A 56,163-nucleotide genomic window follows, 5' to 3' on the forward strand; every position below is an offset into this window, starting at 1 on the left:
CATTCCGAACCCGGAAGCTAAGCCTTTCAGCGCCGATGGTACTGCAGGGGGGACCCTGTGGGAGAGTAGGACGCCGCCGAACAACCCGCCCTTTTAGCTCAGTCGGTAGAGCGTCTCCATGGTAAGGAGAAGGTCAACGGTTCGATTCCGTTAAAGGGCTCCAATAAAAAGGCCCCCGCCATTCGGCGGGGGCCTTTTTGCGTTCCGGTCAGTAGTAGCCCTTCCCGCCGTTCACCAGCTCACGTATCGCGTCCATGTGGCCGGCGTGACGGGCGGTCTCCTCGATCATGTGGAGCAGGACCCAGCGCACCGAGGCGGCACCGGCCTTGAACTCCGTGTTGCGGCCCGTGTCGTCCAGGGAGAGCGAAGCCACGATCTCGTTGGACGCCGCGCACTGGCGGTCGTACTCCTCCAGGAGCCGGTCGAGAGGGATGCCGTCGGCCTGCATGTCCGCGTCCTCCACGTCCCCGAACTGGGGATTGGTGTCCGTGGGCCGGTCCATCAGCATCACCTCGAACCAGCAGTGCTCGACCCACCGCATGTGGGAGACGAGACCCGCCGCCGTCATCAGCGGAGAGGACGGCAGGACCGGGCGGCGGGCGTCCTCGTCGGAGAGCCCTTCGCACTTCCAGCGGATGATCGAGCGCTGCATGTCGAGCCAGCCCAGCAGCTGGGTACGTTCGTCGGCGGTGTAATCGGGGCGTGTGCGGGGAGTCTGCATGGGCGCCGAGGCTAGCCCAGTCGGGACCCGCCCGCACCGCGATTAATCGCCCGCCCGCGGGTGGGGGACGCGGAACGCCAGGATCGCCATGTCGTCCGAGGCGGGCTCCGCCGCGAAGCGCTCCACCGCCCGCAGGACACGGGAGGCGACCGCGCCGGCGGTCAGACCCGTGCAGGTCGTGAGGACCTCCGTGAGGCCGTCGTCGCCGAGCATCCGGCTGCCCTCGCGCCGCTCGGTCACGCCGTCCGTGACGCACAGCAGGACATCGCCCGGGTCGAGGATGACGGTCTGTTCGTACAGGTCCAGGTCCTCGATCACACCCAGCAGGGGCTGCGGTTCCGCGGCCGCGTCGACCATGCCGTTCGGACGCAGGCGCAGCGGGAGCGGGTGGCCCGCGCAGACGACCTTCATCAGGGCGCCGCCGTCCGGCTGCGGGTGGAGCTCGCCGTAGAGGAGGGTGAGGAAGCGGCTGCGGGCACCCTCGTCGAGGATGGCCGCGTTGAGGCGCTCCAGGACGGCCGGGCCGCCGAGGCCCTCGCGGGCCAGCAGCCTCAGCGCGTGCCGGGCCAGGCCGGTCACGGCGGCCGCCTCCGGGCCCGTACCGCAGACGTCACCGATGGCGAAGCCGTACGCGCCGTCGCGGATCGGGAAGACGTCGTAGAAGTCGCCGCCCACCTCGTTGCCCTCGCCGGCCGCGCGGTAGATGACCTCGACCTCCATGCCGGGGATGGCGGGGGAGCCGGGCGGCAGCAGGCTGCGCTGCAGGGAGCGGCTGATCGCGGTGCGCTCGGAGTAGAGGCGGGCATTGTCCAGAGCGAGGGCGGCACGGCGGGAGAGGTCCTCGGCCAGTTCGAGGATCTCCTGGCGGAAGTGCTCCTCGCGCGGTTTGCCGAGGGTCAGCATGCCGATGACGCGGTTGCGGGCGAGGAGCGGCAGGACCACCGTCTCGCCGCCGACCGCGAGGGCGGTCTCGGGCCACGGACGGGCACCGGCCTCGCGGACCGGTTCGGGCGGACTGACCCGGGACAACAGGGCCTTCAGGCCGTCGATGCGGTCCTCGTCCTCGTGCAGGACGTAACTGAGGTACGGGTCCGAGGACTGGTCGGCGATCGTGTAGACGGCGCACCAGGTCGCGAGCGTCGGGACGGTCATCTGGGCCATGAGGGCCAGGGTCTGGTCCCGGTCCAGGGTGCCCGCCAGCAGGTCGGACGCCTCGACGAGGAAGGACAGCGACCCTCGGCGCAGCCGCTCCAGCTCGCCGAGGCGGGCGGACTCCACCGCCAGGGCGATGCGGTCGGCCGCGAACTGCAGGTGAAGCGCCTCCTCGTTCGAGTAGCGGCCGGGGCTCTCGGCGGCGACGCCCAGGGAACCCGTGAGGCGGCCCTCGACCTTGAGGGGGACCGTGACCGCGGAGCGCATGCCGGTGGAGTCGAGCAGCGGAACGGCCCCGGGGACGGCGACGAGGTCGTCGTGGACGGCGGGCATGCGGGCGGAGCCGTAGCGGTTGGTGCCGGCCTCGACGGGGACGCGGGCGAAGCGCTGGCGGGTGGAGGGCAGGCCGGTGGTTGCCCGGACCTCCAGCTCGGTCTCGTCGTCGGTGGCGAGCAGCAGGAAGGCGGCGTCGGCGTCGAGGAGGTCGCGGGCGCGCTCGACGGTGCGCTGGAGCAGGCCGTCGAGGTCGTCGGGGGCGGGCGAGCCGATGAAGACCTCGAACGGGTCGGCGGCGCGGGGCTCGGCGAAGTGACCGCCGTCGGTGGAGGGCACCCGTACGGGGGTCTGCAACAGGGCGCGCTCGTCGTCGTGGACGAGGAGGCAGACGGTGGACGGTTCGCCGTGGGCGTCGCGGACCCGCAGGTGGGAGGCGTAGACGGGGATGACGCGGCCGTCGGCCCCGCGGACGCCGTAGCTGCCCTCCCAGCGGGACAGGCGCAGGGCCTCGGCGATGCCGGTTCCGGTGCCGGGGGTCTGCGGCCAGGCGGCGAGCTCGGCGAGCGGGCGGCCGACCGCCTTCTCGGCGGGGTGGCCGAAGATGTGCTCGGCGTCCTCGTTCCAGGCGGAGACGGCGTCGGCCGAGTCGACCTGGAGGACGGCGACGCGGACCCGGCTGTCGGCGAGGGGGAGCAGGCGGTCGGGGACGACGGGGCCCGCGGAGCGGGTACCGACCGGCCGGTCTGGCAGATCGAGGCGGAACCACACGTGTTTGTGGGTGGCGGTGTACTCCACGCCCCAGCGGGTGGCCAGGGCGGCGCAGAGCATCAGTCCGCGGCCGTTCTCGCGGTCGGGGTCGGCGTACGGCCGCTCGCCCGGGTGCCGCAGCGGCAGCTCGCGCTCCGGGTAGCGGTCGGCGACCTCGACCCGCACGCCGTCCTCGGTGCGCAGGCAGAGGACCTCGGCCCTGGTTCCGGCGTGGACCACGGCATTGGTGACGAGCTCGCTGGTGAGGACCACCGCGTCGTCGACGACGTCCGCGAAGCCCCAGCCCTGCAGGGTGTCGCGGACGAACGCGCGAGCGGCGGCGACCGAGCGCCCGAGAGGGTCGAAGCTGGCAGCCGCCCGTGCCGTGATCACGAATCTCCTTCGACGCGGTTGGACATCGGTTGCCAGGTTACTTACCTTCGCGGACGGCATGGTGCCGTCGTCCGGGAATCCACTCGCAGGGTACGGCCGGTGTGCGATGGTGCCGAAGTGTTATGGCCTGGTTCGGCCAGGGTGAAACACTGGGCAGGCTTGCAGTGCCGGCTTGTGACGAGTCAGGTGTCCGGTGGAACAGCGGTCGACCCTTTCGGGAGGGACACGGTGGAGTCTGGCGCAGTGGTGCGGCGTACGGGAACGCGGCCGAAGGGCGGGCGGTCCCGGCGCGGCGGCACGACAGAGGTCGATACCGCCGCGCTGAACAGGCTGCTCACGGCGCTGGTGTCGATGCGGGACGGAAACTTCCGCAAGCGGTTGACGGTGTCCGGCGAGGGCGTGATGGCGGAGATCGCCGCCGTCTACAACGAGGTCGCCGACCGGAATCTCCACCTGACCGGGGAACTGTCCCGGGTCCGGCGGATGGTGGGCCGTGAGGGGAAGCTCAGCGAACGGCTGGAAACGGGTGCCTGCGAGGGCTCCTGGGCGGCCGCGATCGATGCCTCGAACCAGCTCGTCGACGACCTGGCCCGGCCGGTGTCCGAGGTGGGACGGGTGCTGTCGGCGGTGGCCGAGGGTGACCTGGACCAGCGGATGGACCTGCGGACGCAGGCGGCCGACGGGGCCGGGCATCCGCTGCGCGGCGAGTTCCTGAAGGTCGGGCGTACGGTCAACAACCTGGTCGACCAGCTGTCCGCGTTCACCGACGAGGTGACGCGCGTGGCGCTGGAGGTGGGTACCGAGGGCAAGCTCGGCGGCCAGGCCCAGGTGCGCGGGATGTCCGGTTCCTGGAAGGACCTGACCGACTCCGTCAACACGATGGCGTACCGGCTCACCGCGCAGGTGCGTGACATCGCTCTCGTCACGACGGCGGTCGCGAAGGGCGACCTGTCGCGCAAGGTCACCGTGCACGTGGCCGGCGAGATGCTCCAGCTGAAGAACACCGTGAACACGATGGTGGACCAGCTCTCGTCCTTCTCCTCCGAGGTGACCAGGGTCGCCCGCGAGGTGGGTACGGAGGGCGAGCTGGGCGGCCAGGCCAAGGTGCCCGGGGTCGCGGGTGTGTGGAAGGACCTGACCGACTCCGTCAACACGATGGCCGGGAACCTGACGGCCCAGGTGCGCGGGATCGCGCAGGTGACGACGGCGGTCGCCAACGGCGACCTGTCGCAGAAGGTACGGGTCAGCGCGCGCGGCGAGGTCGCGCAGCTGGCCGAAACGATCAACCAGATGACCGAGACGCTGCGGACCTTCGCGGACGAGGTCACGCGGGTGGCGAGCGAGGTCGGCGCCAAGGGCCTGCTCGGCGGGCAGGCGCAGGTGCCGGGGGCGGCGGGGACGTGGAAGGACCTCACCGACTCGGTGAACACGGTCTTCCGCAACCTCACCACCCAGGTGCGGGACATCGCTCAGGTGACGACGGCGGTGGCCAACGGCGACCTGTCGCAGAAGGTCACGGTCGACGTGGCCGGCGAGATGCTGGAGCTGAAGAACACCGTCAACACGATGGTCGACCAGCTCCAGTCCTTCGGTGCGGAAGTGACGCGGGTGGCCCGTGAGGTCGGCGTCGAGGGTGAGCTGGGCGGTCAGGCCCAGGTGCCCGGGGCTGCCGGTACCTGGAAGGACCTCACCGACTCGGTGAACACGGCCTTCCGCAACCTCACCGGGCAGGTCCGCAACATCGCCCAGGTGACGACGGCGGTGGCCAACGGCGACCTGTCGCAGAAGGTCACGGTGGACGTCTCCGGCGAGATGCTCCAGCTGAAGAACACCGTGAACACGATGGTCGACCAGCTGTCGTCGTTCGCCGACCAGGTCACGCGGATGGCGCGGGACGTGGGTACGGAGGGCCGGCTCGGCGGCCAGGCCCGGGTGGAGGGGGTCTCCGGCACCTGGAAGGAGCTGACCGACTCCGTCAACTTCATGGCCGGGAACCTGACCTCGCAGGTGCGCCAGATCGCGCAGGTGACCACGGCGGTGGCGCGCGGTGATCTGTCGCAGAAGATCGACGTGGACGCCCGGGGCGAGATCCTGGAGCTGAAGAACACCATCAACACGATGGTCGACCAGCTCTCCGCCTTCGCGGAGCAGGTGACCCGGGTGGCGCGGGACGTGGGTACCGAGGGCCGCCTCGGCGGCCAGGCGCAGGTGCCCGGTGTGGCCGGTGTCTGGCGCGACCTGACGGACTCGGTGAACGGCATGGCCGGGAACCTGACCTCGCAGGTCCGCAACATCGCCCAGGTCGCCACGGCGGTGGCGCGCGGTGATCTGTCGCAGAAGATCGACGTGGACGCCCGGGGCGAGATCCTGGAGCTGAAGAACACCCTCAACACGATGGTCGACCAGCTCTCGAACTTCGCCGAGCAGGTGACCCGGGTGGCCCGGGAGGTGGGCACGGAGGGCATCCTCGGCGGCCAGGCCGAGGTCAAGGGTGTCTCCGGCACCTGGAAGGACCTCACCCAGTCCGTCAACTTCATGGCGAACAACCTGACCTCGCAGGTGCGCAACATCGCCGAGGTGACGACGGCGGTCGCCATGGGCGACCTCTCGAAGAAGATCACCGTCGACGCCAAGGGCGAGATCCTCGAACTCGTCACCACCGTCAACACGATGGTGGACCAGCTGTCCTCCTTCGCCGAGCAGGTGACCCGGGTGGCCCGCGAGGTGGGCACCGAGGGCATCCTCGGCGGCCAGGCCCGGGTCCGCGGGGTCACCGGCATCTGGAAGGACCTCAGCGACAACGTCAACACGATGGCCGGGAACCTGACGGCCCAGGTGCGCGGGATCGCCCAGGTCTCCGCGGCCGTCGCCAACGGCGATCTGACGAAGAAGGTCACCGTCGAGGCGCGCGGCGAGGTCGCGCAGCTCGCCGACACCGTCAACACGATGGTGAAGACCCTGTCGTCGTTCGCCGACGAGGTGACGCGGGTGGCCCGCGAGGTGGGTACGGAGGGCCGCCTCGGCGGACAGGCGCACGTGCCCGGGGTGTCGGGGACCTGGAAGGACCTCACCGACTCGGTGAACTTCATGGCCTCCAACCTCACCGGTCAGGTGCGGCAGATCGCCATGGTCACGACCGCCATCGCCAAGGGCGACATGACCAAGAAGATCGACATCGATGCCCGCGGCGAGATCCTGGAGCTCAAGACCACCATCAACACGATGGTCGACCAGCTGTCCTCCTTCGCCGACCAGGTGACGCGGGTGGCCCGCGAGGTGGGCACCGAGGGCATCCTGGGCGGCCAGGCCCGGGTCCGGGACGTCGACGGCACCTGGCGGGACCTGACCGAGTCCGTGAACGAGATGGCCGGCAACCTCACCCGGCAGGTGCGCGCGATCGCGGCCGTGGCGACCGCGGTGACCCGCGGCGACCTCAGCCTGAAGGTCGACGTGGACGCGGCGGGCGAGATCCAGGTCCTGCAGGACAACATCAACACGATGATCGTCAACCTGCGCGACACCACCCTGGCCAACAAGGAGCAGGACTGGCTCAAGGGCAACCTGGCCCGGATCTCGGCGCTGATGCAGGGGCGCCGTGACCTCGACGACGTCGCCTCGCTGATCATGAGCGAGCTGACCCCGGTGGTGTCCGCGCAGCACGGTGCCTTCTTCCTGGCGGTGCCGGCCGGCGGCACCACCGAGATCGGGACGGACGGGGGCGCGGAGGGCTCGTACGAGCTGCGGATGCGCGGGAGCTACGCGTACGCCGGCGGCCAGATGCCCATCTCCTTCCGGCCGGGGGAGGGGCTGATCGGGGCGGTCGCCGAGGAGAAGCGGACGATCCTCGTCGAGAACACCCCGCCCGGCTACCTGAAGATCTCCTCGGGTCTCGGCGAGGCCCCGCCGGCGCACGTGATCGTGCTGCCGGTGCTCTTCGAGGGGAAGGTGCTCGGCGTCATCGAGCTGGCCTCCTTCACGGGCTTCACGCAGATCCAGAAGGACTTCCTCAGCCAGATCGCGGAGATGATCGGTACGAGCGTCAACACCATCAGCGTCAACTCCAAGACGGAGATGCTGCTGAAGCAGTCGCAGGAGATGACCGAGCAGCTGCGCGAGCGTTCCGACGAGCTGGAGAACCGGCAGAAGGCCCTGCAGGCCGCCAACGCGGAGCTGGAGGAGAAGGCCGAACTGCTGGCCCAGCAGAACCGGGACATCGAGGTGAAGAACACCGAGATCGAGGAGGCCCGGCAGGTCCTGGAGGAGCGTGCCGAGCAGCTCGCGGTCTCGATGCGCTACAAGTCCGAGTTCCTGGCGAACATGTCGCACGAGCTGCGCACCCCGCTCAACTCGCTGCTGATCCTGGCCAAGCTGCTCGCCGACAACGCGGACGAGAACCTGTCGCCGAAGCAGGTGGAGTTCGCCGAGACCATCCACGGCGCCGGCAGCGACCTGCTCCAGCTGATCAACGACATCCTCGACCTGTCGAAGGTCGAGGCCGGGAAGATGGACGTCTCACCGACCCGGATCGCGCTGGTGCAGCTCGTGGACTATGTGGAGGCGACCTTCCGGCCGCTGACGGCGGAGAAGGGCCTCGATTTCTCGGTGCGGGTCTCCCCGGAGCTGCCCGCCACCCTGCACACCGACGAGCAGCGGCTGCTGCAGGTGCTGCGCAACCTGCTGTCGAACGCGGTGAAGTTCACCGACACCGGCGCGGTGGAGCTGGTGATCCGGCCCGCCGGTGCCGATGTGCCGGCCGAGATCCGCGAGCAGCTGCTGGAGGCCGGTTCGCTGCGGGAGGCGGACGCGGACCTGATCGCCTTCTCGGTCACCGACACCGGCATCGGGATCGCGGCGAGCAAGATGCTGGTGATCTTCGAGGCGTTCAAGCAGGCGGACGGGACCACGAGCCGCAAGTACGGCGGCACGGGGCTGGGGCTGTCCATCAGCCGGGAGATCGCCCGGCTGCTGGGCGGCGAGATCCACGCGGCGAGCGAGCCTGGCCGCGGCTCCACCTTCACGCTGTACCTGCCGCTGCACCCGAGCGAGCTGCCGCCGCAGGGGTACGCGCCGCCCACGCCGGGAGGCGCCCGCGGCGAGCTGTACCGCCGGTCCCTGGACGGGGCCCGGCCCGGACTGCCGGTGCTGCCGGCCGGGCCCGCGGCCGCGTCGGCGGCGCAGCCGCAGCCCGAGCGGTCCGCACTGCCGGCGGCGGCCGCCGGACAGGGTGGCGGGACCGGGCTGTTCCGGCGGCGGCGCAAGGCGCTGAGCGACCTGGAGCCGCGTACGGCGGTGCCGGGGCAGCCGAACACAGCGGGAGCCGAGGACGGCTGGGACGCCGCGGAGGAGGAGCTGCCGACGGTGGCCCGGACGTACGACTTCCGCGGCGAGCGGGTGCTCATCGTGGACGACGACGTCCGCAACGTCTTCGCGCTGACCAGCGTGCTGGAACAGCACGGGCTGGCGGTGCTGTACGCGGAGAACGGCCGGGAGGGCATCGAGGTCCTGGAACAGCACGACGACGTGAAGGTCGTGCTGATGGACATCATGATGCCCGAGATGGACGGGTACGCCACGACCTCGGCCATCCGGCGGATGCCGCAGTTCGCCGGCCTGCCGATCATCGCGCTGACGGCGAAGGCGATGAAGGGGGACCGGGAGAAGGCGATCGACTCCGGTGCTTCGGACTACGTCACCAAGCCGGTCGACCCGGACTACCTGCTGTCGGTGATGGAGCAGTGGATGCGGGGCAAGTGAGACAGGAGGGAGGGCGGAAGGAAACCGGCCGCTGACGCACCGTGCCCACGACGGTGTGGAACAGCGGTGAACGGGGAACCTTCTGCTCTCCCATCACGTTTCTGCTTCGTGCACAGTGACATCTTGGTGACAGGGTGTGGCGATCTCGGGACTGGGGCTACGATGACCGGCACAAGGACGGACGGCGCACGGGTGTCGTTCTCTGGGGCGGGGCCCGGCGCACAGACCGGTGCCAGGAGCCGGGGAGGCCCCATGCCGGGGCGAGGAGGACAGGGCATGGTGCAGAAGGCCAAGATCCTCCTGGTCGACGACCGGCCGGAGAATCTGCTGGCGTTGGAGGCCATCCTCTCCGCGCTCGATCAGACACTGGTCCGGGCGTCGTCGGGGGAGGAGGCGCTCAAAGCGCTGCTCACGGACGATTTCGCGGTCATCCTGCTGGATGTCCAGATGCCGGGCATGGACGGATTCGAAACGGCCGCGCACATCAAGCGGCGGGAACGTACCCGGGACATTCCGATCATCTTCCTCACCGCGATCAACCACGGTCCGCACCACACCTTCCGCGGTTACGCGGCGGGCGCGGTCGACTACATCTCCAAACCCTTCGACCCGTGGGTGCTGCGGGCGAAGGTCTCCGTCTTCGTGGAGCTGTATACGAAGAACTGCCAACTGCGGGAGCAGGCGGCCCTGCTGAGGCTCCAGCTGGAGGGTGGCGGCTCGAACGGCGTGGACGCCGGCAAGGAGACGGCGGGCCTGCTGGCCGAGCTGTCGGCGCGGCTCGCGGCGGTCGAGGAGCAGGCCGAGGCGCTGACCAAGCAGCTCGGCGAGGACGCGGCCGACGCCGGCGTGGTGGCGACCGCGGCCCATCTGGAACGCAAACTCACCGGACTGCGGCGGGCACTCGACGCGCTGGAGCCCGGGAGCGCCGGAGGGGCTCCGGCGCTGCCCTCGCAGAACTGACCGCGCACGCGTCCGGCTTGGCGGAGTGTCAAAGTGCCTACCCCGGCGACGACACGAACGGGTGAAGGGGTGGGCACGCGTGTCCACCGGCGCGCGCACCGGTAACCTCGGCCCCATGGCCTCAAGTACGTCCGGCAAGGGTTCCCCGAGCACCGCGGGCACTGCGAAGGGCCGCACCGGCCGTACGACGGCGCCCGCCAAGAAGGCGGCCCCCGCACGCAAGCCACCGGCGAAGAAGGCCGCGGCCGCCAGGCGCGCCCCGGCCAAGAAGGCCGCGGCCAAGCCCGTGCCGTCCCCGACGAGCGGGGTGCTGCGACTGGTGCGGGCCCTGTGGCTGGGCTGCGCGCACGCGGTCGGTGCGGTCTTCCGCGGGATCGGCAACGGCGCCAGGAACCTCGACCCGGCCCACCGCAAGGACGGCGTCGCGCTGCTCCTCCTCGCGCTGGCGCTGATCGTCGCCGCCGGCACCTGGTCGAACCTGAGCGGTCCCGTCGGGGATCTGGTCACCATGCTGGTCACCGGTGCCTTCGGGCGGCTGGACCTGCTCGTGCCGATACTGCTCGGCGTCATGGCGGTACGTTTCATCCGCCACCCCGAACAGACCGACGCCAACGGCCGCATCGGTGTCGGGCTGTCCGCCCTCGTCATCGGCGTCCTCGGCCTGGTCCACATCGCCTGCGGTGCGCCCGGCCGCGACGAGGGCACCACCGCCATGCAGAACGCGGGCGGCCTCATCGGCTGGGGTGCCTCCAAGCCGCTGATCTTCACTATGGGTGCGCCGCTGGCCGTGCCCATGCTGGTGCTGCTCACCGTCTTCGGGCTGCTCGTGGTCACCGCGACCCCGGTCAACGCGATCCCGCAGCGGCTGCGCCGGCTGGGCATCCGGCTCGGGATCGTCGCCCCGAACGAGTACGACGAGGGCTACGGGGAGGACCCGGGCGGCTCCGTCCGGCACGACCCGGAGCAGTGGCGGGCCCGCTCCGGCGCCGGTGCGGGCTCCGGGGATCCCGCGGACGCCGCCGAGGAGGAGGCCCTGGCCCGGCGGCGCCGGCCGCGCAGGACCGCCGCCCGGCCGGCGATCGACCGGGAGATGGACGCCGTCGACGTGGCCGCGGCGGCCGCCGCGGCGCTGGACGGGGTGGTCTACGGCGGTATGCCGCCCTCCCCGCTCGTCGCCGACCTCACCCACGGGATCACTCCCGAGCGGGACGGCGCGGAGCGCACCACGCCGGTGCCGACCGCCCGTGGCGAGCGCACCGCGGCGCCGGCCAGGCCTGCCCCGCCCGCCGCGCCCGCGGAGGAGCCCGCCGAGCGGCCGCACGCCACCACCGCCGCGGCCTCCGGGACGCTGGCGGTGCCCGACCTGACGAAGGCCGCGCCGGAGGCCCAGCCGCTGCCGCCGCGCGCCGAGCAGCTCCAGCTGCGCGGGGACATCACGTACTCCCTGCCCTCGCTGGACCTGCTGGAGAAGGGCGGGCCCGGCAAGACCCGCAGCGCCGCCAACGACGCCGTGGTCGCCTCCCTGCGCAACGTGTTCACCGAGTTCAAGGTCGACGCCGACGTCACCGGCTTCACCCGGGGCCCGACGGTCACCCGCTACGAGGTGACCCTCGGCGCGGCCGTGAAGGTCGAGCGGATCACCGCCCTGACCAAGAACATCGCCTACGCCGTGGCCAGCCCCGACGTGCGGATCATCAGCCCGATCCCGGGCAAGTCCGCGGTCGGCATCGAGATCCCCAACACCGACCGCGAGATGGTCAACCTGGGCGACGTCCTGCGCCTCGCGGACGCGGCCGAGGACGACCACCCCATGCTGGTCGCGCTCGGCAAGGACGTCGAGGGCGGCTACGTCATGGCCAACCTCGCCAAGATGCCGCACGTGCTGGTCGCCGGCGCCACCGGCTCCGGCAAGTCCTCCTGCATCAACTGCCTGATCACCTCGATCATGGTCCGGGCCACCCCGGAGGACGTCCGGATGGTCCTCGTCGACCCCAAGCGGGTCGAGCTGACGGCGTACGAGGGCATCCCGCACCTGATCACGCCGATCATCACCAACCCCAAGCGGGCCGCCGAGGCGCTCCAGTGGGTCGTGCGCGAGATGGACCTGCGCTACGACGACCTCGCCGCCTTCGGCTACCGGCACATCGACGACTTCAACCGGGCGATCCGGGACGGGAAGATCAAACTGCCGCCGGGCAGCGAGCGCGAGCTCAACCCCTACCCGTACCTGCTCGTGATCGTCGACGAGCTGGCCGACCTGATGATGGTGGCCCCGCGGGACGTCGAGGACTCCATCGTCCGCATCACCCAGCTGGCCCGCGCCGCCGGCATCCACCTGGTGCTCGCCACCCAGCGGCCCTCGGTGGACGTGGTCACCGGGCTGATCAAGGCGAACGTGCCCTCGCGGCTCGCGTTCGCCACGTCCTCGCTCGCCGACAGCCGGGTCATCCTCGACCAGCCCGGCGCCGAGAAGCTCATCGGCAAGGGCGACGGGCTGTTCCTCCCGATGGGCGCGAACAAGCCCGTCCGCCTCCAGGGCGCCTTCGTCACCGAGGACGAGATCGCCGGGATCGTCCAGCACTGCAAGGACCAGATGGCGCCGGTCTTCCGGGACGACGTCACCGTGGGGCAGAAGCAGAAGAAGGAGATCGACGAGGAGATCGGCGACGACCTGGACCTGCTGTGCCAGGCGGCGGAACTGGTCGTGACCACGCAGTTCGGCTCCACCTCGATGCTCCAGCGCAAGCTGCGGGTGGGCTTCGCGAAGGCCGGGCGGCTCATGGACCTCATGGAGTCGCGGGGCATCGTCGGCCCGAGCGAGGGTTCGAAGGCCCGCGATGTCCTGCTCAAGGCAGACGAGCTGGACGGGGTGCTCGCGGTCATCCGCGGCGAGACGGATTCGTAGCCGTTCGGCGGGCAACCGTTTCCCTTGGGCCCGCGTCAAGTTGAAGAGAAGTGGCGGCACCGCGCACGACATCGCGTACGGCGTCGGGCCGCCACGCCGGAGGGGACCTTCCCACACCATTCGGATGGCGTAGGAAGAGCACCCTCCGGTTGCTCCACCCTTTCGTACCCCCCCTAGACTGGACATCCAGCAGGTGGCTACACGCTCGAAAGGCGCCCTTGTGTCCATCGGCAACTCCAACTCCCCCGAAGAAGAGCGGCCTTCGACCGACGACCGGTCCGAGGACCGTCTCGTCGAACGTTCCGTCGAAGAGCCGTCCATCGGGACGGCCCTCAAGAAGGCCCGGATCGCCGCCGGGCTCACAGTCGACGAGGTCAGTTCCCTCACCCGCGTGCGCATCCCGATCGTGCACGCGATCGAAGAGGACGACTTCACGCGGTGCGGCGGCGACGTCTACGCCCGCGGCCACATCCGTACGCTCGCCCGCGCCGTCCACCTCGACCCGGTACCCCTGGTCGAGAGCTACGACGCGGCCCACGGCGGCCGGCCGGCACCCACCCCCGCCGCGCCGATGTTCGAGGCCGAGCGGATCCGCCCCGAGCGGCAGCGGCCCAACTGGACCGCCGCCATGGTCGCCGCCATCGTCGCCGTGATCGGCTTCGTGGCCTTCACCGCCTTCAGCGGTGGCGACGAGAAGGAAAAGCGCCCGGTGGCGGAAGGTTCCGCCTCCCCCAAGCCCGCACCCAAGCAGACGGGCGGCAAGCCGTCCGCCCAGCCCTCGCAGGCACCCCCGCAGGCCGCCAAGCCGGAGCCCTCGGACAGTGCCATCGCGGCCGCGCCCAAGGACCTCGTCACCGTCGTCCTGACGGCCGACACGGGCGAGAGCTGGATCTCCGCGAAGGACTCCACGGGCCGGCTGCTCTTCGACGGCACCCTCGTGCAGGGCGAGTCGAAGACCTTCACGGACAAGGAGTCCGTCGACCTCGTGCTCGGCGACGCCGGAGTCGTGAAGCTGTTCGTGAACGGCAAGGAGATCAAGGACGACTTCCAGCCGGGTCAGGTGGAACGTCTCACCTACACCAAGGAGGACCCCTCCCGTGATCAGCCGCAGGCGGGCTGACCGAGGGGCCGTCTCCAGGCGGAAGGCGTGATCCGGGGTCCCCGGGGTGCTGCGAGCACCCCGGGGATCTTGGTGTGCGGGGACGCGCGGCCGGGGCCCGCGCCGGGACGAAGTAGTCTTGAGTCCATGCCCGAACGCCGTACCGTCGCCCTTGTCACTCTTGGCTGCGCCCGTAACGAGGTGGACTCGGAGGAGCTCGCAGGCCGCTTGGCGGCGGATGGCTGGGAGCTCGTCGAGGACGCCGCCGACGCGGACGTAGCCGTCGTCAACACCTGTGGCTTCGTCGAAGCCGCCAAGAAGGACTCCGTAGACGCCCTGCTGGAAGCCAACGATCTCAAGGATCACGGCAAGACCCAGGCCGTCGTCGCCGTCGGCTGCATGGCCGAGCGCTACGGCAAGGAGCTCGCCGAGGCCCTTCCCGAGGCCGACGGGGTCCTCGGCTTCGACGACTACGCCGACATCTCCAACCGCCTCCAGGTCATCCTCAGCGGGGGCAGTGTCGAAGCCCACACCCCCCGCGACCGCCGCCAGCTGCTGCCCATCAGCCCCGCCGCCCGCCAGGCCGCCGACGTCGCCCTCCCCGGGCACGCCCAGGCGCCCGCCGAGGAGCCCGCAGAGGCCCCCGCGGACCTGCCGGAGGGCCTCGCGCCCGCCTCGGGCCCGCGCGCCCCGCTGCGCCGCCGCCTGGACAAGAGCCCGGTGGCCTCGGTCAAGCTGGCCTCCGGCTGCGACCGGCGCTGCTCCTTCTGCGCCATCCCCTCCTTCCGCGGATCCTTCATCTCCCGCCGCCCCGGCGACGTGCTGGGCGAGACCCGCTGGCTCGCCGAGCAGGGCGTCAAGGAGATCATGCTGGTCTCCGAGAACAACACCTCGTACGGCAAGGACCTCGGCGACATCCGGCTGCTGGAGACCCTGCTGCCCGAGCTCGCCGCCGTCGACGGCATCGAGCGCGTCCGCGTCAGCTACCTCCAGCCCGCCGAGATGCGCCCGGGCCTGATCGACGTGCTGACCTCGACGCCCAAGGTCGTGCCGTACTTCGACCTGTCCTTCCAGCACTCGGCCCCCGACGTGCTGCGGGCCATGCGCCGCTTCGGCGACACCGACCGCTTCCTGGAGCTGCTGGACACCATCCGCTCCAAGGCCCCGCAGGCCGGCGTCCGCTCGAACTTCATCGTCGGCTTCCCCGGCGAGACGGAAGCCGACTTCGCCGAGCTGGAGCGTTTCCTCACCCACGCCCGCCTGGACGCGATCGGTGTCTTCGGCTACTCCGACGAGGACGGCACCGAGGCCGTCACCTACGAGAACAAGCTGGACGAGGACACGATCGCCGAGCGCCTCGCGCACATGCAGCGGCTCGCCGAGGAGCTCACCGCCCAGCGTGCGGAAGAGCGGATCGGCGAGACCCTGGAAGTGCTCGTGGAGACGGTCGTCCCCTTCGACGAGGCCGAGGAGAGCGAGGGAGCCTACGGGCGCGCCGCGCACCAGGCCCCCGAAACCGACGGCCAGGTCGTCTTCACCGACGGCACGGGCCTGGTCCCCGGGCGTATCGTCACGGCGAAGGTGGTCGGCACCCTGGGAGTGGACCTGGTGGCCGAGCCCCTGGACTTCGACTTCGAGGAGGCGGCCGGATGACCGGTGTCCCGGCATCTGCGGCGGGCGGGACCGGCCGCCGGCCCGTACCCGGCGCGAAGCTGGGGGCCGCGGCGGTCGATCAGGCCAGCCTGTGGAACATCGCCAACATCCTGACGATGATCCGGCTCGTGCTGGTGCCGGGATTCGTCCTGCTGCTGCTCGCCGACGGCGGGTACGACCCGGCGTGGCGGGCCTGGGCCTGGGCGGCGTTCGCCGTCGCCATGATCACGGACATCTTCGACGGGCACCTGGCCCGGACGTACAACCTGGTCACGGACTTCGGCAAGATCGCCGACCCCATCGCCGACAAGGCGATCATGGGGTCGGCGCTGATCTGTCTCTCCTGGCTGGGTGACCTCCCGTGGTGGGTGACCGGGGTGATCCTCGGACGCGAGCTCGGGATCACGCTGCTGCGCTTCTGGGTCATCCGCTACGGCGTGATTCCGGCCAGCCGCGGCGGCAAGCTGAAGACGCTGGCCCAGGGCACGGCCGTGGGCATGTACGTCCTCGCACTGACCGGTGCGCTGGCGACGATGCGCTTCTGGGTGATGGCGATCGCGGTCGTGCTGACCGTCGTCACCGGTTTGGACTACATCCGCCAGGCGATCGTGCTGCGTCGCAGGGGTATCGCCGCGGAGCGGGCCGCGCGGTGACCGGAGGGGCGGGGGATTCTCCGGAGGCGAGGGGGCGTGCCGGAGCGCGCGAGGGGCGCACAGTCGCTGCGTACGCGCTCCAGCTGCTCGCGGAGAGTGACCAGACCCTCGCTGTCGCGGAATCCCTGACCGGCGGCATGGTCGCGGCCGAGATCACGGCCGTTCCCGGGGCCTCCCGGTCCTTCCGCGGCTCGGTCACGGCGTACGCGACGGAGATCAAGTACCGGGTCCTGGGCGTGGACGCCGCCCTGCTGGCCGCCGAGGGTGCGGTGAACGCCCAGGTGGCGGCTGAGATGGCGGCCGGTGTCCGCCGGGTGATGGGCGCTTCGTGGGGAATCGCGACGACCGGGGTGGCCGGTCCCGAGCCGCAGGACGGGCAGCCGGTGGGCACCGTTTTCGTCGCCGTGGACGGTCCGAAGGGCAGGAAAACGGTCCCGCTGAGGTTGAACGGCTCCCGGGCGGAAATTCGTAGGGAGAGTGCACGCACAGTGCTCGAGCTTCTCGCGGACGAACTCCGAGAGAATGCGCGGGGGCAGGATACGGAACAGAACGGGGGGATTTGATGTTTGCAGCCCTGAGTGAACACGACATCGCTCCCCGCACGGCCGCGGCGCGAGGCGGTACGGTGGGGCGTGAAGGATGCGGCTACACGGTCAGAGGAGGGAGCCACCGATGATTCTGCTCCGTCGCCTGCTGGGTGACGTGCTGCGTCGGCAGCGCCAGCGCCAGGGCCGTACTCTGCGCGAAGTCTCCTCGTCGGCCCGAGTTTCGCTCGGCTATCTCTCCGAGGTGGAGCGGGGGCAGAAGGAGGCATCCTCCGAGCTGCTCTCCGCGATCTGCGACGCGTTGGACGTACGGATGTCCGAGCTGATGCGCGAAGTCAGTGACGAACTGTCGCTCGCTGAGCTGGCACAGTCGGCTGCGGCAAGCGAACCGGTGAGCGTACCGGTCCGCCCGATGCTCAATTCGGTCTCGATGGCTTCGGTCGCCGGTCCGGAACGGGTGACCATCAAGGCGCCTGCGGAAGCGGTGAATGTAGTAGCCGCGTGAGCGAGCACGTGCGTGTTTGAGCTTGGCCGGAGCCCCGGCCGGTGCGTGGAGCACCGGACGGGGCTCCCGGCCGTTCTGGGTGCGGGCACGGGGGGCGTGCGAGACGATGGGGCCGTCCGGGTCCCGGCCCCTGGAGGTGTCAGTGCGGACATCGCTGCGCATAACCGCGGTGTCGGCCTTCGCGCTGACGGTGGGGGCCCTGTGGTGGTGGGCCGTGCTCCGGCTGGTGCTGGCCCCCGAGGAGTCGGGTGCCGTGGAGGGCGCGGTGGCCGTGAGCGGCTGGAGCCTGGGGCTGCTGCCCGTGCACTGCGTACCGGCGCCCCTGCGCGGCGCCCGGCGGCGGGCCGGCCGGGACGCCCGGGATGCCGGGGCCGGCTCGGGGGCCGGTGACGGCGCGGTGCGGGCGGCCAGGGCGGCCGGCCCTGCCGACGCGGCTACCAGGGCATCGACACGCCGCCGTTCGGACGCAGGATCTGGCCCGTCATGAACGACGAGGCGTCCGAGGCCAGGTAGAGCACCGCCTGCGCGATGTCCTCCGGCTCGCCGACCCGGCGCAGGGGGGACATGCGGACCATGGCCGCCTCGGTCTGCGCCTGGACCTCGGGACTGTGCTTGTCGGTCATCGGGGTGCGGATCCAGCCGGGGGCGACGGCGTTGACCCGTATGCCGTGCGGGCCGGTCTCGGTGGCGAGGGTCCTGGTCAGCTGGACGACGGCGGCCTTGGAGGCGCTGTAGCAGAGCAGGCCGGGCTGGGCGGCGTCCACGGCGCCGGAGGCCATCGTGACGATCGATCCGGGGCGGCCCGCGGCGATCATGGCGCGGGCGGCCTCCTGGCAGGTGCGCAGGACTCCCTTGAAATTGACGTCCAGGACCCGGTCGAGGTCCTCGTCGGCCGTCTCCAGGACGCTGCTGGTGTGCATGATCCCGGCGATGGCGGCGGCGATGTCGAGCGGGCCCGCCGCGGTGACGGCCGCCCGGAGCGCGGCCCGGTCGGTGACGTCGAGGGGGTGGACGGTGACGCCGCCGCCACGACCGCCACCGCCACCGGCCTCGGCGGCCAGGGCGGCCGTCCCGGCCAGTCCCTGTTCGTCGCGGTCCGCGCAGTGCACGTGGGCGCCGGCCGTGGCGAGCAGGACGGCGGTGGCGCGGCCGATGCCGCCGGCGGCTCCGGTGACCAGGGCGGTGCGGCCGGCGAGGTCGTACGAGGCTGTGGGTGTGGGCATGCCGGGACGGTACGACCGGATCTGACGAACCGTCAATCACCGCGTCCGGTCCTGCTCCGGAGCCTCAGGGGGTGGGGCCGGGCTGGCAGCGGGGGCACCAGTAGGTGGGACGGTCGTCCTGGGAGACCCTGCGGACGGGGGTGCCGCAGCGCAGGCAGGGCCGGTCGCGGCGGCCGTAGACGAAGAGCTCCTGGCCGGGCCGGTGGATGCCGGTGGTGTTGCGGTGGCCCGGCCGGTCGCCGATGTTCGCCGACAGCAGCCGGTGGGACGCGGCCGCCAGCCGCAGCAGCGTGGGCTCGGGAAGGCCGCCGACCGGCGTCCAGGGCGTGACCTGGGCGAGGAAGCAGAGCTCGCACATGTAGACGTTGCCGATCCCGGCGAGGTTGCGCTGGTCGAGCAGGGCCTCGCCGAGGGGTCGCTCGGGGGCGGCGAGGAGGTTGGCGGCGGCGCGTGCGGGGTCCCAGTCCGGCCCGAGGATGTCGGGGCCGAGGTGGCCGACGACGCGGTCCTCCTCGGCGGTGCGGATCAGCTCCAGGACGGGCAGGCGGTAGCCGACGGCCGTGTGCCCGGCGGTGCCGAGGACGGCGCGGATCTCGTGGTCCGGGCCGCCGCGCCACTTCTGGCCGGCGGCGAAGACGTGCCAGGCGCCGTCCATGCGGAGGTGGCTGTGCAGGGTGAGGCCGCCCTCGAAGCGGGCGAGGAGGTGCTTGCCGCGCGGGGTGACGTCGAGGGTGACACGGCCGGTGAGGTCCGCGGTGGCGAAGCGGGGGACGCGCAGGTCGCTGCGGGTCAGTTCGCGGCCGGCCAGGACCGTGTGCAGGCGGGTCGCCGCGCGCCGGATGCTGTCGCCTTCGGGCATGCTCCCATTCTGGCCCGGGGACGCCCGCCGCGGGCGGCGCCCCCACGGGCCGCAGGGGACGCGGGCCGGGAGTGACCGGGAGCGGGCGGTGCGGTGGAAGGCGTCCGGAGAAAGGCGCGAGCCCCTGCGCCGGAGTGCGGCCGCAGGGGCTCGGTGGATCATGAAGGGCCGAGGGGCCGAGGGGCCGAGGGGCCGAGGGGCCGATGGGGCCGATGGGGCCGATGGGCCCCGCTCGTCACTTCCAGACGAGGCCCTTGTTCGGGTAGCTGTAGGGGTTGCCCCAGTACTCGGCGGCGGTGACCTTCGTCTGGGCCGACGGGGCGAGGGCCAGCGCGCAGCTGGTCTGCGTCCGGCCGTTGGTGAAGCCCTTCGGCAGCGACTCGTTCGCGCACTTCTCGAACTTGCCGATGACCGACACGCGCTGCGCTTCGGTGCCGTCGCCGAGCAGGCCCTTGATCTGCGTGACGGAGGAGTACGACAGGTCCGTGGTGCCGGTGTTCTTGACCGAGTAGCGGATGTAGTAGGGGATCATCCCCTTCACCTTGTCGCCGAGCTTGAGGGGCTCCAGGTCGGCGGGGTCGCCCTGCTCGATCGCGGTGACCGTGAGGGCGATCTGGCCGCCCTTGTTGTTCCCGTAGCTGAACGGCATCTCCGCAGCCTCGCCGATCTTGAACGTTTGACCGGACTTCGCCGTTCCGTTCGCCCCGGCGGGGGCCTCGCTGCCACCGGTGGTGGCGCTGGGGCTGCCCGCTTCGGACGGGGCGGTGGCCGAGGGGGACACGGCGCCGGCCGAGGCGGACCCGCTCGGCGGTGCGGGGGCCAGCTCCTCGTTGCCGTTCTTGCAGCCCGTCAGGGCCAGGGTTCCGGCGACCGCCAGGCCGACCGCGCCGAGGGTGGTGGTACGCATGCTGGTGGTGCTCACTCTTCTACTCCCCCATGACTGTGCATCGCCCGTGCAATGCCTGTGATCATCTTGATAAAGGATGAATAAGCGCCTGTGCCAGCTCAGAGGCGGTCGGCGACAGTCCTGTGACATGTCCAGGACGTGAGCGGAACAGTCGGTACCGTTGCGGTGCTCAGGAACGCAAGCGCAAACCTCTCGGGGTGGCATGGAAACCGGCCGCCTCCAGGGCCCGGCCCAGGGGCGAGGTCAGGGCGGCTGCGGCATTGATCCGCTCCACCGTCAGCGCCGGCAGGGTGCCCGCCCGGCAACCGGCGGCCAGCGCGGCGACCGCAGCCGTCAGACGCGGGTCCTCCGGGCCGGGCCAGGACAGCAGGGTCTTGCCGCCGCGCTCCAGGTACAGGGTGAGCTCCCCGTCCACCAGGACCACCAGGGAGCCCGCCTTGCGGCCCGGCTTGTGTGTGGCGCCGGCCGGCGGCTCGGGCCAGGGCAGGGCCGCGCCGTACGCGTTCGCCGGATCCGCGGCGGCCAGCACCACCGCCGCCAGCGGGGGCGGGGTCCGCTCGGCGGCCCGGAGCCGGTCCACCGCGCCGTCCATCGCGAACTGGGCCGCGCCCAGCCCCTCGACCACATAGCCCCGGCGGGCCTGGCCGCTGTCCTCGAAGGCCGACAGGACGCGGTAGACCGCGCTGAAGCCCCCCTCGACCCCCTCCGCGGCGACCGCGCCGCGCGTCACCACCCCGTGCCGGTCCAGCAGGGTACGGGCCAGGGCGTGGGCCCGGTGGGTCGGGTCGGCCGCCGGGGGCGGCAGCAGCGACCAGCGCCCGGAGACCGTGGGCGGGCCCGTACGGGACACGGCCGCGCTCAGCGTGCCGTACCGGCCGCGCGGGACGGTACGCCGGGCCCGGTGGGCCGTGGAGCCCGCCGTCCGGCCCGAGCCGAGGACGGAGCGCAGCGGGGCGAGCGTGTCGTTGGTGAGCCGGCCCGACCAGGCCAGATCCCACACCGCCTCGGAGAGGGCGACGTCCGACACCTCGGGGAAGTCGGCGCGCACCGCCTGCGAGATCTGCCGGAAGAACAGGCCGTACCCACCCGAGAGGGCCGTCAGGACGGCCTGCTGCAGAGGGCTCGGCTCCAGCGGGTGCGGCGGCGGCAGGAGCAGCGGGGCGGCGTCCGCGAGATAGAGCGACACCCAGCCGTCCTTGCCCGGGAGGGCTCCCGCCCCCGCCCAGACCACCTCACCGGTGGTGGTCAGCTCGTCCAGCAGGCCGGGGGAGTAGTTCGCCACCCGCGACGGCAGGATCAGCCGCTCCAGCGCGGACGCCGGCACCGGGGCGCCCTGGAGCTGCTCGACCGCCCGGGCCAGGCCGTCGAGGCCGCGCAGCGCCCCGCCCAGGTGCTGCCACTGCGGCAGGAAGGTGGCCAGCGACGTCGGCGGGACCGGCTCCAGCTCCTGGCGGAGCGCGGCGAGGGAGCGGCGGCGCAGCCTGCGCAGCACCGTCGCGTCGCACCACTCCTGGCCGATGCCGGCCGGGTGGAACTCGCCCTGCACCACCCGCCCCGCCGCCGCGAGACGGTGCAGGGCGCCCTCGGTCACCGCCGCGCCCAGCCCGAAGGCGCCGGCCACGGCGGCCGTGGTGAAGGGCCCGTGGGTGCGGGCGTACCGGGCCAGCAGGTCCCCCAGCGGGTCCTTGACCGGCTCGGTGAACGCCTCCGGGACACCGACGGGCAGCGCGGTGCCCAGCGCGTCCCGCAGCCGGCCCGCGTCCTCGACCGCCGCCCAGTGCTCCGCGCCGCCGATCCGGACCCGGATGGCGCGGCGCGCCGCGGCGAGCTCGCGGGCCCAGGCCGGATCCGCCCCGCGCGCCGTCAGCTGCTCCTGCGTCAGCGGCCCCAGCAGGCGCAGCAGATCGGCGACCGACTCGGCGTCCTTCGCCCGCCGGTCCTCGGTGAGCCACTGCAGCTCCCGCTCCAGCTCCTCCAGCACCTGCGCGTCGAGGAGCTCGCGCAGCTCCGCCTGCCCCAGCAGCTCGGCCAGCAGCCGCGAGTCCAGCGACAGAGCGGCCGCCCTGCGCTCGGCCAGCGGGGAGTCGCCCTCGTAGAGGAACTGGGCGACATAGCCGAAGAGGAGGGAACGCGCGAAGGGGGACGGCTCCGGGGTGGTGACCTCGACCAGCCGGACCCGGCGCGCCTCGATGTCCCCCATCAGCTCGGTCAGGCCGGGCACGTCGAAGACGTCCTGGAGGCATTCGCGTACTGCTTCGAGCACGATCGGGAAGGAACCGAACTCCGACGCCACCTGGAGCAGTTGGGAGGCCCGCTGGCGCTGTTGCCACAGCGGGGTGCGGCGGCCCGGACTGCGGCGCGGCAGCAGCAGGGCACGGGCCGCGCACTCGCGGAAGCGGGAGGCGAACAGCGCGGAGCCACCCACCTGGTCGGTGACGATCCGGTTGACGTCGCCGTGGTCGAAGGCGACGTCGGCCGCGCCCAGCGGCGCCTGTTCGTCGTCGAACTCGAAGGCGGGCGCCCCCGCCGGGTCGTGGTCCAGCAGGTCCATGGAGAGCAGGTCCGCGTCGGGGAGGCGGAGCACGATGCCGTCGTCGGCGTGCATCACCTGTGCGTCCATGCCGTACTTCTCGGCGAGGCGGGAGCCCAGGGCCAGCGCCCACGGGGCGTGCACCTGTGCGCCGAACGGCGAATGGACCACGACCCGCCAGTCGCCCAGCTCGTCACGGAACCGCTCCACCACGATGGTCCGGTCGTCCGGTACGTGGCCGCAGGCCTCGCGCTGCTCGGCGAGATACGCCAGCACGTTGTCCGCGGCCCAGGCGTCCAGCCCGGCCGCCACCAGCCGCAGCCGGGCGTCCTCCTCGGAGAGGGCGCCGAGCTCGCGCAGGAACGCGCCGACCGCGCGCCCCAGTTCCAGCGGTCGGCCCAGCTGGTCGCCCTTCCAGAACGGCAGCCTGCCCGGCACCCCGGGGGCGGGCGTGACCAGGACCCGGTCGCGGGTGATGTCCTCGATACGCCAGGAGGTGGTGCCCAGCGTGAAGACGTCACCGACACGGGACTCGTAGACCATCTCCTCGTCGAGCTCGCCGACCCGCCCGCCGCCCTTCTTGGGGTCCGAGCCGGCCAGGAACACCCCGAAGAGCCCGCGGTCGGGGATGGTGCCACCGGAGGTGACCGCGAGCCGCTGGGCCCCCGGCCGGCCGGTGACCGTACCCGCCACCCGGTCCCAGACCACGCGCGGCCGCAGTTCGGCGAAGGCGTCCGACGGATAGCGGCCGGCCAGCATGTCGAGCACCGCCGTGAACGCCGACTCCGGGAGCGCCGCGAACGGCGCCGCCCGCCGCACCAGCGCCAGGAGGTCGTCCAGCTGCCAGGTGTCCATCGCGACCATGGCGACCAGCTGCTGCGCCAGGACGTCGAGCGGGTTGGAGGGGACGCGCAGGGACTCGATCGCCCCCGCCCGCATCCGCTCGGTGACCACGGCCGCCTGGACCAGGTCGCCCCGGTACTTGGGGAAGACCACCCCGGTGGAGACCGCACCCACCTGGTGCCCGGCCCGGCCCACCCGCTGCAGCCCGGACGCCACCGACGGCGGTGACTCCACCTGCACCACCAAATCCACCGCGCCCATGTCGATGCCCAGTTCCAGGCTGGAGGTGGCGACCACGGCCGGCAGCCGGCCCGCCTTCAGGTCCTCCTCCACCAGCGCCCGCTGCTCCTTGGACACCGAGCCGTGGTGCGCCCGGGCCAGCAGCGGCGGGGCGCCCAGGGCCGAGCCCGACTGGGCCATGACCTCGGCCGGTGACGCGTGCTCGGGCAGCTTCTCGCCGACGGCCCGTTCGTACGCGATCTCGTTCAGCCGGTTGCACAGCCGCTCGGCGAGGCGGCGGGAGTTGGCGAACACGATCGTCGAGCGGTGCGCCTGCACCAGGTCCGCGATCCGCTCCTCGACATGCGGCCAGATCGACGGTCGGTCCCCGCCCTCCCGTCCCTCCGTAGCGGGGGAGCCGCCCACCTCGCCCATGTCCTGCACCGGGACGACCACCGACAGGTCGAACTCCTTGGCCGACGGCGGCTGCACGATCTCCACCCTGCCGCGCGGCGCGAGATACCGGGCGACCTCGTCCACCGGCCGGACCGTCGCCGACAGACCGATCCGGCGAGCCGGACGCGGCAGCAGCTCGTCCAGTCGCTCCAGGGACACGGCGAGGTGCGCGCCGCGCTTGGTCCCGGCGACGGCGTGCACCTCGTCCACGATCACCGTCTCGATCCCGGTCAGCGCCTCCCGCGCGGCCGACGTCAGCATCAGGAACAGCGACTCGGGTGTGGTGATGAGGATGTCCGGCGGCCGGGTGGCCAGCGACCGCCGCTCGGCCGCGGAGGTGTCGCCGGAGCGGATCCCCACCCGGATGTCCGGCTCCGGGAGCCCGAGGCGGACGGACTCCTGCCGGATCCCGGTCAGCGGGCTGCGCAGATTGCGCTCGACGTCGACGGCAAGGGCCTTCAGCGGCGATACGTACAGGACCCGGCACCGCTTCTTGGACTCTGCGGGCGGCGGGGTCGAGGCGAGCCGGTCGAGGGCGGCGAGGAACGCGGCCAGGGTCTTCCCGGAGCCGGTGGGCGCCACCACCAGCACGTCCGACCCCTCCCCGATGGCCCGCCAGGCACCCTCCTGCGCGCTCGTGGGCGTGACGAATGCCCCCGTGAACCACGAGCGGGTCGCGGGGGAGAACGAGTCGAGCGCAGCGCCTGCCATGCCCCCATCGTGCACCCGGCCACTGACAACGCTCCGGACCTGGGCAAACGCGCGTCGGCGGCGGGGCGCAGAATGGGGGGATGGGGACGGAGGACGGCCACCGGGAGTGGGCACGGCACTGGCAGTACCCGGAACTGCCCGGGCTGGATCTGCTGCGCGCCCACTACGTACGCCACACCTTCCCGCGCCACGCGCACGACGGCTACGTCATCGCGGCCGTCACCGGCGGCATCGAGGAGGTCGGCCTGCCCGGCCATGTCGTGCGCGCAGGACCGGGCAGCGTGGTCCTGATCAACCCCGAGGTGCCCCACACGGCGCGCGCCGGGGCGCCCGAGGGCTGGGCGTACGCCACCCTCTACCCCTCCAGCGGCCTGATCGCCGAGGTCGCCGCCGAGATCGGCGTGCTGCGCGGCACTCCCGGCTTCACCGCCGACATCGTGGCCGACCCGCAGGCCTCGCGCACGATCACCGAGGTGCACCGGGCCGCCGAGGCCGGGAACGCGCTGGCCGCCGACACCCTCCTGCGGGGCGTGGTCGCCCGGATGCTGACCCGCTACGCCGGGCCGCTGCCCGCCCGTACGGTCCGCGGCAGCGGCGGCGCCGAAGCGGCGGCGGCCCGGGCCGTGCTGGAGGAGCGCCTGGCCGACCCGCCGTCCCTGGAGCAGCTCGCGGCGGAGCTGGGCACGAGCCCCTTCGCCCTGCTGCGGGCCTTCCGGGACCGCTACGGGATGCCGCCGCACACCTGGCTGACCGACGCCAGGGTCCGGCGGGCGCGCCGGCTGCTCGACGCGGGAACCCCGCCAGCGGAGGCGGCGGTCGCCGTCGGCTTCACCGACCAGCCCCACCTGAACCGGCACTTCACCCGCATCGTGGGTGTCCCGCCGGGCGCCTACCGCCGCGAGCGGGCCGGTCGGGAGGTGTCTCGTCGGTCGAGCCCGGCCTGATCGGCAGGACACCTCTGGGCCGCCGGGGCGCAAGAACGTACAAGACCCACTCGACGGGCCCCGCGTAGTTTCGGGGCGTGGGAGAGAAGCAGCTGGTCACAGAGCCAGAGATACGAGAGACAGCGGCGTCCGGCGGGCGGCCGCGGGCCGCGGTGGTACGGGACGCGCTCGGGGTCGGCGTCGCCGTCGGCCTGTCCGGGTTCGCCTTCGGCGTGACCGCGGCCGGAGCCGGCATCAGCACCCTGCAGGCCTGTGTGCTGAGCCTGCTCGTCTTCACCGGGGCCTCGCAGTTCGCCCTGGTCGGGGCGCTGGCCGCGGGCGGGAACCCGTTCACCGCGGCCGCCGGGGCCTTCTTCCTCGGCACCCGCAACGCCTTCTACGGGCTGCGCCTGTCGCAGCTGCTCCGGCTGCCGCGCGCCGTACGGCCCCTCGCCGCGCACTGGGTGATCGACGAGACCACCGCCGTGGCGCTGGCCCAGCCCGACCGGAAGTCGGCCCGGCTCGGCTTCACCGTCACCGGGCTCACCCTCTACGCGCTGTGGAACATCACCACCCTGCTCGGCGCGCTCGGTGCCGAGGCCATCGGGGACACCAGGGCCTGGGGGCTGGACGCCGCCGGACCCGCCGTGTTCCTGGCCCTGCTCGCGCCGATGCTGAGGACGGCCACCGAACGGGCGGTCGCCGCGCTCGCGCTCGTCCTCGGGCTGGGGTTCCTGCCGGTGCTGCCCGCCGGGGTGCCCGTGCTGATCGCGGCCCTGGCCGCCCCCGTCGTGCTGTGGATGAAGGGACGCCGCTCGTGAACGTCTGGATCGCCATCGGGCTCACCGTCGTCGGCTGCTACGCCGTGAAGTACGCGGGGCTGCTCGTCCCGGCCGGGGCCCTGGAGCGGCCCCTGGTGCGCCGGCTGGCCGCCCTGCTGCCGGTCGCGCTGCTGGCCGCGCTCACGGCCCAGCAGACCTTCAGCACCGGGTCCGCGCTCGTCGTCGACGCCCGTGCCGCCGGGCTGGCCGCCGCCGGGCTCGCGCTGCTGCTGCGGGCGCCGTTCCTGGTCGTGGTCGCGGCTGCCGTCGTCGTCACCGCGGGGGTACGGGCCCTGGGCGGCTGACCTGCGCCGGCAGGCGGCCGTACGCCCGCAGGGTCAGCAGCGCCTCCAGCGTGGCGATCGGCCGCCGCTCCAGGGAACTGCCCGGCGCCCAGGCCTCGCGGCGGACCGGCCAGCCGCCGTCCTGCTGCTGCGCGGCGGCCAGGAAGTCCAGCGAACGGCGCATCTCCTCGTCCGTGAACCAGCCGCGGGCCAGCGACTCGGGCCGCCGCGCGAAGTCGTGCGGGAACAGCTGCTCGCCCGGCGCGTAGCCCGGCGCCGGCGGGAAATCCGTCCGCCGCCGCGGATCGAGGACCACGAGCCGCTGCTCGCGCACCAGCCGTCCCAGCCGGTCCGCGGCCGTCGCCGCGCGGGCCCGGTCGGGGACGCCGTCGAGGAAGGCCACCGCGCTCTGGAGCTCGTACGGATGCGACCGGTGCAGGTTCTCGACCCGGTCCCAGCAGAAGTCCGTGGCCCGGAAGAGCCAGGCGTGCCAGACGCGGTTGCGGTGCAGCAGGCCGACGACCGGGCCGGTGGTCAGGAGCTCGCCCGGCGGGTGGTCGTGCACCGGGTGGTACGGGGCCGCGGGGTAGTCGCGCGGCGACGGGAAGACGACCGGAAGCGCGCCCTCCGGGGTGGAGACGCCTGTCAGGTGCCGGCAGAGCCGCTCGATCCGCTGCCCGGCGCAGCGGCCCAGGCTGTCCAGCACGCGCAGGGCGTGCGCGGTGTGCAGGGGCTGGCTCAGCGGGCCGCGCAGATCCGGGTCGAGCGCGTGACCGTAGCCGCCGTCGGGGTTGAGGTACGAACCGAGGGCGGTGTCCACCGGGTCGGCGTCCCCGCCGAGGAAGTGGAACGCGAACCGCCGCTGTTCCAGCACACGGGCCGTGAGCCAGACGAACCGCTCGGCGCGGGCGAGGTCGGGCTGCGGGAAGTGGGGGGCGTGCGGGCTGTGTGGGGGGTGCGGGGCGGGCGGGCTCTGTGGGGAAGCTTCGTCTCCGGGCATGCGTGCAAGGTAGGGCGCGGTGATGCGGGGGCGCGGGGCGAACGGCGCCGGTGCACTCTCCCGGGGGCGGGATACTGGGGGCATGCGGTTGACGATTTTCTGGGAGCGGATGGCCGAGCACTTCGGGGCCGGCTATGCCGACTCCTTCGCGCGGGACCACGTGATGACGGAGCTGGGCGGCCTGACCGTCCACCAGGCGCTGGAGGCGGGCTGGGAGACCAAGGACGTCTGGCGCGCGGTGTGTTCGGCGATGGACGTGCCGGCCTCGCTGCGCTGACGGCGGACGCATTTTCGCGGCACGGGCCGCCGGTGGGACAGACTGGGCGGCGTGGGAGCCAGCGAAGAGACGACCGACCAGCCCGCAGCCGTCCAGGGGGCGCTGCCGCCGCCCCGGGCGGCCGACCCGGGTGCCGCCCCCGGCGCACCGGCCGCCCCCGGCGCGGATCCCGGCGCGGGTCCGGCCGACGGTTCCGGCGACAGCCCGGGTGCTGAGACCCCGGGGGCGGCCCTGCCCGCCGATCCCGCCTCGCCGCGGGGCCCCGCGGACCCCGGCGGGCCGCCGCCGGCCTGGGGAGGGGAGCGCATGCCGCGCTGGCTGCCGCGCGCGGTGGTCCTCGTACTGGGCCTCGTCGCCTGCTTCCAGCTCGGCAGCTGGGCCTTCCATCAGCTGATCGGGCTGCTCGTCAACATCCTGATCGCGTTCTTCCTCGCGCTCGCGATCGAACCCGCGGTCGCCAGGATGGCGGCCGGCGGCATGCGCCGCGGGCTCGCCACCTTCCTGATGTTCGGCGCGGTCTTCGTCGTGAGCGTGGGGTTCCTCGCGCTGCTCGGCTCGCTGCTGGCCGGGCAGATCGTCGCCATGGTGGAGGGTTTCCCGGGCTACCTCGACTCGGTGATCAACTTCATCAACTCCACCTTCCGCACCGAGCTGTCCCGGCTGGAGATCCAGGAGAGCGTGCTGCGCTCCGACTGGCTGCGCAAGTACGTGCAGAACAGCGCCTCCGGCGTGCTCGACGTGTCCGCCACCGTGCTCGGCGGTCTCTTCAAGCTGCTGACGATCGGGCTGTTCTCCTTCTACTTCGCCGCCGACGGACCGCGGCTGCGGCGCGCGCTGTGCTCCGTACTGCCGCCCGCGAAGCAGGCCGAGGTGCTGCGCGCCTGGGAGATCGCCGTCGCCAAGACGGGCGGCTACCTCTACTCGCGCGGACTGATGGCGCTGATCTCGGGTGTCGCGACCTACATCGTGCTGGCGGTGCTCGGGGTGCCGTACGCGCCCGCGCTCGCCGTGTGGGTGGGGCTGGTCTCCCAGTTCATCCCCACGATCGGCACCTATCTCGCGGGCGCGCTGCCGGTCCTGCTCGCCTTCAGCGTCGATCCCTGGTACGCGCTGTACGTCCTCGGATTCGTGGTGGTCTACCAGCAGTTCGAGAACTACGTGCTCCAGCCGAAGCTGACCTCGAAGACCGTCGACATCCATCCCGCGGTGGCCTTCGGATCGGTCATCGCGGGCACCGCCCTGCTGGGCGCGGTCGGGGCGCTGATCGCGATCCCGGCCGTCGCCACGCTGCAGGCCTTCCTCGGCGCCTACGTCAAGCGCTACGAGCTGACGCGGGACGCTGACTCCTCTACTTCCCGTCCGCGTCGCCGAGTACGGCTGCCAAGGCTTCGCTGACGGTCGCCTCGGCGCGGGCCTTGTCCAGGCCGAGGCCGCTCAGGACGCCCTCGCCGTTCTCCAGCTCCAGGAGCGCGAGCAGGATGTGCTCGGTGCCGACGAAGTCGTGGCCCAGGCGCAGGGCCTCACGGAAGGTCAGCTCCAGGGCCTTCTTCGCCGAGGCGTCGAAGGGGACGAGGGCGGGGAGCTCGTCCTGGGCGGGTGGGAGTGCCGCGGTCGCGGCGGCCCGTACGTCCTCGGGCGAGACCTCCTGGGCGCGCAGGACGAGCCCCGCGAGACCGTCCGCCTCGGCCACCAGGCCCAGGACCAGGTGCTCGGTGCGGATCTCGGTGTTGCCGGCGGCGCGGGCCTCGTTCTGCGCGGTCACGACCACGTTGCGGGCGCGGGGGGTGAAGCGGCCGAAGCCCGCGTTGGGGTCGAGGGCGTCGGAGCCCTCCTTGTCGGCCTTGGGCACGAAGCGCTTCTGGGCCGCCTGGCGGGTGACGCCCATGCTGCGGCCGATGTCGGTCCAGGAGGCGCCGGAGCGGCGGGCCTGGTCGACGAAGTGGCCGATGAGGTGGTCCGCGACGTCCCCGAGGGCCTCCGCGGCGACGACGGCGCCGCTGAGCTGCTCCAGGGGATCGGTGTGGACCTTGTTGATGGCCTCGATCAGGTCGTCGAGGCGTACCGGATTGGTCATGCGAACGGGTTCCACCGAAGGGTTCGTCATAGGTGCAACCCTAGGTTGACAGTCGAGATGGCGTCAACCTCGGGTTGTCACTCGATGGCGCCCGCTACCCGGCGCCGCCGGGCCGGTGTCAAGCTGGAGGCACGGACAGGGAGGCTGCGATGGGGTTCTACGCCGAACGGATCGTGCCGCGGATCGTCGACGCCGCGTGCGGGGTGCGGACGGCCCGGCCGCTCAGGCGGCGCGTCTGCGCCGGCCTGGCCGGGGAGGTCGTCGAGGTCGGTTTCGGCAGCGGCCACAACGTCCCCTTCTACCCGCCGGGCGTCACCGGCGTGGCCGCGATCGAACCCTCCGACCTGGGGTGGGGGCTCGCCGCCGACCGCGTACGGGCCTCCCGGGTGCCGGTGCGGCGGGCGGGCTCGGACGGCCGGGCGCTGCCCTTCGAGGACGGCACCTTCGACGCCGCCCTGTCCACGTGGACGCTGTGCACGATCCCGGACCCCCTGGTGGCCCTGCGCGAGGTGCGGCGCGTCCTGAAGCCCGGCGGCGCCCTGCACTTCGTCGAACACGGCCTGGCGCCGGAGCAGGACCGGCGGGTGCGCCGCTGGCAGTACCGGATCGAACCGCTGCACAAGCGCCTCAGCGGCGGGTGCCACCTCACCCGGCCGGTCGTCGGCCTGCTGACCGCCGCCGGCTTCACGGTCACGGAACTCGACGTCTTCTACCAGGAGGGCGCGCCGAAACCCTTCGCCGCCGACTCGCTCGGCGTCGCGCTCTCGCCCGGGCCCGGCGGCACGCGGCTCAGTAGGTGACCGTGATCCGCCGGGCCGGTCCGTCCACCCGGATCCGCCCGCCCACCGGGATCACGAGCTGCGGGTCGGTGTGGCCGAGGTCCACGTCGAAGACCGCCATAGTCCCGGGGGCGTACTGCCGCAGCGCGCGCAGCACGGCCTCACGCTGCTCCTCGCGGTAGCGCTCCTTCCGCCCGGCGTCGAAGCGGTTCTCGAACGACCAGCTCTTCGCCCTGGCCATCAGCAGCGCGGGGAACTGCCGCAGCAGGCCGCGCTCGCCCATGTTCCGCAGCATCCGGTAGACCTCCTCGGCGCGCGGCATCTCCTCGGAGGTCTCCAGGAAGAGCACGTCGCCGGCGTACGCGCCGGCGGGCAGCACCGCGCGGTCGGCCGCCATCATCCAGGCGAGGATCTCCAGGTTGCCGCCCCAGCCGGCCCCTTCCACCACCCGGTCGTCGTTGTGCCACGTCCAGCCGTAGGAGCGTTCCATCGGCGGCTCGGAGTCGAAGGTGCGCGGGTCGTCCCAGGGGCGGTCGACGTCCCCGTACTCGCCGGAGCGGCTGAGCTCGTACGGGCCCGAGGTGAACAGCGCCGCCCGGAGGGAGGCGGCGGTGGCCGGGTGCATCGCGCCGGGCCGGCCGAGCTCCACCATCACCGAGGCGCCGTGGTAGCCGACGATGCCCAGGTTCCGCAGGAACAGCAGCAGGTTGGTGTTGTCGCTGTAGCCGAAGAACGGCTTGGGGTGCGCGCGCAGGAGGTCGCCGTCGAGGTGGGGGAGGACGGTGATCTGGTCGTCGCCGCCGATGCTGGCGATCACCGCCTTGATGCCGGGGTCGGCGAAGGCGGCGTGGATGTCGGCGGCCCGCTCCTCGGGCGTCGCGCCCATCTTCCGCGTCGTCGGGTACTCCACCGGCTCCAGCCCGAAGTCGTCACGGAGCCTGCGCAGCCCCAGCTCGTGGGGGAGCGGGAAGAGGCCGGGCAGCCCGGACGAGGGGGACAGGACCGCGATCCGGTCCCCGGGGCGGGGCTTGGGCGGATACAGGAATTCGATCATGAGGAGATCGTAGGTTCCCGGCCCCGGCCGGTCACCGGGATTCCGTGCCCTGCGGCGCGGGTGCGCGCAGGCGTACGGCGAGGGCCGCGATGTCGTCGTCGAGGCGTCCCCTGCTGTAGTGGAGGAGGTCGCGGTGGAGGGTCGTGAGCAGCTCCTGGGGCGGTGTCCGGGGCTGCCGGTCCATCCAGGCCGCCAGTGGGAAGAACTCGCCGTCGCGGGCGCGGGCCTCGGCGATCCCGTCGGTGTAGAGGAGCAGCAGGTCGTCGGGGGCGAAGTCGAAGCTGTCGATGCTGTACTGGTCGCCGATCAGGTCCGCGAGACTGAGCAGCGGCGACGGGGTGGCCGACTCCAGGGTGCGGAGACCGTCGTGGGTCAGGAGCAGGGGCGGGGGATGTCCGCAGTTGAGGATGTCGATGCGTTTCCCCTCGTGCGGGATCTCCACGAGCAGAGCCGTGGCGAAGCGCTCCATCGGCCCCTCCGGGGGGAAGGCGGCGTTGTAGCGCATGCTGCTGGCGTCGAGCCGGCGCGCGACCTCGACCATGTCGGTCTCGCCGTAGGCGGCCTCCCGGAAGGCGTTGACGATCGCGGCGGCGGCCCCCACGGCGGGCAGCCCCTTGCCGCGCACGTCACCGATGAGGAGCCTGACCCCGTGCGGGGTGTCGGCCACCTCGTAGAAGTCCCCGCCGATGCTGGCCTCCGCCGCGGCCGCGAGGTAGAGCGATTCGATCTCGAGCCGGCCGAGGCGGCGCGGCATCGGGCTCAGGACCACCTGCTGCGCCGCGTCGGCGACGAGCCGTACCTGGAAGAGCGTGCGCTCCCGCTGGAGCCGGACGTGGCTCCCGTACGCGGCGGCCACGGTGACCGCGATGATGCCCGCGGCGGTCCACCACGTCCCCAGGTCGGGGAAGACGAAGCTCAGGCCGATCATCAGGATGAGACAGACGGTCCCGAGCAGGACGGTGGGGAGCACCGGCCACATGGCGGCGGCGAGGGCCGGAGCCGCGGGCAGGAGGCGGCTGAAGGCCATCTCCGGCGGAGTGTTGTATGCCAGGCTGGCGATGACGACGGTCAGGATGACCGGCGACAGCCGCACAAGTCTTCCCGGGCCGGGGCGCCTACGAAGTCGTGGCCGTCCAGACTCGATCACACTTCATAGGATATCTACGCAACCTGGGCATAGCGCTCTGGCGTGGCGAGCTTGACAGGGAAATCGAACATCCATTCTGATGAGTTATCCACAGCCGAACCGGTCGTGGAGGCGCATTGTCAGTGGCAGGCATTAGCGTCAATGGCGTGAAGCGATCGACTCAAGCAAACCGGGTGGAACCCATGGCAGGCACCGACCGCGAGAAGGCTCTCGACGCCGCTCTCGCACAGATTGAACGGCAATTCGGCAAGGGCGCGGTCATGCGCCTCGGCGACAAGCCGAACGACCCCATCGACGTCATCTCCACCGGGTCGACCGCGCTGGACATCGCCCTGGGCGTCGGCGGTCTGCCGCGCGGCCGCGTCGTCGAGATCTACGGGCCGGAATCCTCCGGTAAGACGACCCTGACCCTGCACGCCGTGGCCAACGCGCAGAAGGCCGGCGGCACCGTCGCCTTCGTGGACGCCGAGCACGCGCTCGACCCCGAGTACGCGAAGGCCCTCGGCGTCGACACCGACAACCTCATCCTGTCGCAGCCGGACACCGGTGAGCAGGCACTGGAGATCGTGGACATGCTCGTCCGCTCCGGTGCCCTCGACCTGATCGTCATCGACTCCGTGGCGGCCCTCGTGCCGCGCGCCGAGATCGAGGGTGAGATGGGCGACTCGCACGTGGGTCTGCAGGCCCGCCTGATGAGCCAGGCGCTCCGGAAGATCACCGGTGCGCTGAACCAGTCCAAGACCACCGCGATCTTCATCAACCAGCTCCGCGAGAAGATCGGCGTGATGTTCGGCTCGCCGGAGACCACGACCGGTGGCCGCGCGCTGAAGTTCTACGCCTCGGTGCGCATCGACATCCGCCGCATCGAGACCCTGAAGGACGGCACGGAGGCGGTCGGTAACCGCACCCGCTGCAAGGTCGTGAAGAACAAGGTCGCGCCGCCGTTCAAGCAGGCCGAGTTCGACATCCTCTACGGCCAGGGCATCAGCCGCGAGGGCGGCCTGATCGACATGGGCGTGGAGCACGGCTTCATCCGCAAGGCCGGTGCCTGGTACACGTACGAGGGCGACCAGCTCGGCCAGGGCAAGGAGAACGCCCGCAACTTCCTGAAGGACAACCCGGATCTCGCGAACGAGATCGAGCGGAAGATCAAGGAGAAGCTGGGCGTGGGCGCCCGCAAGGACGGCGACGCCGCGGCCGGTGCCGCTGCCGGCGCGGCCCCTGCCGACGCCGCGGCGGTTCCCGCCCCCGCGTCGAAGGCCAAGACGACGGCCAAGGCCGCCGTGACCAAGAGCTGATCCATGCGCGAGCAGGAAGGGGGCGGCGGGAGCCGAGGAGGCCGTGAGGGCCGCCAGGAGCTGCCGCCCCAGAGCCCCGAGGAGCAGGCGCGGGCGATCTGCCTGCGCCTGCTCACGGGGAGCCCGCGCACCCGGCGTCAGCTCGCGGACGCCCTGCACAAGCGGGGCATCCCCGACGAGGTGTCGCAGGAGGTCCTCTCCCGTTACGAGGAGGTGGGCCTGATCGACGACGCCGCGTTCGCCGGAGCCTGGGTCGAGTCCCGCCACCGCGGCCGGGGCCTGGCCCGCCGGGCACTCGCCCAGGAGCTCCGGACCAAGGGTGTGCACGCCACCCTCGTGGAGGAGGCCCTGGGACAGCTGGACTCCGACCAGGAGGAGCAGACCGCCCGCGAGCTCGTGGAGCGCAAGCTCCGCTCCACCCGGGGCCTGGAGCGGGACAAGCGGATCCGGCGCCTGGCCGGGATGCTCGCCCGTAAGGGGTACCCGGAGGGCATGGCCCTGCGCGTGGTCCGCCGGGCCCTGGAGGCGGAGGGCGAGGACGCCGACGACCTCGGGTACGCGGGGGAGTGAGCCCGAGGGCCCGGGGCGGGGGCAGCCCCCGGGCCGGGACGCCGGGCGACTCCAGTGCCCGCAGGAGCCCCGCGCAGCCCAGTGGGCGCCCATGATGCTGCGCTACGCCCTTCAGACCGTCAGGCACCGCAACGCCGGCTTTCTCGGAGCCTTCGTCGCACTGCTGTGCGCGACCGCCCTCATCACCGCCTGCGGCACCCTCCTCCCCGGCCGGGTGGCGCTGCGAGTGGCTCCGGCGGAGGTCGCCACGGCGAAGGGGTGAGACCCCGGGGCCGCACCGCGGCGGCGGTGCGGCCCGGCGCGCTCACGGGCGCGGCGCCGCCGTCGGGGGTTCGGTACCCGCGACGACGGGGAGGCCCGCCGACTTCCAGGCCTGGAAGCCACCGGTCAGGTCGGTCGCGCGGTGCAGGCCCAGGGCGTGCAGCGAGGCCGCCGCGAGGCTGGACGCGTAGCCCTCGTTGCAGATCACCACCACCCGCAGGTCGTGGCCGGTGGCCTCGGCGGCGCGGTGACTGCCCGTCGGATCCAGCCGCCACTCCAGCTCGTTGCGCTCGACCACCAGCGCTCCCGGGATCAGGCCGTCCCGCTCCCGCAGGGCCTGGTAGCGGATGTCCACCAGGAGCCCCCCGGCCGACCGGGCCGCGTACGCCTCCTGAGCGTCCACGCGGGTGTACCCCGCCCGGACACGCTCCAGCAGCTCGTCGATGCCGACCGGGGTGACCGGGGTGAGCGGGGTGCCCGGAACGCCCGGGCCGGCCTGGGCGCTCACTGCCAGTCCGCCGGACGCTCGACCTGCTCCAGGTGCAGCACCGGCCCGCTGCGGCTGTACCGGCGGATCAGCGGGAGCGGCGGGTAGTAGGCGTGCACCGAGACCGCGTGCTCGTCCGGGGACTCGTTGAGGACCTCATGCACATGGTGACGCCCGAAGGCCCGTCCGCCGCCCGCCGCCAGCGTGCGGCTGCGGTCGACCCCGGGGGCCAGCTCCAGCGACCGCCAGCCCTCCGAGGGCAGGCGCACGGCCAGCGAGCGTTCGGTGAGCCGGCCGCGGGCGGTCGCGAACGCGCCGAGCGATTCGGCGTGGTCGTGCCAGCCGGTGCCGGTGCCCGGCGGCCAGCCGATCAGCCAGGCCTCGCTGCCGCCGGGCCCGTCGAGGCGGATCCAGGTGCGGCCCTCGGGATCGAGCGGCAGCGACGCCACGATGTCGGGGTCGGCGGCGGTTCGGAGGGCGAAGTCGAGGAGTTCGGTGGCCGAGGGGCCCCCGGCCCGTACAGACTCAGGGGTATACGAAGGTGCGGGTGCGGGTGCGGGTGCAGACATGGAAGGTGACCGTTCCTGGGTTCGCGGAAATGCGCGCAGGCCGGCGGACGGCACGGGGCGCGCGGAGGGAAGGGCGAATCAGCAGGAAGGGCGACACACGCAGCCCGCGTAGCGGAGCAGGTCCATATGGACCCTCCGCCACAGGCGTACGTCGTTGCCGGTCATTTCGCGAGTGAACCACGCGGGTCAGCACACGGTCAATCGATCACCACGGTCGGCGCCGACGCCGTCGTCGGCGAGGGCGAGGGCGAGGGCGAGGGCGAAGGCGTGGGCACCCGGGACGCGGGAGCGCCGGCCCGGATCGCGTCCGCCGCCTCGTACAGCTCCGCCGGGCGGACCCCCGCGAACGTCGCCGCCAGGTGTCCGTCCGGCCGCACCAGCAGCACGGTGTGCGCCGGCGCACCCGGGTAGCTGTCCGCGACCAGCAGGTCGGTGCGGACGGGCAGGGCGCTGACGGCCGCGGCCAGGCGGGGCATCAGCCCTGCGCTCAGCCAGTGGCGCCGGTCCCAGACCCCGGTGCCCGGGGCCACCAGGACCGCCAGCAGCCGGCCCTGACCCAGCAGGTCGCGCAACGGCACGGTCGCCCCGTCGGGCGCGGTCACCGGGACGTTCGCCACCGGACCGCCCGGTTCCGTGTCGGTCGGCACCTCGCGTACGGCGACCGGCGGGGCGTACGCCGGCTCCGCGCCCAGCGGCCCGCGCCCCAGGTGGCCGTCGGTCAGGAGGGACTCGGCGGAACGCGAGGCCCCCGGGAGGTAGGTGCGCAGGCCGCCCCCGGACCGCAGGGCCGGCATGGCCTGGTCGGCCGCGCGCAGCCGGGAGGCCACCGCGGTGCGCCGCTCGCCCTCGTAGCTGTCGAGCAGGGCTTCGGAGGCACCCTGGTGCCAGGCCAGGGAGAGCTTCCACGCCAGGTTCTCGGCGTCCCGGAGGCCCTCCTCGACGCCCTGGGTGCCGAGCGCGCCCAGCAGGTGCGCGGCATCGCCGGCGAGGAAGGCCCGCCCGTCGCGCCAGCGCCGGGCCAGCCGGTGGTGCAGGGTGTGCACGCCGGTGTCGAGCAGGTCGTACGGGGGAGTGGTACCGCCGCACCACTGGGCGAGGGTGTCGCGGATCAGGGTGACCAGCGCGTCGGGGGTCACCAGCTCGCCGCGGGCCGGGAGCAGCCAGTCCAGCCGCCAGACCCCGTCGGGCAGCGGCCGCGAGGTGACTTCCTGCGCCCCGCCGCGCTGCAGCAGGGCCTCGCCGGGCCACGGCAGTTCGGTGCGCAGCGCCGCCACGGCGTGCCGCTCGACGGCGGTACGGCCCGGGAAGCGGATGCCGAGCAGCTTGCGCACGGTGGAGCGGGCCCCGTCGCAGCCGACCAGGTAACTCCCGCGCCACCAGGTGGTCTCGGCGCCCCGGGTGTGCGCGGTGACGCCGCGGTCGTCCTGTTCCAGCAAGTCCAGCCGGCTGTCGTGGATCAGCTGGACGAGCGGGTGCGCCGCGGCGGCGTCGCGCAGTTCGCGCGCCAGGGCGTGCTGCGGGACGTGCAGGGGGGCCGGGTGGTCCTCGAAGGTGAGCCGGTGCCCGTCACGGCCGCGCCGCATCGTGCGCCAGGCGGCGAAGTACGCCCCCTCGTCGCGCAGCGTCGTACAGCCCAGCCGGTGCGCCATGGCCGCGGTGTCCGCGTGCAGGACGACCGTACGGGCGGGCCGGACCTCGTCCTTGCCGGGCCGCTCGTCGAGCACGACGGAGGGGACGCCCGCACCCGCGAGGGCGAGGGCCAGGGACAGCCCGACGGGCCCCGCGCCGACGACGATCACCGGGTCCATGGCGCGGCTCCCGATGTCCGGTATGTGATCACAGAACGTATGCAACCCATTGGAGGTGTCTGCGTCAAGTGACACCCGAGGGCGCAACGCAGCGTGGTGCGGCGGATGAGTTCCGCCGCACCACGCTGGATACGCACTATGGCTGACCGTATGTCAGGCCCCGGGGGCGTCGGCCCGTCGGGTCAGGGGGCCTTGCCCACGCCGGCCGCGCCGCCCGCGTCGACCTCGGCCACGTCGCCCTCGACGACGGCGCCGGTGCTCTTCTTCGACTGCCGCAGACGCTTCTCCAGCCAGGAGGCCAGGGTGGTCAGGGCGAAGTTCACCGCGATGTAGATCAGGGCGATCACGAACATGGTCGCGATGGTGTTGCTGTAGTTCGCCGCGATCTGCCGGTTCATGGAGAGCAGTTCCGCGAAGCCGAGCAGGGCGCCGCCGAGCGCGGTGTCCTTGAGGATCACGACGAGCTGGCTGACCAGTGCCGGCAGCATGGCCGTGACGGCCTGCGGCAGCAGCACGTGGGTCATGGTCTGGCCCTTGCGCAGGCCGATCGCCTTCGCGGCCTCCGCCTGCCCCTTCGGGAGGGAGAGCACGCCCGCCCGGACGATCTCGGCGATGACGGCCGAGTTGTACAGGACCAGGCCCGTGACCACGGCCCAGAACGGGCGGGTTTCGGAGGGGACGTCCATGAGCTGGGGTGCGTACAGCGCGCTGCTGAACAGCATCAGCATCAGCACCGGGATGGCGCGGAAGAACTCCACCCACGCGCCGACCGCGGCCCGCACCCCGGTGTGGTCGGAGAGACGGCCGATGCCCAGCAGGGCACCGAGCGGGAGGGCGATCACCATGGAGAGCGCGCCGGCCTTGAGGGTCTCCATCAGGCCGGGGATCAGGTACGTCGTCCAGATCCGGCTGTCGGTGACGAAGGGGGTCCACTTGTCGGCGTCGAGCTGACCCTTCTCGCCCATGAGGGACAGCGCCCACCACAGGACGAGACCGAACAGGACGACGAAGATCCCGCTGTAGATCCAGTTGCGCACCTTGGCCCGGGGGCCGGGGGTGTCGTACAGCACGGAGCTCATCGCTTCACCGCCACTCGCTTGGACACCCAGCCCAGCAGCAGGCCGGTGGGCAGGGTCAGAAGGACAAAACCGAGGGCGAAGACCGCGAAGACGGCGAAGACCGCCTGGGCCTCGTTCTCCAGCATCTCCTTCATCAGCAGTGCCGCCTCGGCCACGCCGATGGTCGCCGCCACCGTGGTGTTCTTGGTGAGTGCGATCAGTACGTTGGCGAGCGGTGCGACGACGGCCCGGAATGCCTGGGGGAGCACGATCAGGGTGAGTACCTGGAAGAAGCTCAGCCCCAGGGCACGGGCCGCTTCGGCCTGGCCGACGGGCACGGTGTTGATGCCGGAGCGCAGGGCCTCGCAGACGAAGGTGCCGGTGTAGGCGATCAGCCCGAGGACAGCGAGCCGGAAGCCCGTCTCCTTGAAGGTGGTGCCGCCCAGATCGATGCCCAGGGTCTGACTGAGACCCAGCGAGCAGGCGATGACCACCAAGGTGAGCGGGGTGTTGCGCACGAGGTTGACGTACGCGGTACCGAAGCCCCGCAGCAGCGGGACGGGGCTGACCCGCATCCCCGCCAGGACGGTGCCCCAGATCAGGGATCCGACCGCCGAGTAGAGGGTGAGCTGAACCGTCACCCAGAAGGCTCCGAGCACGTTGTACTGCCCGGAATCAAGAAAATCGAACACGATGCCCTGCGCTCTCCCCAGGATGGCCGGTGAGGTGCGCCGCCGCCCGCGGCAGGCGGGCGGCGACGCCCCTCACCGATGAATCAGCTGCCTTCGGTGATCTGCGGGGCAGGCTCGCTCTTGAAGTTGGCCGGGCCGAGGTTCGCGTCCACGGCCTTCTGCCAGCTGCCGTCCTCGACCATCTTCTTGAGCGCGGCGTTGATCTTGGTCTGGAGCTCCTTGTCGCCCTTCTTCAGACCGATGCCGTAGTTCTCGTTGCTCAGGTTCAGGCCGACCAGCTTGAACTTGCCCTTGTTCTTCTCCTGGGCCGCGTAGCCCGCGAGGATCGAGTTGTCCGTGGTGAGGGCGTCGACCTTCTTGTTCTCCAGGCCGGTGAGGCACTCGGAGTAGCCGCCCTGCTCCAGCAGGTCGGCCTCGGGGGCCAGCTTGGTCTTGACGTTCTGCGCGGACGTCGAGCCGGTGACCGAGCAGAGCTTCTTCTTGTTGAGGTCCTCGGCCTTGGTGATCGAGGTGTCGTCGGCGCGGACCAGCAGGTCCTGGTGCGCGAGGAAGTACGGGCCGGCGAAGTCGACCTTCTCCTTGCGCTTGTCGTTGATCGAGTAGGTCGCGACGACGAACTTGACGTCACCGTTGGCGATCAGGTTCTCGCGCTCGGCGCTGACGGCCTGCTTGAACTCGATCTGGTCGGGCTGGTAGCCGAGCTCCTTGGCGACGTAGGTCGCCACGTCGACGTCGAAGCCCGTGAACTTGCCGTCCGGGGTCTTCAGGCCCATGCCGGGCTGGTCGTACTTGATGCCGACGACGAGCTTGTCCTTGGCGCCACCGGACGCACCGCCGTCAGTGGCGGCGTCCTGCTTGCTGCCGCCACAGGCGGTCACGGTCAGGGACAGGGCGACGGCGACTGCCGCGGCCGCAGCGGCCTTGGAGATCTTCATGGTGAACTTCCCTCGGATGAGACGTTGTTGAACGACGAGCGACGCTTACGGCGCACGCACGGCCGACAGGAACCGTTCCGGCAGTGATCCGCATACGGATGACTACCAGACGTAAACCTCAGTGGTGCAGGATCTTCGACAGGAAGTCCTTCGCCCGATCACTGCGCGGGTTGCTGAAGAACTGCTCGGGGGTGGCCTCTTCGACGATCTTTCCGTCGGCCATGAAGACGACCCGGTTCGCCGCGGAGCGGGCGAAGCCCATCTCGTGCGTGACGACCACCATGGTCATCCCCTCACGGGCGAGCTGCTGCATGACCTCCAGCACCTCGTTGATCATCTCCGGGTCCAGCGCCGAGGTGGGCTCGTCGAAGAGCATCACCTTCGGCTCCATCGCCAGCGCCCGGGCGATCGCCACGCGCTGCTGCTGACCGCCGGAGAGCTGCGCCGGGTACTTGTCGGCCTGCGTGCCGACGCCGACCCGCTCCAGCAGGGACACCGCCTTCGCGCGGGCCGTTGCCTGGTCCGTCCCGCGGACCTTCAGCTGGCCCAGCATGACGTTCTCCAGCACCGTCTTGTGCGCGAAGAGATTGAACGACTGGAACACCATGCCGACATCGGCACGCAGACGGGCGAGCTCCTTGCCCTCGGAGGGCAGCTCCTTGCCGTCGAGCGTGATGGTGCCCGAGTCGATGGTCTCCAGGCGGTTGATGGTCCGGCACAGCGTGGACTTGCCCGATCCCGAAGGACCGATCACCACGACCACCTCGCCGCGGGCAATGCTCAGATCGATGTCCTGAAGCACGTGCAGCGCGCCGAAGTGCTTGTTGACGTTGCTCAGCACGACCAGGTCGTCCGCGGTACCGGCCGCGTCCTGAACGTCCTTGGTCACTGATACTCCGCTCATCGGCTTCTAGCTCCGTCCTCCTCGGTTGGGAGGACAGTAGTGACGTCCCGCGCACAACGTCATCACATCTGAGGGAGAATTGAGCATAACGATCCGGCCTCTTCCGGATACGCTCCGTGCGCGGCACCGGCGTGGTCGATCATGCGCGCGTACCGGGTGCATAACGGAAGGCGCGCCGCGGCGGAACCCTCTTGACGTGGGACTCCGCATGGGCGTGGATGCAGGGTGGCCTTTTCTGCGGCCGCACGTGCGGCACTGACCAGCCGCGAGAGCCGAGGGACCGCAAGGACCCCCGACCCGTGACCGTGACCGGGCACGGGTCGACCGAGAGAGAAGAGGAGAGGGGGACGACATGAGACTGCTGCTCGTCGAGGACGACGATCACGTCGCCGCCGCCCTGTCCGCGATCCTCGCCCGGCACGGCTTCCAGGTCACCCACGCCCGCAACGGCGAAGAGGCCCTCCAGGCACTGCTGCCCGCCGGCGCCCCGCCCTTCGGCGTGGTCCTGCTCGACCTCGGCCTGCCCGACCAGGACGGCTACGAGGTGTGCGGCAGGATCCGCAAGCGCACCGCCACACCCGTCATCATGGTCACCGCGCGGGCCGACGTACGCTCCCGCATCCACGGCCTGAACATGGGCGCCGACGACTACGTCGTCAAGCCCTACGACACCGGCGAGCTCCTCGCCCGCATCCACGCCGTCGCCCGGCGCACCGGAGCCTCCGAGGAGACCGCCGCCGGAAGCGGCGCACCCACCACCGTCCGCCTCGGCCCCGTCAGCATCGAGCTGCCCACCCGCCGGGTCAGCGTGGACGGCACCGACGTACCCCTCACCCGCAAGGAGTTCGACCTGCTGGCCCTGCTCGCGCAGCGGCCCGGCGTCGTCTTCCGCCGCGAACAGATCATCAGCGAGGTGTGGCGCACCAGCTGGGAGGGGACCGGGCGCACCCTCGAGGTGCACGTCGCCTCGCTGCGCTCCAAGCTGCGTATGCCTGCCCTCATCGAGACCGTCCGCGGGGTGGGCTACCGCCTCGTCGCCCCGGCCTCCTAGGAACCTCCTGCCGTGCGCGCCCGTCTGCTCCCCCTGCTCGTCATCCTGATGGCGGGCACGCTCCTCGCGCTCGGCTTCCCGCTCGCCGTGAGCCTCGCCGCCGGGCAGCAGCAGCGGGTGGTCGTCGACCGCATCGACGACAGCGCCCGCTTCGCCGCCCTCGCCCAGTTCGTCATCGATGCCCGCGGCTCCGGCTCCACCGGGGCGGACGAGCGCGAGGAGACCCTCCAGCACGAACTCGGCCGCTACCACGAGCTGTACGGCATCCGCGTCGGCATCTTCAACCGCGACGACAACGCCATGGTCCGCTCCCCGGGCTGGTGGCGGCTCCCGGAATCCGGTGAGGGCCGCAAGGCCTTCAGGGAGGCGCTCGCCGGGCGCCGCAGCCACGACCCGCCGCAGGTCTGGCCCTGGCAGACCAACGGAAAGCTGCTCGTCGCCTCCCCGGTCGTCCTCGACGGCGACGTGGTCGCCGTCGTCGCCACCGAATCGCCGACCGACCTCATGCGCGGCCGGATCCTGAAGGGCTGGCTGCTCATCGCCGGCGGCCTCGCCGCCGCCATGCTCGTCGCCTTCGGCGCCGCCCTGCGGCTCACCAGCTGGGTGCTCAAGCCCGTACGGACCCTGGACGCCGCCGCCCACGGCATCGCCACCGGCCGGATGAACTCCCGGGTCGCGGCCGCCAGCGGCCCGCCGGAACTCCAGCGCCTGGCGCACTCGTTCAACGAGATGGCCGACAACGTCGAAGAGGCACTGGAACAGCAGCGGGCGTTCGTCGCCGACGCCTCGCACCAGCTGCGCAACCCGCTCGCCGCACTGCTCCTGCGCATCGAGCTGCTCGCCCTCGAACTGCCCGAGGGCAACGAGGAGATCGCCTCCGTACGCACCGAGGGCAAACGCCTCACCCAGGTCCTGGACGACCTCCTCGACCTCGCGCTGGCCGAGCACGCCTCCGCCGAGATCAGCCTCATAGACATCGGCGCGCTGGCCGCGGAACGGATCGCCGCCTGGCGGCCGTACGCCGAGGAGAAGGGCGTGCGGCTCACCGAGACGAGCCGGACCGCCGTCACCGGCTGGGCCGATCCCATCGCCCTGTCCAGCGCGCTCGACGCCGTCATCGACAACGCCCTGAAGTTCACCCCCGCGGGTGAGGAGGTCGAGGTGTCGGTCGCCGCCGAAGGCCGCACGGTCCGCGTCGTCGTCGCCGACCGCGGCCCCGGCCTCACCGAGGAGGAGCTGCAGCGCGTCGGCGACCGGTTCTGGCGCAGCGGCCGCCACCAGAACATCAAGGGCTCCGGACTCGGCCTGTCGATCTCCCGGGCCCTGCTCGCCGGGGGCGGCGGGACCCTCTCCTACGAGACGAACCCGCCGCACGGGCTGCGGGTGACCGTGACCGTTCCGCGCACCGGCCCCGAGCCCTACTGACTCCCGCCGGGCCGGCTAGTGCTGTGGCCGGAAAGGTTCACCGGGTCACGGCGCCCGGCACGGCACCTCGCCGCGTTGTCGGACCACGCAAGTACGTCCAGTACGAGACGTNGGCCCTCCGCCTTGCGATGCACCGCACCGGACGCCGCGCCCCGGCAAACCTTTCCGGCCACAGCACTAGTAGGGCTTGGTCAGGTCGGTATCGCCGTGGGTATGTCGCGGTGGCAGGTGGGGCAGGCGCCGTTCCATGTCGCGAGAAGGGTTTGTAGCTCGCGGATGATCCGGTAGAGGCTCAGGCCGGCGCCGTGGCTTTTGGGGCTCTGGCCAGTCGTTGCAGGGTGCAGAAGGCGTGCGCGACGGAGACGAGGGTGACGTGGTGGTGCCAGCCGTTCCAGGTGCGGCCCTCGAAGTGGGCCAGGCCCGGGGCCTGTTTCATCTCGCGGTAGTCGTGTTCGATGCGCCAGCGGAGCTTGGCCAGGCGGACCAGGGTGGTCAGCGGGGTGTCGGCGGGCAGGTCGGAGAGCCAGAACTGGACGGGTTCGGCCTGGTCGGCGGGCCACTCGGCCAGGAGCCAGCACTCGGGCAGTTCCGGGCCGGCGGCCGCTTGGCGGACCTCGCGACCGGCAGGCCGGATCCTCAAGGCCACGAACCGCGAGTACATCCGCTTGAAGCCGCTGCGGCCGGTGCCGGGGCGGGAGCCCTCACGCCACTGCACCGGCTTCGCCGCCTTCCGGCCGGCCGCTATGACCAGCTGTTTCACCGACTGCGGCTTGTCGGGGTACTTCGCCACCGGTGGGCGTCCGGTCCCGGAGTACGGCTCGGCCACCGGCACCGCGGGGCCGGGCTGGGCCGAGAGGGTGGTGGAGATTCCCACCACGTAGTTGAGGCCGCGGGCCTGCAGGCCGTGCCGGAAGGCGGCGGCGTCGCCGTATCCGGCGTCCGCAATGGCCAGGGGCACCTCGATGCCCCACGAACGGGTCTCATCCAGCATGTCGAGAGCGAGCTGCCATTTCTCCACATGCCCGATGTCGTCGGGGATACCGCAGGCGGCACGGCGGGCGACCTTGCCCGGATCCGCCTTCACGGACCCGGGCGCCCAGGTCTCGGGCAGGAACAGCCGCCAGTCGACCGCCGCCGAGGCATGATCGGAGGCCATGTGCAGGGAGACGCCCACCTGGCAGTTGGTGACCTTGCCCGCGGTGCCGGTGTACTGCCGCGACACACACGCCGAGGCATTGCCGTCCTTGAGGAACCCGGTGTCGTCGAAGACCAGCACGGTGGGCCGGATCGCCTTCTCCATCCTCCAGGCCAGCCGGGCCCGCACATGCGCCGGATCCCACGGACTGGAGGTGATGAAGTGGGCCAGGGCCTGCCGGTTCCCGTCCTCGCCCAGCCGGGCGGCCATCGGCTCAACCGACTTGCGCTGCCCGTCGGTCAGCAGCCCACGCAGGTAGACCCGCCCCCACCGACGCTGATCATTCCGCGCGAACGGCTCGAAAACCTCCGCCGCGAAATCCTCCAACTCACCACGCACAGCAGCAATCTCGTCCGGAGTCACACCCCTTCAACGCAACACCAGGCCAGAAGGAAACGCTCAACCGCAACCGACCNCCACGCACAGCAGCAATCTCGTCCGGAGTCACACCCCTTCAACGCAACACCAGGCCAGAAGGAAACGCTCAACCGCAACCGACCCGACCAAGCACTACTAGGCACAGCCGGTATGCGGCCGCCACGTGGTTTCGGACGGGCGGGTCCTCAGCTGGTCGAAGTCGGGCCCGTCGTCGGGTAGTCGTACGAGGGGACGTGCGGCAGCTGCGCGAGGTCAGGGCGCCAGGTGCGGAGCACCGCCGCCGAGGGGGCGTACAACGCCGACGGGATCTCGGCGGGCGCGAACCACTCCCAGCGGGCGATCTTGTGGGGTTCGGTGACGGCGGGCACGCCCTCCGCCGTGGTGGTGACGGCGGCCGCCGTCAGCCGGGTCAGCCCGGACTTCGCGTCGATCTGGACGGACAGGACGCGGATGCCCTCGGGAGCCACCCGCAGGTCCGTCTCCTCGGCCAACTCCCGGGCGGCGGCGTGCTCGAAGCCCTCTCCGGGGTCGACCTTGCCGCCGGGCAGCTCCCAACGGCCGTCGTGCGCCTGGCCGAGCAGCACCCGGCCGTCCCCGCCGACGACGACGAGGCCGACGCCGACGACGGCGTTCGGCTGGGGCACGGCGCGCTCGGGGCGTTCGGGTCCTTCGGGGCGTTCGCCGGTGGTGGTCATGGACGTCCTTCCGAAGAGGTGGTGGGCCGGGCGCGGACGTGGATCCGTTCGCCCTGGGGGCCGAAGAGGCTGAGGAACTCCGCAGGCTGCGGACCGGCGTTGAAGAAGGCGTGCGGCGTCCGCGTGTCGAACTCGGCGGCCTCGCCGGGGCCGAGCACGAGGTCGTGCTCCCCGAGCAGCAGCCGGACCCGTCCGGACAGCACGTACAGCCACTCGTAGCCCTCGTGGACCTTCAGCTCGGGTACGGCCGGCGGCCCCTCGACGGGCGGCAGGATCTGCTTGAAGGCGTGCACCCCGCCGAAGTTGCGGGTCAGCGGCACGTAGGTGTGGCCGTGCCGGACGAAGGGGCGCGGGCGGATCCGCGGGTCTCCGGTCTCCGGGGCACCGACCAGCTCGTCCAGCGCCACCCGGTGCGCCTTGGCCAGCGGCAGCAGCAGCTCCAGCGTCGGCCTGCGCTGCCCGGACTCCAGCCGGGAGAGCGTGGAGAGCGAGATGCCGGTGGTCTCGCTGAGCTGGGCCAGGGTGGTGCCGCGCTGCCGGCGCAGGGCCCGCAGCCGCGGGCCCACGGCGGTGAGCACCTCGGTGAGTTCCTCGTCGTCCTGCTTCTCGGGGGCCATGACTCCATTTGCCGCTTCGGCAAGAACATTTGTCAAACGGCGGCATCGGGCAGACCCTCGCAGACATGGACAACTCAAAGGAAGAATCGTTCGACGTGGTCGTCGTCGGTGGCGGTGCGGCCGGGCTGGCAGGGGCGCTCACCCTGGTCCGGGCCCGCCGATCGGTGCTCGTGATCGACTCCGGCAGCCCGCGCAACGCCCCGGCCGCGCACCTGCACGGCTACCTCGGCCTGGACGGGCAGAGCCCGGCCGAGCTGCTCGCCAGGGGGCGCGCGGAGGTGGAGGGCTACGGCGGGCGGATCCGGCCGGGCACGGCCGTCGCCGCGGACCGGCTGCCCGACGGGAGCTTCCGGGTCCGCTGCGGGGACGGGTCGACCGTGCGGGCGGGCCGGCTGCTGGTCGCCACCGGCCTGGTGGACGAGCTGCCCGCGGTGCCGGGGCTCGGGGCGCGCTGGGGACGGGATGTGCTGCACTGCCCGTACTGCCACGGCTGGGAGGTCAGGGACCAGCCACTCGCGGTGCTCGCCGATGGTCCGATCGCCGTGCACCAGGCGCAGCTGTGGCGGCACTGGAGCGAGCGGACCACGCTGCTCGCGCACACCTGGCCGCTCGGGGCGGAGGACCGGGAGCTGCTGGCGGCCCTCGGGATCCGGATCGTCGAGGGCGAGGTGACCGGCCTGGTCGTCGAGGACGACCGGCTGACCGGGGCGAGTCTGGCCGAGGGGGGCGTGGTGGAGTTCCGGGCGCTGGTGGTGGCCCCGCGGTTCACGGCCCGTTCGGGCGTCCTGACCGGTCTGGGTCTGCCGACCGCGGACATGACGCGGGACGGCCATGTGATCGGCACGTGCGTCGAATCCGACCCGGCGACCGGGGCCACCGCGCTCCGGGGGGTCTGGGTGGCGGGCAATGTGACCGCGCCGCTGGAGAAGGTCGCGGGGGCGGCAGCTCAGGGCGCGCAGGCGGCCGCCGCGCTCAACGCCGACCTGATCGAGGCGGAGACCCGGCGGGCGGTGGAGGTCCATCGGGCGGGGACCGGCCGAGCGGGCACCCCTCCCGCGGGCTCGGCGGCGGGCTCGGCGGTGTCCGCGGCGGCTGGATCGGCGACGGGTGCGGCCGACCGTACGGTCCGGGGCTGACCGGCCGCGTCACGGGCGGGCCGGGTTCGCGCAACGGGCGGGCCGGGCGGGTGGGCCGTGGCCCGGTGACGGCGTGCCGGACAGATGTGCGGGTTTCGGCCCGCCTCCGTACGTGCAGGCTCTGGGCGGTGTGATCGTCGTACGGTCCGAGGCCCAACGGGCCCAACGGGTCCAACGGGTCCAACGGGTCCTTAAGGTTCGGGGGGACGTTCCATGGCACATGTGCTGGTGATCGGCGGAGGGATCGGCGGGCTCGCCACCGCCCTGCTCGCGGCGCGGCGCGGACATACGGCAGAGCTCTTCGAGCGCGACACGCGCGCCCCCGGCACTGCCCTCGACCGGGACTTCTTCGGCTGGCGGCGGCCGACCGTACCGCAGGCGGCCCAGCCGCACGCGCTGCTGGGAGCCGCCCGCAACGTCCTGCGGGACGATCTGCCCGACGTGTACGCGGAGATGCTCCGGCTCGGCGCCCGTGAGCGGCACGAATTGGACTGGTTCGACGTACGGCCGCCCGCGCTACCGGGGGACGACGACCTCGTCATGCTCCAGGCACGGCGCATCCTGCTGGAGAGCGCGCTGGCCACGGCGCTGCGCGCGGAGCCCGGGGTGGTCGTCCGCCACGGGGAGCAGGTCACGGGACTCACCACCGCGCCGGCCGGAGAGGGGCAGGCCGGGGGCGAACCGGCTGGTGGCGAGCCGCCCGGGGGTGAACCGTCCGACGGGGTCCGGGTGACGGGAGTGACCACCGGGGCGGACCGCTACGAGGGGGATCTCGTCGTCGACGCGGGCGGCCGCCGCGGAGGCGTCGAGCGCAGGCTCGGCGCCGTGGGCTGCCGGCCGCCCGTCGTCGAACGGCACCGCACGGGGCTCGCGTACTTCTGCCGCTGGTACCGGCTGCCCGCGGGCACGGACGAGGGGCCGCGGCGGCCCTGGGCGGTGACCGGAGGCGCCTTCGCCGGGTGCGCGGTCTTCCCGGCCGACAACCGGGTCTTCGCCGTGACGCTGTTCGTGCACACCGCCGACACCACGCGTTCGGCGCTGCGCGACCCCGCGGTTTTCGAGCGGGCGGCCCGTTCCTTCCCGCCCGGCGCGGCCTGGCTGGCGCTCGGCGCCGAGCCGCTGTCGGGCGTACTGGCCACGGCGAGCCTGGACAACCGCTGGAGCGCGCTCGTGGACGAGCGGGGGCCGGTGGTGACCGGGCTGGTGCCGGTCGGCGACTCCATCACGCACACCAACCCGACGCTCGGGCAGGGCACCTCGCTCGCCCTGTGGGCGGCGCGCAGGGTGGCCCGTACGGCGCACCGGGACCCCGGGTCGGAGCGGTACGCCGTGGACCACCACGAGTGGGCGGTGCGGACGCTGAAGCCGTGGTTCGACTTCCAGGTGGTCGCCGACGCGGCCATCGGCGAGCGCTTCGCGACCCGGGCGGGACGTACGGGGACGGCGCGCGAGGTGGCCGCGCTGTTCGACTGCGCGCTGGAGGACCCCGAGGTGATGCGGGCCCGGGCGCGGGTCCGGCACCTGGCCGAGCCACCGGAGCGGGCGTACGCGGACCCGGAGATCCGGGCGCGGGTGGCGCGCTGGCTGTCGGCGCGGCCGGACTACGCGCCGAACGAGGTGGGGCCGGACCGGGAGGAGTGGGAGAAGCTGACGGCGGGATGACGCGGCGGCCGGGTCCGTGGCCGGCCCGTGGGAGCGCCGGGGGGTGGGGGTCGGTCTCAGCCGGCCTCAGCCGGCCTGCCCGAGGACTTCGGCGAGGTCGTAGCCCACGACCTCCTCCAGCTGGGCGTAGGTGCAGCTCGCGGGTGTCCGGTCGGGCCGCCAGCGCCGGAACTGGGCGGTGTGCCGGAAGCGGTCGCCCTCCATGTGGTCGTAGCCGACCTCGACGACGCGTTCGGGGCGCAGCGGCACCCAGGAGAGGTCCTTCCTGCCGGTCCAGCGGCTCTGCGCGCCGGGGAGCCGGGCGCTCTCGTGGGCGGACTCCTCGGCCCAGGCGGCCCACGGGTGCCCGGCCGGGTCGGCCATCCGCAGCGGTTCGAGCTCCTCCACCAGCTCGGCCCGGCGCTTCATGGGGAAGGCGGCGCAGACGCCCACGTGCTGGAGCGTGCCCTGCTCGTCGTGGAGGCCGAGCAGCAGCGATCCGACAATCGGACCGCTCTTGTGGAAACGGAAACCGGCGACGACGACATCGGCGGTACGTTCGTGCTTGATCTTGTACATGAGGCGGGCATCGGGCCGGTAGGGGAGATCGAGCGGTTTGGCGATCACTCCGTCGAGCCCGGCGCCCTCGAAACGCTCGAACCACTCCTGCGCGAGCGCGGGATCGGTGGTCGCGGGCGCGAGGTGGATGGGGGGCCGAGCAGTGGACAGGGACGTGACCAGGGCGGCACGGCGGTCGGTGAGCGGGGTGTCGAGGAGCGCCTCGTCGCCGAGGGCGAGCAGATCGAAGGCGACGAAGCTGGCGGGGGTGGTCTCGGCCAGAAGCCTGACACGGGACTGGGCGGGATGGATGCGCTCGGTCAGCCGGTCGAAGTCCAGACGCCCGTCATGGACGATCACGATCTCGCCGTCCACGACGCAACGGCCGGGCAGATTCACCCTCAGGGCCTCCACCAGCTCCGGAAAGTACCTGGCCAAGGACTTACCCGTGCGGCTGCCGATCTCGATCTCGTCGCCGTCGCGGTGCACGACCGCCCGGAAGCCGTCCCACTTGGCCTCGTACTGCATGCCGGGCGGGATCTTCGCCACTGACTTGGCAAGCATCGGTTTGACCGGCGGCATCACAGGCAGATCCATGCCATCGATTCTGCGGCGGTACGTCCGGACCTGCCCGGTATGCGCCGACGGTCCGGCGCGCCTACGGTGGCGCACATGGGTGCTGCGGGCAATGCGATCGAGCTGGAGGCGGCCGGGCGGACGGTACGGCTGTCCAACCCGGACAAGGTGTACTTCCCGGAGCGCGGCCTCACCAAGCGGCACGTCGCCGAGTACTACCTGGCCGTCGCGGACGGAGTCCTGCGCGCCCTCCGCGACCGGCCGACCACCCTGGAGCGCTATCCCGACGGGGTGGAGGGCGAGTCCTTCTTCCAGAAACGGGCCCCCAAGAACCTGCCCGACTGGATCCCCACCGCCCACATCGCCTTCCCGAGCGGCCGGACGGCCGACGAGATCTGCCCGACCGAGCCGGCCGCCGTCCTGTGGGCGGCCAACCTGGGCTGCCTCACCTTCCACCCCTGGCCGGTACGCCGTGCCGACACCGACCGGCCCGACGAACTGCGCATCGACCTGGACCCGCAGCCTGGCACCGACTACCACCACGCGGTGGCCGCCGCCCATCAACTGCGCGCCCTCCTGGAGGAACTGGGCCTGCGCGGCTGGCCCAAGACCTCCGGCGGCCGGGGACTGCACGTCTTCGTCCCGATCGAGCCGCGCTGGACCTTCACCGAGGTCCGCCGCTGCGCCATCGCACTCGGCCGGGAACTGGAGCGCCGCATGCCGGGCAAGGTCACGACGGCCTGGTGGAAGGAGGAACGCGGCGAGCGGATCTTCGTCGACTACAACCAGACGGCGCGGGACCGCACGATCGCCTCCGCCTACTCAGTCCGCCCCCGCCCGCACGCCCCGGTCTCGGCCCCGCTGCGCTGGGACGAGGTGGACGACGCCGAGCCGCAGGACTTCGACATCCTGACGATGCCGGCCCGCTTCGCAGAACTGGGCGATGTCCACGCGGACATGGAGGAACACGCCTTCACCCTCGACGACTTACTGGAACTCGCGTCCCGCGACGAACACGATCACGGCCTGGGCGACATGCCGTACCCCCCGGACTACCCGAAAATGCCGGGCGAACCGAAACGCGTCCAACCCAGCCGCGCCAAACCCGCAGAGTGAGGCGGTGGCACGGCCGGCGCCGGGGCCGCGCTGTCAGTGGGGGGTGCGATGCTGGGCGAGGGGCTGCGTACGTCATGTTGATCAGGCGTATAGCGGACGTCCATCCGCGCTGACCAGTATCTCCGGCATGCCTATGAACACCTCTACTGCAGCCACCGACACCGCCGCCTGGTACGAACTCGCCCTGTGCGCCCAGACCGGGCCGGGCTTCTTCTTCCCGGAGCCGGGCTCCTCATTGCGCGATGCGAAGCGGCTGTGCGGGGCGTGCGAGGGGCGGGTGGCGTGCCTGGAGTACGCCCTGGCCAATGACGAGCGCTTCGGGGTCTGGGGCGGGCTCTCGGAGGCGGAGCGCCTCGCGCTCCGCCACCGCAGCTGATTCAGGTCCGAGTGGCCTTCCCACTGGCACGCACCAACCCCACCCGCCGCGCGAGGTCGAACCCCTCGCCACCACACTCCTCGCGCCGCGGCGTGTGCGGCACGACCCGCACGGGGTAATGCCCCCCGACGGGCGACACGACCCCACCGAAACGAGGGTCGCCCGCGAACCAGATCCGGTCCGGGTGGTCGTTCTCCAACTGCGCGAGCGCGATCGGGAACGGCAGGATCCGCAGCGTGGCCGTGAAGTCGTCCCGAAACGGGATGGCGATGGTCGCGGGGCTTCCGGTCACGCGGCGCGGATACCGGCACGGCCAATCCCGCCAGGGATAGGCCTGTAGCACGGCCGCGACGCGACGCCGTCTGATGAAGACGATGACGACCCACGGCAGGTACGGCACGACGAGCACAGTGATTAGCGCGAAGACCGTGCCTGCATGGGGGATGCGGCCGATGCAGGCGAGGGCGATAAGTGGCGGGCCGCCGAGGCTGAGCACCCATTTGAGACGGCGGATGACCAAACGCCTGTAGCCGACTGTCGTGGGTGGGTGGTCCCAAGCCACCTTGGTGAGTGCGAGGCTCATTGGAGCACCTCCAAGATGCGTGACTTCCCAGTTGCGGGCGGCGCACTCGCATCGGGGTCGGTGAAGAGAGCGGTGTGAGCGACCGCCTCAAGGATGTCCGTGTAGGCATCAGAGTGCTGCGTTGACGCGCTGGTCAGATCGAGGACGAGTAGGTGGAGTCCATCTGGATGTACGGTCGCCACTCTGGCTTGAAACAGCCGGTCCTCCACGGCAGGTACGGAAATGGTCCCCGCAACCAGGCAACAGGGGAGTCCGGACGGTAGATCGATGAACCGACGGATGGAGCTGATCCAGAGCGACGAGCGCGCGATGGCCAGGGCCGTACGGGCCACGGTGAGCCGGGGATTGGATTGCTGGACGGGCCGAACGGTCAGCGCGAACAGGGATGTCGCGACGCCGACCGGCTCTTCGGGGTGAAGGCCGATCGCGGTGTGTACGACATGGTGATCGGCGAGTTCTTCAAGGCCGTCGATGAGCCGGGACAACTCTCTTCGCGAGTCGGAGCCGCCGAGGGCTTCGGCGAACGCGTCCAACATTGGCCTGTCGCTCGGACGGATGTCATGGAATCCGGCAGGCAGGCGGAACCAAATCGGCGGGACGGGGCTCTGCTGTGTCATGGTCGCAGCACCGACCAGACATGATGGGACCTCTTGACGGCTGAGGGCGCGTCGTCGAGCACTCCTCGGGCACCGTCGACGGTGGTGGAACCGTGTTCGACCGTCTCGTTGTCCGGGGTGTAATCGATGACGGCGGTCAAGGCCCCCGTACCCGCCACCGCCACCCCCACCCGGTCGCGGGTCTCCTGTGTCGATGACCGCATGGCCCACCCCGTGAGGGGGCTCTCCACCTGCCGCAGGTCGTCGGCCGAGGACCACGCCGCCTGGCGGAAGGCCGTGGTGCCCGGGGCCAGGGCGGTCAGGGCGCTGGCCTCCGGGGCGGCGGCCATGGCCGCGCGGGCGGCTGCCGTGCCGGCCTTGGCGCCGGAGGCGATCGCGGCCACGCCGGGGACCGAGCCCGCGGTGTCTCCCAGGAGGGTGACGCTGCTCTTCCAGAAGTCCGCGTCGAACTGGCCCTTGGTGAAGCCGTCCGTCAAGGACTTGCGGAACTTCGGGTCCGAGGTGTGCATGGCCAGCGCGGCCAGGGACAGGCCGCTGCCCACCAGCATGATCGCCAAGCCCGCCGGTGGGAAGAAGAGGGCTGTGGCGGCGCCGATTGCGCCCAGGATGGCCGATGCGTTCGAGAGGGCGTCCGCCGGGTCTTCGGTGATCTTTTGCCAGATCGAGGCCAGGAGGCCCGGTTCCTTCGGGGCCAGTTTGTCCGTGGCGGCGTTCAGCGTGGCGGCCACCCGGCGGGCCGCCGCGGCATGGTCGGCGGCGAGTTCGCGGGCCAGGCGGCGGGCGTCGGCGAGGGCCTCCTCCGTTTTCGCCGCAGCTGCCCGGGCCTCGTAGCGGGCGGCCAGTTCGCGGTGCGCGACCAGGGTGTCGTGCCACCCCGTGAGGCGGCGGGCGGCCTCGGTCAGGGAGGTGTGGGCCGAGGCCAGGTAGCGGGGGAGGTCCCGCGAGAGGGAGGCGCGGAAGGCGGTCGCCGCCTCGCCCTGCCAGGACGAGCTGTGGGACACGAGGTCCGTCACCACGCGGGAGGCCTCGTCGAGGGACTTCGCCGACGCGCCGAGCTTCTTGGTCAGGGCGAGGACCGCGCCGGGGTTTCCCGGGGCCGGGTCGAAGCCCAGGGCCGCGTGCTCAGCCATGGGTGGCCGCCGCCCGGAGGAAGGCCGCGCGGACGGCCTGCTCCAGCTCCGCGTACTCCGCGGCGCTGCGGTCCACGCCCTCCCGTACGGCCTTGACCCGTTCGGTCAGCTCGCGCGTGCCGTAGGCCCACCGTTCCTGGAAGCCGTCGCACGCCGCATCGAGATCCGACGTGCCCAGCTGGTCGGGCCGTACGTGGTCCAGCGCCCGCCGGGCCTCCCGCAGGGAGCTCAGCGAGGAGTCCAGGGCGCGGGTCAAACGGGTCAGCTGGTCGATGTCCACCTGCAGTGACGTCATGACGCGAAACCCTGGCAGAGCACGGCTCTGCCAGGGCAATCGGTGTCACTCGCCCGAGCGGGCGGAAACCGGTCAGGTCAGCCCTCGCGGGCCGCCACCGGTCAGCCCTCGCGGGCCGCCACCCGCCGCCACCGGTCAGCCCTTGCGGGCCGCCATGCGGGCCGCGCGGGCGGCCAGCTTCTCGTCGAACTTCTTGGCCTCGGTGTCCAGGCCGTTCATGAACAGGCCGAGCTCGTCCTGGGCCTTCTGCCCCTCCGGGCCGAGGTCGGCGATGTCCATGACCTTGAGGAAGCGGAGCACCGGGGCCAGCACGTCGTCGTGGTGGATGCGCAGGTTGTAGACGCCGCCGATGGCCATCTGCGCGGCCATCCGCTCGAAGCCGGGCATGCCGTGTCCGGGCATCCGGAAGTTGACCACCACGTCCCGGACGGCCTGCATGGTCAGGTCCGGGGCGATCTCGAACGCCGCACCGAGCAGGTTCCGGTAGAAGATCATGTGCAGGTTCTCGTCGGCCGCGATGCGGGCCAGCATGCGGTCGCAGACCGGGTCACCGGACTGGTGGCCGGTGTTGCGGTGCGAGATGCGGGTGGCGAGTTCCTGGAAGGCAACGTAGGCCACCGAGTGCAGCATGGAGTGGCGGTTGTCGGACTCGAAGCCCTCCGACATGTGCTGCATGCGGAAGGCTTCCAGCTTGTCCGGGTCCACGGCGCGCGAGGCCAGCA

50 protein-coding genes and 1 tRNA gene (1 of these 51 cut by a window edge) are annotated in these 56,163 nt (G+C 72.0%); 24 read left to right on the forward strand and 27 right to left on the reverse strand.

From position 1 onward, the window contains the following. Nucleotides 1-87: 87 nt before the first annotated feature. Nucleotides 88-163 (forward strand) — tRNA-Thr (locus AAT21_RS10600). 45 nt (nt 164-208) lie between these two features. On the opposite strand, the gene AAT21_RS10605 is transcribed toward AAT21_RS10600, so the two are convergent. After that, entirely contained in the window at nt 209-721 is a 513-nt protein-coding gene (locus tag AAT21_RS10605; protein ID WP_046776403.1) for a DinB family protein, read from the reverse strand. A gap of 42 nt (nt 722-763) precedes the next feature. Beyond that, nucleotides 764-3,349 (reverse strand): SpoIIE family protein phosphatase, encoded by a 2,586-nt coding sequence (locus AAT21_RS10610; RefSeq protein WP_063838082.1) that lies wholly within the window; start codon nt 3,347-3,349, stop codon nt 764-766. A 168-nt stretch (nt 3,350-3,517) separates the two neighbouring features. Here AAT21_RS10610 and AAT21_RS10615 point away from each other — a divergent pair, with 168 nt between their 5' ends. The 8 genes from AAT21_RS10615 to AAT21_RS10650 all read left to right on the forward strand — a co-directional run bounded on the left by AAT21_RS10615 (nt 3,518) and on the right by AAT21_RS10650 (nt 17,363). Continuing rightward, nucleotides 3,518-9,043 (forward strand): HAMP domain-containing protein, encoded by a 5,526-nt coding sequence (locus AAT21_RS10615; protein WP_200904367.1) that lies wholly within the window; start codon nt 3,518-3,520, stop codon nt 9,041-9,043. A 276-nt stretch (nt 9,044-9,319) separates the two neighbouring features. Then, nucleotides 9,320-10,003, forward strand: a complete 684-nt coding sequence (locus AAT21_RS10620) for a response regulator (protein ID WP_030962021.1) — start codon at nt 9,320-9,322, stop codon at nt 10,001-10,003. A 115-nt stretch (nt 10,004-10,118) separates the two neighbouring features. After that, a complete protein-coding gene (locus AAT21_RS10625; RefSeq protein ID WP_046777226.1) occupies nt 10,119-12,908 on the forward strand; it encodes an FtsK/SpoIIIE family DNA translocase in 2,790 nt (929 codons plus the stop codon). 220 nt (nt 12,909-13,128) lie between these two features. Beyond that, entirely contained in the window at nt 13,129-14,028 is a 900-nt protein-coding gene (locus AAT21_RS10630; RefSeq protein ID WP_046776405.1) for a helix-turn-helix domain-containing protein, read from the forward strand. Nucleotides 14,029-14,154: 126 nt separating this feature from the next. After that, nucleotides 14,155-15,660: a 30S ribosomal protein S12 methylthiotransferase RimO gene (gene rimO, locus AAT21_RS10635; RefSeq protein WP_046776406.1), complete on the forward strand. Its 1,506-nt coding sequence runs from the start codon at nt 14,155-14,157 to the stop codon at nt 15,658-15,660. Then, the gene (gene pgsA / locus AAT21_RS10640; RefSeq protein ID WP_030962010.1) at nt 15,657-16,313 is read left to right on the forward strand and encodes a CDP-diacylglycerol--glycerol-3-phosphate 3-phosphatidyltransferase; all 657 of its coding nucleotides are present in this window, start codon (nt 15,657-15,659) and stop codon (nt 16,311-16,313) included. The genes rimO and pgsA overlap by 4 nt, the downstream gene beginning before the upstream one ends. A gap of 83 nt (nt 16,314-16,396) precedes the next feature. Continuing rightward, nucleotides 16,397-16,876, forward strand: a complete 480-nt coding sequence (locus AAT21_RS10645) for a CinA family protein (RefSeq protein WP_046777227.1) — start codon at nt 16,397-16,399, stop codon at nt 16,874-16,876. A gap of 109 nt (nt 16,877-16,985) precedes the next feature. Further along, on the forward strand, nt 16,986-17,363 hold the full coding sequence (locus tag AAT21_RS10650) for a helix-turn-helix domain-containing protein (RefSeq protein WP_046776407.1): 378 nt from the start codon (nt 16,986-16,988) through the stop codon (nt 17,361-17,363). A gap of 434 nt (nt 17,364-17,797) precedes the next feature. Here the strand turns inward: AAT21_RS10650 and AAT21_RS10655 are convergent, their stop codons facing one another. The 4 genes from AAT21_RS10655 to AAT21_RS10670 all read right to left on the reverse strand — a co-directional run bounded on the left by AAT21_RS10655 (nt 17,798) and on the right by AAT21_RS10670 (nt 25,111). Beyond that, the gene (locus AAT21_RS10655; protein WP_200904368.1) at nt 17,798-18,586 is read right to left on the reverse strand and encodes an SDR family NAD(P)-dependent oxidoreductase; all 789 of its coding nucleotides are present in this window, start codon (nt 18,584-18,586) and stop codon (nt 17,798-17,800) included. A gap of 64 nt (nt 18,587-18,650) precedes the next feature. Continuing rightward, the gene (locus AAT21_RS10660) at nt 18,651-19,445 is read right to left on the reverse strand and encodes an Fpg/Nei family DNA glycosylase (RefSeq protein WP_046776409.1); all 795 of its coding nucleotides are present in this window, start codon (nt 19,443-19,445) and stop codon (nt 18,651-18,653) included. A gap of 235 nt (nt 19,446-19,680) precedes the next feature. After that, entirely contained in the window at nt 19,681-20,367 is a 687-nt protein-coding gene (locus AAT21_RS37405; protein ID WP_079025545.1) for a hypothetical protein, read from the reverse strand. Between the two features lie 154 nt (nt 20,368-20,521). Next, on the reverse strand, nt 20,522-25,111 hold the full coding sequence (locus AAT21_RS10670) for an ATP-dependent helicase (RefSeq protein ID WP_046776410.1): 4,590 nt from the start codon (nt 25,109-25,111) through the stop codon (nt 20,522-20,524). Nucleotides 25,112-25,191: 80 nt separating this feature from the next. On the opposite strand from AAT21_RS10670, the gene AAT21_RS10675 reads away from it, so the two are divergent. The 3 genes from AAT21_RS10675 to AAT21_RS10685 all read left to right on the forward strand — a co-directional run bounded on the left by AAT21_RS10675 (nt 25,192) and on the right by AAT21_RS10685 (nt 27,160). Next, on the forward strand, nt 25,192-26,055 hold the full coding sequence (locus AAT21_RS10675) for an AraC family transcriptional regulator (RefSeq protein WP_046776411.1): 864 nt from the start codon (nt 25,192-25,194) through the stop codon (nt 26,053-26,055). A gap of 92 nt (nt 26,056-26,147) precedes the next feature. Further along, nucleotides 26,148-26,855, forward strand: coding sequence for an AzlC family ABC transporter permease (locus AAT21_RS10680; protein WP_079025687.1), 708 nt, complete (start codon nt 26,148-26,150; stop codon nt 26,853-26,855). After that, nucleotides 26,852-27,160 carry an AzlD domain-containing protein gene (locus tag AAT21_RS10685; RefSeq protein WP_030664986.1) on the forward strand — a complete coding sequence of 103 codons (309 nt, stop codon included), beginning with the start codon at nt 26,852-26,854 and terminating at the stop codon, nt 27,158-27,160. The genes AAT21_RS10680 and AAT21_RS10685 overlap by 4 nt, the downstream gene beginning before the upstream one ends. Here the strand turns inward: AAT21_RS10685 and AAT21_RS10690 are convergent. Next, the gene (locus AAT21_RS10690; protein ID WP_079025546.1) at nt 27,129-28,139 is read right to left on the reverse strand and encodes a hypothetical protein; all 1,011 of its coding nucleotides are present in this window, start codon (nt 28,137-28,139) and stop codon (nt 27,129-27,131) included. The genes AAT21_RS10685 and AAT21_RS10690 overlap by 32 nt on opposite strands. Before the next feature lie 82 nt (nt 28,140-28,221). On the opposite strand from AAT21_RS10690, the gene AAT21_RS10695 reads away from it, so the two are divergent. Then, on the forward strand, nt 28,222-28,416 hold the full coding sequence (locus tag AAT21_RS10695; protein WP_046776413.1) for a DUF3046 domain-containing protein: 195 nt from the start codon (nt 28,222-28,224) through the stop codon (nt 28,414-28,416). Nucleotides 28,417-28,722: 306 nt separating this feature from the next. After that, nucleotides 28,723-29,811, forward strand: coding sequence for an AI-2E family transporter (locus AAT21_RS10700; RefSeq protein ID WP_107081290.1), 1,089 nt, complete (start codon nt 28,723-28,725; stop codon nt 29,809-29,811). Here AAT21_RS10700 and AAT21_RS10705 read toward each other — a convergent pair. After that, nucleotides 29,765-30,520 (reverse strand): Clp protease N-terminal domain-containing protein, encoded by a 756-nt coding sequence (locus tag AAT21_RS10705; RefSeq protein WP_046776414.1) that lies wholly within the window; start codon nt 30,518-30,520, stop codon nt 29,765-29,767. The genes AAT21_RS10700 and AAT21_RS10705 overlap by 47 nt on opposite strands. A 119-nt stretch (nt 30,521-30,639) precedes the next feature. Here AAT21_RS10705 and AAT21_RS10710 point away from each other — a divergent pair, with 119 nt between their 5' ends. Further along, a complete protein-coding gene (locus tag AAT21_RS10710) occupies nt 30,640-31,290 on the forward strand; it encodes a class I SAM-dependent methyltransferase (protein ID WP_046776415.1) in 651 nt (216 codons plus the stop codon). Here AAT21_RS10710 and AAT21_RS10715 read toward each other — a convergent pair. Both AAT21_RS10715 and AAT21_RS10720 read right to left on the reverse strand, forming a co-directional pair. Beyond that, nucleotides 31,280-32,323 carry a S66 family peptidase gene (locus AAT21_RS10715; RefSeq protein ID WP_046776416.1) on the reverse strand — a complete coding sequence of 348 codons (1,044 nt, stop codon included), beginning with the start codon at nt 32,321-32,323 and terminating at the stop codon, nt 31,280-31,282. The two genes, AAT21_RS10710 and AAT21_RS10715, sit on opposite strands and share 11 nt — an antisense overlap. Before the next feature lie 31 nt (nt 32,324-32,354). Further along, complete coding sequence (locus tag AAT21_RS10720; protein WP_235438734.1) at nt 32,355-33,416, reverse strand: PP2C family protein-serine/threonine phosphatase; 1,062 nt, start codon at nt 33,414-33,416, stop codon at nt 32,355-32,357. 236 nt (nt 33,417-33,652) lie between these two features. Between AAT21_RS10720 and recA the strand changes: the two genes are divergently transcribed. The 3 genes from recA to AAT21_RS37410 all read left to right on the forward strand — a co-directional run bounded on the left by recA (nt 33,653) and on the right by AAT21_RS37410 (nt 35,600). Beyond that, nucleotides 33,653-34,768: a recombinase RecA gene (recA, locus tag AAT21_RS10725; protein WP_046776418.1), complete on the forward strand. Its 1,116-nt coding sequence runs from the start codon at nt 33,653-33,655 to the stop codon at nt 34,766-34,768. 3 nt (nt 34,769-34,771) lie between these two features. Further along, complete coding sequence (recX, locus tag AAT21_RS10730) at nt 34,772-35,338, forward strand: recombination regulator RecX (RefSeq protein ID WP_046776419.1); 567 nt, start codon at nt 34,772-34,774, stop codon at nt 35,336-35,338. A gap of 91 nt (nt 35,339-35,429) precedes the next feature. Continuing rightward, nucleotides 35,430-35,600 (forward strand): hypothetical protein, encoded by a 171-nt coding sequence (locus AAT21_RS37410; RefSeq protein ID WP_157879660.1) that lies wholly within the window; start codon nt 35,430-35,432, stop codon nt 35,598-35,600. Between the two features lie 42 nt (nt 35,601-35,642). Here AAT21_RS37410 and AAT21_RS10735 read toward each other — a convergent pair whose 3' ends face one another. The 8 genes from AAT21_RS10735 to AAT21_RS10765 form a co-directional block, all read right to left on the reverse strand. Then, complete coding sequence (locus AAT21_RS10735) at nt 35,643-36,107, reverse strand: rhodanese-like domain-containing protein (protein ID WP_046776420.1); 465 nt, start codon at nt 36,105-36,107, stop codon at nt 35,643-35,645. Further along, nucleotides 36,104-36,655 carry a cupin domain-containing protein gene (locus AAT21_RS10740; RefSeq protein WP_046776421.1) on the reverse strand — a complete coding sequence of 184 codons (552 nt, stop codon included), beginning with the start codon at nt 36,653-36,655 and terminating at the stop codon, nt 36,104-36,106. Before AAT21_RS10740 ends, AAT21_RS10735 begins: the two co-directional genes overlap by 4 nt. 78 nt (nt 36,656-36,733) lie before the next feature. Beyond that, entirely contained in the window at nt 36,734-36,820 is an 87-nt protein-coding gene (locus tag AAT21_RS39980) for a putative leader peptide (RefSeq protein ID WP_311318651.1), read from the reverse strand. Between the two features lie 32 nt (nt 36,821-36,852). Further along, complete coding sequence (locus AAT21_RS10745; protein ID WP_046776422.1) at nt 36,853-38,463, reverse strand: FAD-dependent monooxygenase; 1,611 nt, start codon at nt 38,461-38,463, stop codon at nt 36,853-36,855. Between the two features lie 182 nt (nt 38,464-38,645). Then, nucleotides 38,646-39,542 (reverse strand): amino acid ABC transporter permease, encoded by an 897-nt coding sequence (locus AAT21_RS10750; RefSeq protein WP_046776423.1) that lies wholly within the window; start codon nt 39,540-39,542, stop codon nt 38,646-38,648. Next, nucleotides 39,539-40,213, reverse strand: coding sequence for an amino acid ABC transporter permease (locus tag AAT21_RS10755; protein ID WP_046776424.1), 675 nt, complete (start codon nt 40,211-40,213; stop codon nt 39,539-39,541). Before AAT21_RS10755 ends, AAT21_RS10750 begins: the two co-directional genes overlap by 4 nt. Before the next feature lie 83 nt (nt 40,214-40,296). Then, a complete protein-coding gene (locus AAT21_RS10760; RefSeq protein ID WP_046776425.1) occupies nt 40,297-41,148 on the reverse strand; it encodes a glutamate ABC transporter substrate-binding protein in 852 nt (283 codons plus the stop codon). 118 nt (nt 41,149-41,266) lie between these two features. After that, complete coding sequence (locus AAT21_RS10765; protein WP_030961978.1) at nt 41,267-42,052, reverse strand: amino acid ABC transporter ATP-binding protein; 786 nt, start codon at nt 42,050-42,052, stop codon at nt 41,267-41,269. Nucleotides 42,053-42,404: 352 nt separating this feature from the next. Between AAT21_RS10765 and AAT21_RS10770 the strand changes: the two genes are divergently transcribed. Then, entirely contained in the window at nt 42,405-43,103 is a 699-nt protein-coding gene (locus AAT21_RS10770; RefSeq protein ID WP_046776426.1) for a response regulator transcription factor, read from the forward strand. A 12-nt stretch (nt 43,104-43,115) separates the two neighbouring features. Then, nucleotides 43,116-44,528 (forward strand): sensor histidine kinase, encoded by a 1,413-nt coding sequence (locus AAT21_RS10775; protein ID WP_046776427.1) that lies wholly within the window; start codon nt 43,116-43,118, stop codon nt 44,526-44,528. Between the two features lie 292 nt (nt 44,529-44,820). Here AAT21_RS10775 and AAT21_RS10780 read toward each other — a convergent pair whose 3' ends face one another. The 3 genes from AAT21_RS10780 to AAT21_RS10790 form a co-directional block, all read right to left on the reverse strand. Then, nucleotides 44,821-46,086 carry an IS701 family transposase gene (locus AAT21_RS10780; protein ID WP_046776428.1) on the reverse strand — a complete coding sequence of 422 codons (1,266 nt, stop codon included), beginning with the start codon at nt 46,084-46,086 and terminating at the stop codon, nt 44,821-44,823. Nucleotides 46,087-46,286: 200 nt separating this feature from the next. Next, nucleotides 46,287-46,796: an NUDIX domain-containing protein gene (locus AAT21_RS10785; protein ID WP_046776429.1), complete on the reverse strand. Its 510-nt coding sequence runs from the start codon at nt 46,794-46,796 to the stop codon at nt 46,287-46,289. After that, nucleotides 46,793-47,413, reverse strand: coding sequence for a helix-turn-helix domain-containing protein (locus AAT21_RS10790; protein WP_046776430.1), 621 nt, complete (start codon nt 47,411-47,413; stop codon nt 46,793-46,795). The genes AAT21_RS10785 and AAT21_RS10790 overlap by 4 nt, the downstream gene beginning before the upstream one ends. Before the next feature lie 65 nt (nt 47,414-47,478). Here AAT21_RS10790 and AAT21_RS10795 point away from each other — a divergent pair, with 65 nt between their 5' ends. Together AAT21_RS10795 and AAT21_RS10800 are read left to right on the forward strand one after the other, a co-directional pair. Then, nucleotides 47,479-48,549, forward strand: a complete 1,071-nt coding sequence (locus tag AAT21_RS10795) for an NAD(P)/FAD-dependent oxidoreductase (protein WP_079025547.1) — start codon at nt 47,479-47,481, stop codon at nt 48,547-48,549. A gap of 213 nt (nt 48,550-48,762) precedes the next feature. Beyond that, nucleotides 48,763-50,211 carry an NAD(P)-binding protein gene (locus AAT21_RS10800; protein WP_046776431.1) on the forward strand — a complete coding sequence of 483 codons (1,449 nt, stop codon included), beginning with the start codon at nt 48,763-48,765 and terminating at the stop codon, nt 50,209-50,211. A 66-nt stretch (nt 50,212-50,277) separates the two neighbouring features. Here AAT21_RS10800 and AAT21_RS10805 read toward each other — a convergent pair whose 3' ends face one another. Beyond that, complete coding sequence (locus AAT21_RS10805) at nt 50,278-51,345, reverse strand: ATP-dependent DNA ligase (RefSeq protein WP_046776432.1); 1,068 nt, start codon at nt 51,343-51,345, stop codon at nt 50,278-50,280. A 75-nt stretch (nt 51,346-51,420) separates the two neighbouring features. Here AAT21_RS10805 and ligD point away from each other — a divergent pair, with 75 nt between their 5' ends. After that, nucleotides 51,421-52,440, forward strand: a complete 1,020-nt coding sequence (gene ligD, locus AAT21_RS10810; RefSeq protein WP_046776433.1) for a non-homologous end-joining DNA ligase — start codon at nt 51,421-51,423, stop codon at nt 52,438-52,440. A gap of 127 nt (nt 52,441-52,567) precedes the next feature. Then, nucleotides 52,568-52,816 carry a WhiB family transcriptional regulator gene (locus AAT21_RS10815; RefSeq protein WP_046776434.1) on the forward strand — a complete coding sequence of 83 codons (249 nt, stop codon included), beginning with the start codon at nt 52,568-52,570 and terminating at the stop codon, nt 52,814-52,816. A 1-nt stretch (nt 52,817) separates the two neighbouring features. Here AAT21_RS10815 and AAT21_RS10820 read toward each other — a convergent pair whose 3' ends face one another. The 5 genes from AAT21_RS10820 to AAT21_RS10840 form a co-directional block, all read right to left on the reverse strand. Next, the gene (locus AAT21_RS10820; protein WP_046776435.1) at nt 52,818-53,399 is read right to left on the reverse strand and encodes a hypothetical protein; all 582 of its coding nucleotides are present in this window, start codon (nt 53,397-53,399) and stop codon (nt 52,818-52,820) included. Further along, nucleotides 53,396-54,016: a hypothetical protein gene (locus AAT21_RS10825; protein WP_157879661.1), complete on the reverse strand. Its 621-nt coding sequence runs from the start codon at nt 54,014-54,016 to the stop codon at nt 53,396-53,398. Before AAT21_RS10825 ends, AAT21_RS10820 begins: the two co-directional genes overlap by 4 nt. Continuing rightward, nucleotides 54,013-55,146, reverse strand: a complete 1,134-nt coding sequence (locus tag AAT21_RS10830; RefSeq protein WP_046776437.1) for a hypothetical protein — start codon at nt 55,144-55,146, stop codon at nt 54,013-54,015. The genes AAT21_RS10825 and AAT21_RS10830 overlap by 4 nt, the downstream gene beginning before the upstream one ends. Then, nucleotides 55,139-55,441, reverse strand: a complete 303-nt coding sequence (locus AAT21_RS10835; RefSeq protein ID WP_046776438.1) for a hypothetical protein — start codon at nt 55,439-55,441, stop codon at nt 55,139-55,141. Before AAT21_RS10835 ends, AAT21_RS10830 begins: the two co-directional genes overlap by 8 nt. Nucleotides 55,442-55,576: 135 nt before the next feature. Beyond that, nucleotides 55,577-56,163: the 3' portion of an acyl-ACP desaturase gene (locus AAT21_RS10840; RefSeq protein WP_046776439.1), read on the reverse strand. The gene runs 385 nt beyond the window's last position; only the last 587 of its 972 coding nucleotides appear in the window; the start codon falls outside the window, past its right edge — the gene reads right to left on this strand; the stop codon is at nt 55,577-55,579.

Origin of the sequence: Streptomyces yangpuensis, from assembly GCF_001005295.1 — a bacterium.
In the GTDB taxonomy this organism is placed as follows: Bacteria; Actinomycetota; Actinomycetes; order Streptomycetales; family Streptomycetaceae; genus Streptomyces; species Streptomyces yangpuensis.

Excerpts from the sequence above, each read along its gene's own strand:
- AAT21_RS10605 (WP_046776403.1), bottom strand. The coding sequence starts at position 721 with ATGCAGACTCCCCGCACACGCCCCGATTACACCGCCGACGAACGTACC.
- AAT21_RS10610 (WP_063838082.1), bottom strand. The coding sequence starts at position 3,349 with ATGCCGTCCGCGAAGGTAAGTAACCTGGCAACCGATGTCCAACCGCGT.
- AAT21_RS10620 (WP_030962021.1), top strand. The coding sequence starts at position 9,320 with ATGGTGCAGAAGGCCAAGATCCTCCTGGTCGACGACCGGCCGGAGAAT.
- AAT21_RS10625 (WP_046777226.1), top strand. The coding sequence starts at position 10,119 with ATGGCCTCAAGTACGTCCGGCAAGGGTTCCCCGAGCACCGCGGGCACT.
- rimO (WP_046776406.1), top strand. The coding sequence starts at position 14,155 with ATGCCCGAACGCCGTACCGTCGCCCTTGTCACTCTTGGCTGCGCCCGT.
- pgsA (WP_030962010.1), top strand. The coding sequence starts at position 15,657 with ATGACCGGTGTCCCGGCATCTGCGGCGGGCGGGACCGGCCGCCGGCCC.
- AAT21_RS10650 (WP_046776407.1), top strand. The coding sequence starts at position 16,986 with ATGATTCTGCTCCGTCGCCTGCTGGGTGACGTGCTGCGTCGGCAGCGC.
- AAT21_RS10655 (WP_200904368.1), bottom strand. The coding sequence starts at position 18,586 with ATGCCCACACCCACAGCCTCGTACGACCTCGCCGGCCGCACCGCCCTG.
- AAT21_RS10660 (WP_046776409.1), bottom strand. The coding sequence starts at position 19,445 with ATGCCCGAAGGCGACAGCATCCGGCGCGCGGCGACCCGCCTGCACACG.
- AAT21_RS10670 (WP_046776410.1), bottom strand. The coding sequence starts at position 25,111 with ATGGCAGGCGCTGCGCTCGACTCGTTCTCCCCCGCGACCCGCTCGTGG.
- AAT21_RS10675 (WP_046776411.1), top strand. The coding sequence starts at position 25,192 with ATGGGGACGGAGGACGGCCACCGGGAGTGGGCACGGCACTGGCAGTAC.
- AAT21_RS10690 (WP_079025546.1), bottom strand. The coding sequence starts at position 28,139 with ATGCCCGGAGACGAAGCTTCCCCACAGAGCCCGCCCGCCCCGCACCCC.
- AAT21_RS10695 (WP_046776413.1), top strand. The coding sequence starts at position 28,222 with ATGCGGTTGACGATTTTCTGGGAGCGGATGGCCGAGCACTTCGGGGCC.
- AAT21_RS10700 (WP_107081290.1), top strand. The coding sequence starts at position 28,723 with ATGCCGCGCTGGCTGCCGCGCGCGGTGGTCCTCGTACTGGGCCTCGTC.
- AAT21_RS10705 (WP_046776414.1), bottom strand. The coding sequence starts at position 30,520 with ATGACGAACCCTTCGGTGGAACCCGTTCGCATGACCAATCCGGTACGC.
- AAT21_RS10710 (WP_046776415.1), top strand. The coding sequence starts at position 30,640 with ATGGGGTTCTACGCCGAACGGATCGTGCCGCGGATCGTCGACGCCGCG.
- AAT21_RS10715 (WP_046776416.1), bottom strand. The coding sequence starts at position 32,323 with ATGATCGAATTCCTGTATCCGCCCAAGCCCCGCCCCGGGGACCGGATC.
- recA (WP_046776418.1), top strand. The coding sequence starts at position 33,653 with ATGGCAGGCACCGACCGCGAGAAGGCTCTCGACGCCGCTCTCGCACAG.
- recX (WP_046776419.1), top strand. The coding sequence starts at position 34,772 with ATGCGCGAGCAGGAAGGGGGCGGCGGGAGCCGAGGAGGCCGTGAGGGC.
- AAT21_RS37410 (WP_157879660.1), top strand. The coding sequence starts at position 35,430 with ATGATGCTGCGCTACGCCCTTCAGACCGTCAGGCACCGCAACGCCGGC.
- AAT21_RS10740 (WP_046776421.1), bottom strand. The coding sequence starts at position 36,655 with ATGTCTGCACCCGCACCCGCACCCGCACCTTCGTATACCCCTGAGTCT.
- AAT21_RS39980 (WP_311318651.1), bottom strand. The coding sequence starts at position 36,820 with ATGACCGGCAACGACGTACGCCTGTGGCGGAGGGTCCATATGGACCTG.
- AAT21_RS10745 (WP_046776422.1), bottom strand. The coding sequence starts at position 38,463 with ATGGACCCGGTGATCGTCGTCGGCGCGGGGCCCGTCGGGCTGTCCCTG.
- AAT21_RS10750 (WP_046776423.1), bottom strand. The coding sequence starts at position 39,542 with ATGAGCTCCGTGCTGTACGACACCCCCGGCCCCCGGGCCAAGGTGCGC.
- AAT21_RS10760 (WP_046776425.1), bottom strand. The coding sequence starts at position 41,148 with ATGAAGATCTCCAAGGCCGCTGCGGCCGCGGCAGTCGCCGTCGCCCTG.
- AAT21_RS10765 (WP_030961978.1), bottom strand. The coding sequence starts at position 42,052 with ATGAGCGGAGTATCAGTGACCAAGGACGTTCAGGACGCGGCCGGTACC.
- AAT21_RS10770 (WP_046776426.1), top strand. The coding sequence starts at position 42,405 with ATGAGACTGCTGCTCGTCGAGGACGACGATCACGTCGCCGCCGCCCTG.
- AAT21_RS10785 (WP_046776429.1), bottom strand. The coding sequence starts at position 46,796 with ATGACCACCACCGGCGAACGCCCCGAAGGACCCGAACGCCCCGAGCGC.
- AAT21_RS10790 (WP_046776430.1), bottom strand. The coding sequence starts at position 47,413 with ATGGCCCCCGAGAAGCAGGACGACGAGGAACTCACCGAGGTGCTCACC.
- AAT21_RS10795 (WP_079025547.1), top strand. The coding sequence starts at position 47,479 with ATGGACAACTCAAAGGAAGAATCGTTCGACGTGGTCGTCGTCGGTGGC.
- AAT21_RS10800 (WP_046776431.1), top strand. The coding sequence starts at position 48,763 with ATGGCACATGTGCTGGTGATCGGCGGAGGGATCGGCGGGCTCGCCACC.
- AAT21_RS10805 (WP_046776432.1), bottom strand. The coding sequence starts at position 51,345 with ATGGATCTGCCTGTGATGCCGCCGGTCAAACCGATGCTTGCCAAGTCA.
- ligD (WP_046776433.1), top strand. The coding sequence starts at position 51,421 with ATGGGTGCTGCGGGCAATGCGATCGAGCTGGAGGCGGCCGGGCGGACG.
- AAT21_RS10815 (WP_046776434.1), top strand. The coding sequence starts at position 52,568 with ATGCCTATGAACACCTCTACTGCAGCCACCGACACCGCCGCCTGGTAC.
- AAT21_RS10820 (WP_046776435.1), bottom strand. The coding sequence starts at position 53,399 with ATGAGCCTCGCACTCACCAAGGTGGCTTGGGACCACCCACCCACGACA.
- AAT21_RS10825 (WP_157879661.1), bottom strand. The coding sequence starts at position 54,016 with ATGACACAGCAGAGCCCCGTCCCGCCGATTTGGTTCCGCCTGCCTGCC.
- AAT21_RS10830 (WP_046776437.1), bottom strand. The coding sequence starts at position 55,146 with ATGGCTGAGCACGCGGCCCTGGGCTTCGACCCGGCCCCGGGAAACCCC.
- AAT21_RS10835 (WP_046776438.1), bottom strand. The coding sequence starts at position 55,441 with ATGACGTCACTGCAGGTGGACATCGACCAGCTGACCCGTTTGACCCGC.